Annotated in this window: 37 protein-coding genes, 4 tRNA genes and 1 pseudogene; 21 read left to right on the plus strand and 21 right to left on the minus strand. The window is 42.5% G+C overall.

Features of this window, described 5'->3' with window-relative positions; all coding sequences use genetic code 11:
* The 7 genes and pseudogenes from Q4591_RS16460 to Q4591_RS16490 all read left to right on the plus strand — a co-directional run.
* Positions 1 to 520: pseudogene (locus Q4591_RS16460) on the plus strand (hypothetical protein); the annotation flags it as partial.
* 225 nt (positions 521 to 745) lie between these two features.
* Entirely contained in the window at positions 746 to 1,087 is a 342-nt protein-coding gene (locus Q4591_RS16465; RefSeq protein WP_102475785.1) for a hypothetical protein, read from the plus strand.
* Positions 1,088 to 1,153: 66 nt separating this feature from the next.
* Positions 1,154 to 2,665 (plus strand): YdiU family protein, encoded by a 1,512-nt coding sequence (locus Q4591_RS16470; protein ID WP_102440082.1) that lies wholly within the window; start codon positions 1,154 to 1,156, stop codon positions 2,663 to 2,665.
* Between the two features lie 47 nt (positions 2,666 to 2,712).
* Positions 2,713 to 3,036 carry a DUF3630 family protein gene (locus Q4591_RS16475; RefSeq protein ID WP_102440081.1) on the plus strand — a complete coding sequence of 108 codons (324 nt, stop codon included), beginning with the start codon at positions 2,713 to 2,715 and terminating at the stop codon, positions 3,034 to 3,036.
* A complete protein-coding gene (locus Q4591_RS16480) occupies positions 3,029 to 4,141 on the plus strand; it encodes a serine/threonine protein kinase (RefSeq protein ID WP_303461952.1) in 1,113 nt (370 codons plus the stop codon). Before Q4591_RS16475 ends, Q4591_RS16480 begins: the two co-directional genes overlap by 8 nt.
* Before the next feature lie 150 nt (positions 4,142 to 4,291).
* Positions 4,292 to 4,906, plus strand: a complete 615-nt coding sequence (locus tag Q4591_RS16485; protein WP_102440079.1) for a thiol:disulfide interchange protein DsbA/DsbL — start codon at positions 4,292 to 4,294, stop codon at positions 4,904 to 4,906.
* A 342-nt stretch (positions 4,907 to 5,248) separates the two neighbouring features.
* Positions 5,249 to 5,461 carry a DUF1107 domain-containing protein gene (locus Q4591_RS16490; RefSeq protein ID WP_102530838.1) on the plus strand — a complete coding sequence of 71 codons (213 nt, stop codon included), beginning with the start codon at positions 5,249 to 5,251 and terminating at the stop codon, positions 5,459 to 5,461.
* On the opposite strand, the gene zapB is transcribed toward Q4591_RS16490, so the two are convergent.
* The gene (zapB, locus tag Q4591_RS16495; RefSeq protein WP_055026159.1) at positions 5,458 to 5,658 is read right to left on the minus strand and encodes a cell division protein ZapB; all 201 of its coding nucleotides are present in this window, start codon (positions 5,656 to 5,658) and stop codon (positions 5,458 to 5,460) included. The genes Q4591_RS16490 and zapB overlap by 4 nt on opposite strands.
* A gap of 359 nt (positions 5,659 to 6,017) precedes the next feature.
* Here zapB and Q4591_RS16500 point away from each other — a divergent pair, with 359 nt between their 5' ends.
* Positions 6,018 to 7,109 carry a branched-chain amino acid aminotransferase gene (locus tag Q4591_RS16500; RefSeq protein ID WP_102440076.1) on the plus strand — a complete coding sequence of 364 codons (1,092 nt, stop codon included), beginning with the start codon at positions 6,018 to 6,020 and terminating at the stop codon, positions 7,107 to 7,109.
* Positions 7,110 to 7,213: 104 nt separating this feature from the next.
* Here Q4591_RS16500 and Q4591_RS16505 read toward each other — a convergent pair whose 3' ends face one another.
* From Q4591_RS16505 to ilvY, 5 genes are all read right to left on the minus strand, one after another.
* Positions 7,214 to 11,668, minus strand: coding sequence for an EAL domain-containing protein (locus Q4591_RS16505; RefSeq protein WP_303461955.1), 4,455 nt, complete (start codon positions 11,666 to 11,668; stop codon positions 7,214 to 7,216).
* Positions 11,669 to 12,048: 380 nt separating this feature from the next.
* Entirely contained in the window at positions 12,049 to 12,975 is a 927-nt protein-coding gene (locus Q4591_RS16510; protein ID WP_303461957.1) for an acyltransferase, read from the minus strand.
* 15 nt (positions 12,976 to 12,990) lie between these two features.
* On the minus strand, positions 12,991 to 13,878 hold the full coding sequence (locus tag Q4591_RS16515) for an acyltransferase (protein WP_102440073.1): 888 nt from the start codon (positions 13,876 to 13,878) through the stop codon (positions 12,991 to 12,993).
* Between the two features lie 127 nt (positions 13,879 to 14,005).
* Entirely contained in the window at positions 14,006 to 15,526 is a 1,521-nt protein-coding gene (locus Q4591_RS16520; RefSeq protein ID WP_102440072.1) for a YifB family Mg chelatase-like AAA ATPase, read from the minus strand.
* 121 nt (positions 15,527 to 15,647) lie between these two features.
* Complete coding sequence (gene ilvY, locus Q4591_RS16525) at positions 15,648 to 16,520, minus strand: HTH-type transcriptional activator IlvY (RefSeq protein WP_102440071.1); 873 nt, start codon at positions 16,518 to 16,520, stop codon at positions 15,648 to 15,650.
* 213 nt (positions 16,521 to 16,733) lie between these two features.
* Between ilvY and ilvC the strand changes: the two genes are divergently transcribed.
* The 6 genes from ilvC to ilvA all read left to right on the plus strand — a co-directional run bounded on the left by ilvC (position 16,734) and on the right by ilvA (position 25,320).
* A complete protein-coding gene (ilvC, locus tag Q4591_RS16530; RefSeq protein ID WP_102475781.1) occupies positions 16,734 to 18,215 on the plus strand; it encodes a ketol-acid reductoisomerase in 1,482 nt (493 codons plus the stop codon).
* Positions 18,216 to 18,758: 543 nt separating this feature from the next.
* Positions 18,759 to 20,432: an acetolactate synthase 2 catalytic subunit gene (gene ilvG, locus Q4591_RS16535; RefSeq protein ID WP_102519703.1), complete on the plus strand. Its 1,674-nt coding sequence runs from the start codon at positions 18,759 to 18,761 to the stop codon at positions 20,430 to 20,432.
* Positions 20,429 to 20,725, plus strand: a complete 297-nt coding sequence (ilvM, locus tag Q4591_RS16540) for an acetolactate synthase 2 small subunit (protein ID WP_102475779.1) — start codon at positions 20,429 to 20,431, stop codon at positions 20,723 to 20,725. The genes ilvG and ilvM overlap by 4 nt, the downstream gene beginning before the upstream one ends.
* A gap of 33 nt (positions 20,726 to 20,758) precedes the next feature.
* The gene (locus Q4591_RS16545; protein WP_102475778.1) at positions 20,759 to 21,688 is read left to right on the plus strand and encodes a branched-chain amino acid transaminase; all 930 of its coding nucleotides are present in this window, start codon (positions 20,759 to 20,761) and stop codon (positions 21,686 to 21,688) included.
* A 191-nt stretch (positions 21,689 to 21,879) separates the two neighbouring features.
* The gene (ilvD, locus tag Q4591_RS16550; protein ID WP_102519701.1) at positions 21,880 to 23,739 is read left to right on the plus strand and encodes a dihydroxy-acid dehydratase; all 1,860 of its coding nucleotides are present in this window, start codon (positions 21,880 to 21,882) and stop codon (positions 23,737 to 23,739) included.
* A 3-nt stretch (positions 23,740 to 23,742) separates the two neighbouring features.
* Entirely contained in the window at positions 23,743 to 25,320 is a 1,578-nt protein-coding gene (gene ilvA / locus Q4591_RS16555; protein ID WP_303461961.1) for a threonine ammonia-lyase, biosynthetic, read from the plus strand.
* A gap of 78 nt (positions 25,321 to 25,398) precedes the next feature.
* On the opposite strand, the gene Q4591_RS16560 is transcribed toward ilvA, so the two are convergent.
* The 6 genes from Q4591_RS16560 to Q4591_RS16585 are packed head-to-tail and all read right to left on the minus strand — an operon-like array spanning position 25,399 to position 30,627.
* Positions 25,399 to 25,746 (minus strand): c-type cytochrome, encoded by a 348-nt coding sequence (locus tag Q4591_RS16560; protein WP_102440065.1) that lies wholly within the window; start codon positions 25,744 to 25,746, stop codon positions 25,399 to 25,401.
* Positions 25,739 to 26,311, minus strand: a complete 573-nt coding sequence (locus tag Q4591_RS16565; RefSeq protein WP_303461963.1) for an SCO family protein — start codon at positions 26,309 to 26,311, stop codon at positions 25,739 to 25,741. Before Q4591_RS16565 ends, Q4591_RS16560 begins: the two co-directional genes overlap by 8 nt.
* A 19-nt stretch (positions 26,312 to 26,330) precedes the next feature.
* Positions 26,331 to 27,431: a WD40 repeat domain-containing protein gene (locus Q4591_RS16570; protein WP_303461965.1), complete on the minus strand. Its 1,101-nt coding sequence runs from the start codon at positions 27,429 to 27,431 to the stop codon at positions 26,331 to 26,333.
* A gap of 57 nt (positions 27,432 to 27,488) precedes the next feature.
* Positions 27,489 to 29,135 carry a DUF1566 domain-containing protein gene (locus Q4591_RS16575; RefSeq protein ID WP_303461968.1) on the minus strand — a complete coding sequence of 549 codons (1,647 nt, stop codon included), beginning with the start codon at positions 29,133 to 29,135 and terminating at the stop codon, positions 27,489 to 27,491.
* 2 nt (positions 29,136 to 29,137) lie between these two features.
* The gene (locus tag Q4591_RS16580) at positions 29,138 to 29,617 is read right to left on the minus strand and encodes a copper chaperone PCu(A)C (RefSeq protein WP_102440061.1); all 480 of its coding nucleotides are present in this window, start codon (positions 29,615 to 29,617) and stop codon (positions 29,138 to 29,140) included.
* Between the two features lie 8 nt (positions 29,618 to 29,625).
* Positions 29,626 to 30,627, minus strand: a complete 1,002-nt coding sequence (locus Q4591_RS16585; RefSeq protein WP_303461970.1) for a porin — start codon at positions 30,625 to 30,627, stop codon at positions 29,626 to 29,628.
* Positions 30,628 to 30,842: 215 nt separating this feature from the next.
* Between Q4591_RS16585 and Q4591_RS16590 the strand changes: the two genes are divergently transcribed.
* Both Q4591_RS16590 and Q4591_RS16595 read left to right on the plus strand, forming a co-directional pair.
* On the plus strand, positions 30,843 to 31,736 hold the full coding sequence (locus Q4591_RS16590) for a LysR family transcriptional regulator (protein ID WP_303461972.1): 894 nt from the start codon (positions 30,843 to 30,845) through the stop codon (positions 31,734 to 31,736).
* A gap of 431 nt (positions 31,737 to 32,167) precedes the next feature.
* Positions 32,168 to 33,322, plus strand: a complete 1,155-nt coding sequence (locus Q4591_RS16595; RefSeq protein ID WP_303461974.1) for an alanine--glyoxylate aminotransferase family protein — start codon at positions 32,168 to 32,170, stop codon at positions 33,320 to 33,322.
* Between the two features lie 97 nt (positions 33,323 to 33,419).
* Here Q4591_RS16595 and Q4591_RS16600 read toward each other — a convergent pair whose 3' ends face one another.
* Positions 33,420 to 33,671, minus strand: a complete 252-nt coding sequence (locus tag Q4591_RS16600) for an accessory factor UbiK family protein (RefSeq protein ID WP_076541888.1) — start codon at positions 33,669 to 33,671, stop codon at positions 33,420 to 33,422.
* A gap of 212 nt (positions 33,672 to 33,883) precedes the next feature.
* On the opposite strand from Q4591_RS16600, the gene rep reads away from it, so the two are divergent.
* Positions 33,884 to 35,896, plus strand: a complete 2,013-nt coding sequence (rep, locus tag Q4591_RS16605) for a DNA helicase Rep (protein ID WP_102439733.1) — start codon at positions 33,884 to 33,886, stop codon at positions 35,894 to 35,896.
* Here rep and Q4591_RS16610 read toward each other — a convergent pair.
* Positions 35,886 to 38,558 carry a diguanylate cyclase gene (locus Q4591_RS16610; RefSeq protein WP_102439732.1) on the minus strand — a complete coding sequence of 891 codons (2,673 nt, stop codon included), beginning with the start codon at positions 38,556 to 38,558 and terminating at the stop codon, positions 35,886 to 35,888. The genes rep and Q4591_RS16610 overlap by 11 nt on opposite strands.
* Before the next feature lie 207 nt (positions 38,559 to 38,765).
* Here Q4591_RS16610 and Q4591_RS16615 point away from each other — a divergent pair.
* The 4 genes from Q4591_RS16615 (at position 38,766) to Q4591_RS16630 (ending at position 39,317) form a co-directional block, all read left to right on the plus strand.
* Positions 38,766 to 38,842 (plus strand) — tRNA-Arg (locus Q4591_RS16615).
* 40 nt (positions 38,843 to 38,882) lie between these two features.
* Positions 38,883 to 38,958 (plus strand) — tRNA-His (locus tag Q4591_RS16620).
* A gap of 43 nt (positions 38,959 to 39,001) precedes the next feature.
* Positions 39,002 to 39,078 (plus strand) — tRNA-Pro (locus Q4591_RS16625).
* A gap of 162 nt (positions 39,079 to 39,240) precedes the next feature.
* A tRNA-Pro gene (locus Q4591_RS16630) sits at positions 39,241 to 39,317 on the plus strand.
* A 217-nt stretch (positions 39,318 to 39,534) separates the two neighbouring features.
* On the opposite strand, the gene Q4591_RS16635 is transcribed toward Q4591_RS16630, so the two are convergent.
* The 7 genes from Q4591_RS16635 to Q4591_RS16665 all read right to left on the minus strand — a co-directional run.
* Positions 39,535 to 41,457, minus strand: coding sequence for an EAL domain-containing protein (locus tag Q4591_RS16635; protein WP_102439731.1), 1,923 nt, complete (start codon positions 41,455 to 41,457; stop codon positions 39,535 to 39,537).
* Between the two features lie 5 nt (positions 41,458 to 41,462).
* Positions 41,463 to 42,101 (minus strand): transglutaminase-like cysteine peptidase, encoded by a 639-nt coding sequence (locus Q4591_RS16640; protein ID WP_303461980.1) that lies wholly within the window; start codon positions 42,099 to 42,101, stop codon positions 41,463 to 41,465.
* A gap of 99 nt (positions 42,102 to 42,200) precedes the next feature.
* Positions 42,201 to 42,797, minus strand: coding sequence for an OmpA family protein (locus tag Q4591_RS16645; protein WP_102439735.1), 597 nt, complete (start codon positions 42,795 to 42,797; stop codon positions 42,201 to 42,203).
* The gene (locus tag Q4591_RS16650) at positions 42,797 to 44,218 is read right to left on the minus strand and encodes a TolC family outer membrane protein (RefSeq protein WP_102439729.1); all 1,422 of its coding nucleotides are present in this window, start codon (positions 44,216 to 44,218) and stop codon (positions 42,797 to 42,799) included. The genes Q4591_RS16645 and Q4591_RS16650 overlap by 1 nt, the downstream gene beginning before the upstream one ends.
* 25 nt (positions 44,219 to 44,243) lie before the next feature.
* A complete protein-coding gene (locus Q4591_RS16655; RefSeq protein ID WP_102439728.1) occupies positions 44,244 to 45,626 on the minus strand; it encodes an HlyD family type I secretion periplasmic adaptor subunit in 1,383 nt (460 codons plus the stop codon).
* Positions 45,626 to 47,800: a type I secretion system permease/ATPase gene (locus Q4591_RS16660; RefSeq protein ID WP_102519698.1), complete on the minus strand. Its 2,175-nt coding sequence runs from the start codon at positions 47,798 to 47,800 to the stop codon at positions 45,626 to 45,628. Before Q4591_RS16660 ends, Q4591_RS16655 begins: the two co-directional genes overlap by 1 nt.
* Before the next feature lie 90 nt (positions 47,801 to 47,890).
* The coding region (locus tag Q4591_RS16665; protein ID WP_303461978.1) for an Ig-like domain-containing protein at positions 47,891 to 52,734 on the minus strand (4,844 nt) is incomplete at its 5' end.

A 52,734-nucleotide genomic window follows, 5' to 3' on the forward strand; every position in this document is an offset into this window, starting at 1 on the left:
GCCAGAGCCAGAGCCAGAGCCAGAGCCAGAGCCAGAGCCAGAGCCAGAGCCAGAGCCAGAGCCAGAGCCAGGGCCAGAGCCAGAGCCAGAGCCAGAGAATAAACCTATTACAGCGGCTTTACCTGCAACAGGTGCATGGGCAAGTGATGCATTTACGGCTTTAGTTTGCCAATATGATGCAAGTGCTGAACTACAGGCCCAGCATCTGAGTTTACTCAGTATTATTAGTCACAGTTACAAGTTACGTAAACAAGCTGATTACTGCCAATACGGCGCAGGTTTGACCCAGCGTTATCAGTTAGCTTATCAACAGTATCGCCAGCAAAACGCCACTGCTGCAGATGATAAAGGCATAGGCTTTATGCAATTATCAACCATGCTCAATGATACTAAGCAATTTGATAAAGCCATTGAAGTCTGTCAGCAGGCCATTGATTATCAATTAACAGATGGAACTGTTACCGGTTTTGAAGGTCGAATTAAGCGTATCGAGAAAGCAAAATCTAAAGCGAGTAATTAAGTGAATTGAATAAGACTAGGTAATTGGCTTTAACCATGATTTAGGTTATTAGGTTTTACCATGATCTAGTACAATGGCACTATCGTATGGAAAAGCGGACTTAGGTTCGCTTTTTTATTGCCCTAAAAGTGTTGGAACTGAATGTAGCTACTGGAATCCTGTAGCTAAATATTGAGATTAAAAGTGCAACTTAGGGTGAAAATAAGCATGCTTAAAGAGGTTTAAATGATGAATCGTAAAATGCGTAATACGCTGTTTTTATTCATGGCTATCATGGGGCTAACCGGCTGTATTCGTACCCCAGAATGGACACTGTTTTATTATGCGGATGAAGCCAAAGCGCCGCAGCAACCCATCAACGCCAAATTTATAGCAGGTTATTACGATACGCTTGAACAATGCCAAGCTAAAGCCAAGGGCATGCTGAGATTAAGCGGCAAAAACAGCCATCCACTGGATGCTAACCAGCTAGAAAATGCCACCGCAATACCGGTTGCCATTGATAAAGGCTATCAATGCAAACAGTTATGCCAAGTCAATGATGACAATGTCATTATCTGTCAATAAAACCTTGCCAGTAGTGAGTTATTAGCCTTCGCCATCAGGCTATTGTAGACCCAAGGAACAGGTTAAATGCAGTTTAAACAGGATTATTTTGAACAACTGGAAGGCTTTTATTCGCAGGTCTATCCATTGCCTATCAGTCAACCCCATTGGCTGGCTTGGAGTGATGACGCCGCCAAATTAATTGGCGCGCAAAGAGGCCAACTTAACGCCCAAGGTGATGATGAATTACTGCTGCAACTGTCAGGTAATCACGCTATGCCTGGGGCAAGTTACTATGCGCAAGTTTACAGTGGCCATCAATTTGGTGGTTATAGCCCACGATTAGGGGACGGGCGCTCAATTATTCTCGGCGAAGCGCAGGCAAACCCTAATGCTACAAGTAAAACAGCTAATAACGCGTCAGCTTGGGATGTGGCCTTAAAAGGGGCTGGGCCAACACCTTATTCTCGCAGTGGTGATGGTCGGGCGGTTATGCGTTCCGCGGTAAGGGAGTTTTTAGCATCCGAGGCCTTGGCGGCATTATCGATTCCGACCACCCGAGCATTAGCGGTGATTGGCTCTGACTTACCGGTATGGCGTGAATCACAAGAAACTGCGGCGATTACAGTGCGTTTAGCCAAAAGCCATATTCGTTTTGGTCACTTTGAGTATTTTTGCCATAGCGACCAAGGTGGTAAAGATAAACTAATTCAGTTACTAAACTTCACCATTAAGCAGCATTACCCGCATTTAACTCAAGATTATCAAGGCTATAAAGCCTGGTTTACCCAAGTAGTAAAAGATACTGCTATTTTAATCGGCCACTGGCAAGCGGTAGGCTTTGCTCATGGGGTACTTAATACTGATAACATGTCGATTCTTGGTGACAGCTTTGATTTTGGCCCATTTGCCTTTTTAGATACTTTTAAAGAAGACTTTATTTGTAATCACTCCGATCCCCAGGGCCGTTATGCCTTTGGTCAGCAACCTGGCATTGGCCTGTGGAACCTGCAACGTTTAGCCCAAGCATTAACGCCCGTCATTGAGTCAGATGATTTAGTGGCTGTGCTGAATACTTATCAAGCTGAGTTAGTGCAGCAATATTTACTGCTCATGCGCGCTAAAATGGGCTTGAGTGTCAGTGAGCAAACCACGGCGCAAGCCCAAGAGCAAGATAAAACCGACTTAGATCTCATTGGCCGATTTTGCCATGTGTTACAGCATAATTTATTGGACTATACCAATACTTTCAGGGCGTTTGGTCAGTTAGACATAACCAGTGTCCACGCCAATATTAGTGATGAGATAATCGATAGACCCAAATTTGACGACTGGTATAAAAGTTATCAGCAGCGGGTTGGAAAGGTTGATGATATTGACCAATGGCAAGCACAGCGTAATAGTGTGAATCCCAAGTATATTTTACGCAACTACTTAGCCCAAGAAGCCATAGTGGCGGTGGAAGAAGGCGACAATAGTAAATTGTTAGAGCTGCATACTCTGTTAACTCAGCCCTATGCTGAGCAACCAGAATTAGACCATTATGCCAATAGACCACCCCAATGGGGACAAGGCTTAATCATGTCTTGTAGTAGCTAGTCAGTCATAGTAACAAGGTATTTAAGCAACTTATTTAAAGGAACATCATGTTATTGCGTTCGGTGCAATTAGATAAAGCCTCGCTGAGCATTTTAATTTCAGCAGAAATAGATTTTGAGCAGTTTGAAGCGTTTGCTGAGCCCTTAGCCTTGGCAATGGATTGTGATATTCGCGATCGCTTATGGGGCGCAGATAGGCACCAATGGCAGCTTAATTTTGAAGGCAGTCAGCTGTGGCTTAACTATGAGTTTTACGGCGATATTTGTTGGATATCAACGGAAGTAGAAGCCGATCTTGAAGTGCTAGAATATTTAATCACCTTGCTACAACCGCTGATCACTGCCAATGCGGTAAAGGATACACATGAATAATGACAATGCTGACAACGACTATCTAGATAATGACGAAGATATCGATAGTCAGGAAAAGTCGGGTAATGTAATAGAAGCGGAATCACATCTTAACGATATCGCGCCAAAGGCTAGTGCTGACGAGGCTTGCTTTCATTATCAAGCCTTAACGCCTGATTTAATTCTCGATGCCATTGAGAGTGTTAACATCTATCCTGAAACGGGGTTGCTGGCGTTAAATAGTTACGAAAATCGGGTGTATCAATTTCGCTGCGATCGCGGTAATCGTTATGTGGTGAAGTTTTATCGCCCCCATCGCTGGAGTGATAATCAAATTCAAGAGGAGCATGATTACGCACTCGCGTTAGCTGCTGAAGATATCCCCATTGCAGTACCTGTGATTGTTGAGGGTAAAACCCTGCATGAATTTAAAGGTTATCGTTTTACTTTATTTCCCTCTATTGGTGGCCGCGCATTTGAGGTGGATAACCTTGATCAACTTGAAGCAGTTGGTCGCTTTATTGGCCGGATACATCAATATGCTAGTAAAGAGAGCTTTCAATATCGTGAGCCCTTAAGCTGCCAAATTTTAGGGGATGATGCGCTGCAATATTTACAGCAGTCAGGGCAAGTGCCTGAGGCCATTAGTCAGCAGTTTTTCACTGTCACGCAGCAAGTGTTGGCCAAGGCCAAGTTTGTATTGGCGCAGCATCAATTTCCGACATTACGGCTTCATGGTGATTTGCATCCAGGCAATATTTTATGGACCCCAGATGGCCCAGGTTTTGTTGACTTAGATGATGCTCGCCAAGGACCTGCGGTGCAAGATATTTGGATGATGCTCACTGGTGATAGAGCCCAACGGTTATTACAGCTAGATGTATTACTTGAAGGCTATGAGGAGTTTTGTGATTTTGACCACAAGCAACTTAAGCTGATTGAGCCGCTGCGGGCATTGAGAATGATCCATTACAATGCCTGGCTAACAAAACGCTGGCAAGATCCTGCTTTTCCAAGGAACTTTCCATGGTTTGGTGATATCAAATACTGGGAACAGCAAACATTAGCGTTTAAAGAGCAACTTTCAGCGCTGGATGAAGAGCCATTAAGCTTGATGAGTTTTTAATTGAGTAATTGGCAAACCATAACGTAGATTGTTACAAATGATCCTGATAAGGTCTTGAGCATAAGAGATAATCTACATTATTATAGATTTAGATAAATTAGCGTTAACTATGCTACGGCATAATTGAGATTGCATACTAAAGGAAACAAGATGAAAAAAGCATTATTAATGGCTGCAGCGTTACTATTAGCCCCAATGGCGGCAACCGCAGCAGACTATAAAGAAGGTGTGCACTACACTGTGATTAACGAAGGCCCAGCCACATCAAAGCCTGAAATTACTGAGTTTTTCTCATTCTTTTGCGGGCATTGTTACAACTTCTCAAAAACTGTAGTACCAAAAATTGAAGCGACCCTTCCAGAAGGTGTGGCTTTTAATCAGGCACACGTTGAGTTTATTGGCGCAGATATGGGCGTAGAAATGTCACGTGCTTTCGCTATTGCTCATCAGCTCAATGTTGAAAAGAAAGTTGAACCAGCTATTTTTGCTGCAATCCATGACAAAAAGCAACGCTTCACCAACTTAAATGATATCCGTATGGTGTTTATTGCTAACGGTGTTGACGGTAAAGATTTTGATGCAGCAGCTAAGTCTTTCATGGTGAATGCGCAAATGTCTAAAATGAAGCGTGATACTCAGAATGCAAAAATTTCTGGTGTGCCTTCGTTAGTGGTTAACGGTAAATACCGTGTTGAGACAGGTGCGATTAAGTCTTACGATGAGCTATTAGACATCGCTTATTACTTAGCGACAGCTGACAAGTAACATGAGGGTTTAACCTCCCACGTGACAAAAGGAGCCAATGGCTCCTTTTTTTGTATCTTTAATTTATTAGTGGCTGAAAAAGAGCAAAAAAAAACCGCATGTTTTAAAATTTGCATTTTAAAACAGTGCGGTGTTGAGCCAATTGGCTCGTTATTTACCCTGAGTAACGAAGTCACTTTACCAAGGTGTCAAAAAAATGGCAAGCGTCATTTTACTGGCTTGTTACATTTTGTTTACATTGATTTATTTTGAAGCGGAAAAAGATCGATTTTAATGAAACTCTTTTGCGGTTTTTTTGTCCAACTTTGAGTTGTAAAATGAAATATAGCCAAAGGAGTCTCCATGAGAAGGTTTCCGGTATATGCACCTAAACTCATCGTTAAACATGCGCGAATTTTTTTTACTGGGGTGATTTGGGTAAAAGACTTAGGGTGTTTAGAGTTTAGAAAGGGGCGTTTTTTAATGCCGAAAAAAAGCCTGCCAAAAGTAAAGCAGGCTGTTTCTGAGCTTAACCAAATGCTAGTAGCTCAGCATGTTGAAACTAACACAGTTTAGCTTTCGCTATTGAGTAAGCCGACAAGGCCATTCACTTTATCGTTCCAAGAGTTTAGGTCTTGTTGCAATTGCTGATTAGTCTCAGTCAATTGAGCATTCTTTTGCTTCTCTTCTTCAAGCTCCATTTTTAGTAGCTCTGCATTTTCAAGAGTTGCCTGGATTTTGGCTTCCAGTTGGGACAGTAATTCAAGGCTCATATCGGGAGTCCTAATAGTTTCTGGATGGAATGCTGATTCTAGCAGTGACTGGGGTTTAAGGAATAGCCAAATTCGTTAAGTGGTTAAAAAAAGAACGACTTTGGCTACTATTTTGTAAGCTTTATCCATCTGTCAGTGTGAGTGGCTTGTTTTAAGCTAAAAACCGCCACATCCTGTGCTTTTTCAGTGAAATGATAAAACTTTATTTGTTGCGGTTTACCATGCTTTAACGGCTAATTTTATGGTTTTAATTATTGTGAACTTCGATTGACGCTTAATTGTGCTCCACTTTATCCATTTGCTTGACATTACATCTGATGATTCATAGTCTGCTAGCATTGTTTTTAAGGTGGTAGCAAATGGACATCAAATATAATTTAAAGGCGGCATCGTCGCGTCGTACTGAGCAGTTTAAACCAGAAGGCAATGTAGGCTTTGGTAATCTCAGAACCGATCATATGTTTTTAATGGATTATCGAGATGGCCAGTGGTGTGACCCTCGCATTGAGCCTTATGCGCCGTTTGAAATGGCCCCGGGCGCCATTGCGCTTCATTATGGTCAGTCCATCTTTGAAGGTGCTAAAGCGTTTAAGCATGACGATGGTGAAATCTACACCTTTAGACTGGATAAGAATGCCCAACGTTTAAATACCTCTGCAGATATCTTATGTATTCCTAACCTTGCTGAAGACATTCAACTGCAAGCCATTAATGCGCTTATTGATGTCGATAGGCTGTGGTTTCCAATGCAAGATGGCGCATGTTTATATATTCGGCCTTTTATTTTTGCTACCGAAGATCGTTTATCAGTGAGCCCAAGCTTGAACTTTACTTTCTGCGTGATCTTAAGCCCAAGTGGTGCTTATTACGCTGATGGGGTGAATAAAGCGATTCGATTACTGATCAGTAAAAAATTCCACCGCGCGGTATCAGGCGGCACGGGGGCATCAAAAGCGGCCGGTAATTACGCAGCATCGTTAAGAGCGGGGCAAGCCGCTGCTGAATATGGCGCTGCCCAAGTGTTATATCTTGATGCGAACAACAAGCAGATTGAGGAAGTGGGCGCAATGAACCACTTCCATATCCTCAAAGATGGCACTGTAATTATCCCGACGTTTACTGACACTATCTTAAAGTCCATTACCTCGCAATCTATGCTAGAAATTGGCCATTTATTGGGATGTGAAGTGCGCCAAGAAACCATTATGCTGGACAAATTTATCGCAGATATCGAAGCCGGTGAAATTGTTGAAGCGGGCGGATTTGGTACTGCAGCCGTGGTATCGCCAGTGGGCTCGTACATCTTTGAAGATGGCCGTATTGTTACAGTTGGTGATGGTGAAGTTGGCCCTTGCATCAAGCGTATTTATCAAATATTTACCCAACTGCAAAAAGGTGAGCTTGAAGGACCTGAAGGCTGGGTTAAGCGTGTTGAGCGTGTCGCGCCATAGCTAAACTGAATAAATTCAGACAATAAAAAAGGCTCATTTGAGCCTTTTTTATTGCTTGGAGTATAGGGTTTAGCTGTGTCGATTTTTATTGAATCGCTTTAATGCTATGCTAGTTTTTCCTGCTGGTTATCTAATCTTAGCCTTGCTAAACAGTCCTCAGCAGTCAGTGGTTTACTGAGTAAAAAGCCCTGCACTTGATCGCAGCCTTCATGCTTTAAGAAGTCAAATTGCGCCTCAGTTTCAACGCCTTCTGCCACGACATTGAGTTCAAGGCTGTGGGCCAGAGTAATAATGGCGCTGGTAATAGCGGCATCATCAGGATCATCAATAATATCGCGGACAAATTCTCTATCAACTTTCAAGGTATCGATAGGGAAGCGCTTTAAGTAACTTAAACTTGAGTAACCAGTACCAAAGTCATCAATGGCAATGGTAAGGCCTAGGGCTTTTAGCTGGGCTAATACTGTGACTGAGTCTTGCGGGTTACCCATGATCATCGACTCTGTCAGCTCTAACTCCAGAGCGCTGGCGGGTAACCCTGATACCGCAAGGGCCACTTCAATAGTGGAAATAATATCGGCTTTAAGTTGTCTTGCTGATAAGTTAACAGCCACAGAAATATGCTCAAAGCCTTGTTGATGCCATTCAGCTAATTGATTGCAGGCCTGATCAATGGCCCAATGGCCAATGCCGTTAATCATCCCGGTTTCTTCCGCTAACGGAATAAATTCCACTGGTGAGATAAATCCAAGGGTTTTACTTTCCCAGCGCAGTAGGGCTTCAACGCCAATAATCCGCTTGGTTTTAATGTCAAACTTGGGCTGATATACCAGATACATTTCATTATTTTGAATCGCCTGTTTAAGGCCTGCCTCAAGCTCTACATGACGGGTGGCATATTGGTTTAAATCTTCAGTGTAAAACTGGAAGTTATTACGCCCTAAAGATTTAGCATGGTACATGGCAGTATCTGCATATTTAATTAATGAGGTACTGTCGCTGGCATCATTAGGGTACAAACTAATGCCGATAGAAGGTGATACGGTAATATTTTTATCATCCAATAAGAACGGACTCTTAAAGGCGTTTAATACTTTTTCTGCCACAACAGCAGCAGATTTTATTTTGCTGAGCCCTTCAAGAATAATGGTAAATTCATCGCCACCGAGACGAGCAACAGTATCGCCATCGCGCACCGAGTTTTGCAATCGAATCGCCACCGCTTTTAATAATAAATCCCCCACATGATGACCCATGGAGTCATTAATGTGCTTAAAGCGGTCTAAATCCAAAAAGAATAACGCCACAATATCTTTAGAGCGATGGGCTTTGGTTATGGCCTGATTAAGCCTGTCTTGAAATAGGGTGCGGTTTGGCAAGCTGGTGAGCGGATCGAAATTGGCTAATATGCGTAAGTCTTCTTCGGCTTTTTTACGGGAGGTAATATCAGTAAATACCGCAACAAAGTGGCTCGTTTCACCTTTAGTATCGATGACCTGATTGATCTCCAGCCACGCCAAAATGCCTTTTTTATTTTTAGTGCGGATATTAATCTCACCCGCCCAATGCTTTTTCCTTAACAGCTGTAATTCAACGTTATGATAAAAGGCGCGCGACTGTTTGCCGTAAGCTAAATACAGGAAGTGTTTACCTACAATGGCTTTATGGTCAAAACCGGTAATACGACTAAACGCAGGGTTGACCGTGCGGACTCGATAATCCAGTTCGCCTACCACTACGGCCTCGTTCATACTGTGTAGTACTTGGCTTGAGAGTTTTAATTCATTTTCAGTTGCTTTTCTGACGGTGATATCTTTATGGGTACCGGCCATGCGAACCGGTTTATCTTGCTGGTCCCATTCAACGACTTTGCCGCGATCCATTAGCCATATCCATTTACCTGGCTGCTTTTCTACGCGGTACTCAGCTTCAAAAAACTCAGCTTTTCCGGCTAAATGGTCATTGAGAAGTTGGGCTACCCTCGCTTTATCTTCTGGGTGGATATTGGTGATCAATGCATGATCGTCTTCAGCGAACGGTTGAGAGGTTAAAATATTGGTACGGTAGACTTTGTTGTCGCGGATATTCCAGTCCCACATACCATCGCCTGAGGCCCATAACGCCAGTTTAAGGCGCTCTTCTGAAGCGCGGATACTGATTTCAAACTCACGTTGTTTTTCACGCTTTAATTGCTTTAAATAAATGAAAAATGTCAGCAGCAACATGAGGGCGATACCATAAATGACGTACGCGCCTTTACTTAGGTAAAATGGCGGCACCACAGTAAATTTGATACTAAAAGGCGGCTCTGTGTAGGGGTTATCAGTGAGGGTCGAGCGCACTAACAGCTCAAACTTTTTCGGCGGCAAATTGCTAAAACTGATGTCATTTGATTGATTTAACTCAACCCAATCATCATTGTGACCGACTAATTTGTAACTCAGTTGCTGTAACCCAGGGTAATTAAAATTCAGTGTACTGACAGTAAAACCAATGGTTTTATCAGAGTAGGGCATTTGTAATGCTGGTGGCTGTTGCAAATTTAATAATGGAAAATGCTGCTCACCCAAATGATAACTGGTTAGGGCTATTCTAGTGTTAGGTCTTTTAGCTGGAACCAATAGTGGATTAAATTGATTTATGCCATTAACGCCGCCAAACCACAGCTGGCCATCAGTATCGTTAAATTTAACCCCGCCGTTAAACTCCGCAGCTTGCACTCCATCAAATGGGTTGAAGAACATATACTCTAAACTAGTCGATACTCTGGCGATACCAGAATTGGTACTAAGCCACAGGTTTTGAGCATCGTCTTCTAACATGGCATAAACCGTGTGCTGCTTTAACGGTTCACTTAAGGGCTCAAATTGCAGTTGGTTATTAGTGGTTTCGATAACTTTATCGACGCCGCTATGGGTTGCCATTAATAAGTCACCAGCGGCAGTGACAATAAAATCTCGAATACGATTATCACTGAGTGTGCTAGTGTCGGCTGCTTGGCGACTTTTGAGAATGAGTTCTTGTGTGTCAGGTTTTAGTCTGACTAAGCCTGCCATTGTGCCGAGCCACAGGCTGTTGTTATGGTAAGTAAGGGACAATATTGGGCGCTTACTGGGGACAAATTCAGTCTGAAAATCAAAATTGTATTGATGAATAACCTCTTCACCTGGCAATACAAAATATAAGCCGTAGTTACTAGCAATCCAAAGTCGGCCGCTATCATCTTGAGCAAATTTACGGATCAGCAGCGAGTCTGAAGCGCTATTATCAGCTAAAGGCACAAATGACAGCTGCTGATCTGGCGTTAATTGTGCCAGCCCGTGATTAGTACCAAACCACAGATTACCGTCTTGGGTTTGGGTGATGGCATGTACAGTTAACGGGTACTCTGCTTCATGTACATTAAGGGCCTGAGCAAATAGGTCGTTGTAGTAATAAAAACTACCTTGCTGCTCATCAAATAGTTTTAAGCCTGCGCTTTCAGTGCCAATCCATAAACGCTGCTGATCATCACGAAAAATCGCCCGGATCATATTGGCCATTTTAGGCTTGCTAGGATGGAGTTCGTAAATATGGTTAAAATACACTTGATTGAGGTTAAGCTTATTAATTCCTGAGTAGCGAGTGCCTAACCATAGGTTACCGTCTTCTGCGAGCATGATGCTTTGTAGATTGTCTTCGCTAATAGATTGGCGACTATTGGGATCGTATTTATGGATGCGGCTGCGCCATGTATCACCAATTAAATCCAATTGAATTAACCCAGCGTTTGCGCCAATGGCCCATATTTGTTTATCACCATTGATGACAAAGTCTTTTATTTGATTGTATTTTTTAGTTTGGTTATTGATCCAAATTGTGGTTTGTTCGCCGCTAATCAGATCGTAGCTGATCAGTCGATTGCTAATCGCTAACCACACTGCGCTTTTATCATGACTGGTTTTTATACTATTGACCCGCAGGTTGGGTGGGATATCTAAGCGGATAATGTTGTTGCTATCAATGGCGTAAGTGCCACTGGCTTGGGTGCCAACAAAAATATATTTGTCATCGATATTGGCGATACTGGTGATATGAGGATCGATAGCATTATTTAAGCTTATTTTTGCTATTTTATTGGTATGCAGTGATAGGGTGAATAAACCTGATTGAGTCCCTATCCACAAACTATTATCAATTAACGTGAGTTTAGTTAGCTTTAAGTCTGTTAACCCTTGGGCACTCCCAAAATGAGTAAACTCACCATTACTGAGGTTTAAACGGCTGAGTCCTTGGGAAAAGGTTGCCACCCATAAGTCACTATCAGATGATTGCAATATATCGGTAATGTAATTGCCGGCAATACTGGTGGGATTATTACTGTCGTTAACAAACACATCAAATTGAATGCCGTTATAACTGTGTAAGCCATCTTGAGTGCCAACCCATAACATGCCTGAGCTATCTTTGAACAGTTTAGTGACAGAGTTTTGATTTAAGTCGTTAGAGGCTTCAAATTGTTCAAACGCTAACAGGTGATTGTCATTAAGTGGGCTAATTGCATAGACGGAAGCTGACATTGAGGTGAAGAGCACCAAAATGCATAAGCATGTTTTCAAGGCTAAGGAAAAACGTAAATTCAATCTGCACCTGTAATAATTATAATGGGTAAAGAATGATGCCAAATTGCACATTGTTAATTAATATCTAATTTATAAACATGCTTACAACAGGGCGTACCGCTAGTTTATTTGTATATGTTGCCAGCGATTTAAAGTTTTTATTGTTGAATTATAACCATATTACGCGAGTAATATAGTTTTTTTCAAATTACATTTAAGTTTGCTGATTTTATGCTTGTTGAGAAACTGTTGTTGGCTTAACTGTTTTGATGAAGCTTGTTGGTTTAAAAACAAAAAACACGCAATTAAGCGTGTTTTTAGGCTGATTTTAAACAGTACTATTTGGGCGTAGATGTGTCATTAAGGTATTTTTTATAAATACCATCTAACTGCTGATCCTTCTCGAACCAAACTTGGTTTAACCAGCGCTGAAATTCAACTCGGGTTTCAGGATTAGAGAAATAATCTTCAGCATCCACTTTAGGTACTGGCATTTGCTCAATTCTGACCACAATTTTTTTAACACGCCCAGACATGACCTCATACAAAGCGCCTTTCTCTGTGTCAGCATCAGGATAAGCTAAGGTCATGTTAAGTAACCCAGTAAATTGCTCGCCCATTGCCGAAAGGGTAAAGGCAATGCCGCCAGCCTTTGGCCTTAACAAATGTTTATAAGGCGACTGTTGGCGCTTGTGTTTATCTGCAGTAAAACGGCTGCCTTCCACATAATTAATAATTGATGTTGGGAAATGCTTAAATTTTTCACATGCCTTGCGGGTGGTTTGTAAATCTTTACCCTTAAGTTTTGGATTCTTCTTGAGCTTAGCAGGGCTAGTTCGGTTCATGAACGGCATATCTAATGCCCAGCAGCCTAAACCCAGAAAGGGCACAAAGATTAGCTCTTTTTTAAGGAAAAACTTCAACATAGGAATATGGTTACGCAAGATATAGGTTTGCGCTGCAATATCAAAGCCACTGACATGGTTACTGATCAACAAATACCAGCCGCGTTCATCCAGGCCTTCAAGCCCCTCAATATCCCACTCTATTTTAGCAATGAGAAATAAAATACCGCCATTACAGCTTGCCCATGCCCACATAAAGCGGTTCATTAAGCGAGTAAGTGCGTTTCTTGCTGCAACTACAGGAACGAACAGCTTAATGACGCCACCAATACTAATGAGACCTGCCCATAGTGTGGTATTGATGATCAATAAACTGCTACTAATAAAAAAGATGACTGGACCTGGTAAAAAACCTAGCATGTAGCTAAATACCTCTTATTTGTTTTCTTCAGCCATAATGCTGATTTTTTTATCTTTTTCTTGCCAAAGTTGATTTAACTGAGACTGAAAATCAATTTTAAACTGCCTATCATTACTATAGTCACCTTTTAAGGTCGCTGGGATATCAGAGATGTGAATATCGACATAAACCTCAGTTAACTCGCCGCAAATATACTCCCAGTAGCTTGGCACTTTATTAGGGTAGTAAATGGTGACATTAACTAACTTGTTGATGTGTTCACCCATAGCATCTAAAGCAAAGGCCATTCCACCGGCTTTGGGCTTCAGCAAGTGCTGAAAAGGCGAAGCTTGCTTTTGGTGTTTTTGCGGATGAAAACGGGTGCCTTCAACGAAATTCATCACGCTGACAGGCTTATGCTTAAATTTGTTGCACGACTTACGGGTAATCTCAATGTCTTTACCTTTAAGTTTTGGGTTCTTTTTCAATTGTGCTGTCGAATAACGACGCATAAAGGGAAAGTCTAACGCCCACCAAGCAAGCCCTAATATGGGAACAAATATGAGCTCTTGTTTTAAAAAAAACTTTAAAAATGGGATCTTACGATTAAAAACACGCTGAAGTACTAAAATATCGACCCATGACTGGTGGTTAGCTATAACCATGTACCATTCTTTTTCAGAAAACTGATCATCACCGCTTAGTTTTATGGTAACGGGATGAAAAATGGCTTCGATAACACCATTAACACTGATCCACGCACTGGCACAGTTATCTAAAATATAACTGCATATTTTACGAATAACATTAATGGGTAATAGTTTGAAAATACTAAAAATTAGAATGGGTGTAACCCAGACGATCGTATTTATGACATAGCAAATAAATGCTATAGATCCTTTAATTTTTGCTAACAGCGGCATCTAGCTCTCCTGTAAATGGAAGCTTATGTTACTCCGTGATAGCCTTCGGCTCAATCCACTGAACAATAATATCGAAACTTTTTGTGATTTTTCAGGTAATCACTCGATATTTTAATGCGTTAGCTATTTATTGTTGGCTCAAACGATTCATTAACCTGTCCATTGCCCTGTAGCCAAGTGCTTGTGCTATATGCCTTCTTTCGGTGGTTTCAGACTGTTGCAAGTCTGCAATGGTGCGTGACACCCGCTGAATTCGATGGAAACTTCTGACGGATAAGCCCAATTGTTGAATACTCTGTTCGAGAAACTCTAAATCGCTTTGGCTCATGGCTAAGTGTTGTTTCAATTGGGTTGGGCTTAACTGGCAATTAATCACGCCTGCACGGCTGAGTTGTTTTTCCCGCGCTAGCTGCACTCGCTTAGCAATGGATTGGCTACTTTCGCCTATTTCTTGGGTTTGCGTTAAGGTGCCTGCAGGCAGTTTAGGGACTTCTATCGTGAGATCGAATCTATCTAAAAATGGCCCTGATAAACGGGATAAGTAACGTTGAATTTGGTCAGGCGTTGCGCGAGAGTTTTCAACATCACCGCAAGGGCTAGGGTTCATCGCCGCGATGAGTTGAAAGCGACTAGAAAAGGTTACTTTGGCGGCAGCCCGCGAGATAACCACTTCACCAGACTCCATTGGCTCACGCAGGCAATCTAATACTTTGCGCGGGAATTCCGCAATTTCATCAAGAAATAAAATGCCTCTATGGGCTAAGGATATTTCCCCAGGTTTTGGCACGCTGCCTCCGCCCACTAAGGATATTGATGAACACGTATGATGTGGCGCTCGAAAAGGCCGCTCTAAAAAGGCTTGGGGTTTAATATTAAGTCCTGCAACCGAATGAATCGCAGCAACATCAATGGCCTCTTCATAGGTAAGCTTGGGCAGTAGCGGGATTATCCGATTGGCCAGCATACTTTTACCTGTACCGGGCGGACCAATAAATAGGGTGTTGTGACCACCTGCCGCTGCGATTTCCAGCCCTTGCTTAGCTTGGTATTGACCAATCACTTCGCTGAGGCAGAGTGCGTTTTCTGCTAAAGGTTCTTCAAACCATTCCAATTGCTGATCAACCAGTGGTAATTTTGCTTGGCCGTGCATAAAGGCTGCGAGGTTTTGCAAGTGAGCGACTAAGTGGGTTTGCGGGTAACCCACTAACTCTGCTTCATGGCGGTTATCTAAAGGGATGAATAATTCATGCTGTTGATTTTTAGCGGCAATAATAGCGGGCAGAATACCAATGCAGGGCCTTACTTGTCCTGACAAGGCTAGCTCACCAATAAACTCACATTGGGCTAACTGGGTATTAGGAATTTGCCCCGAGGCGGCCAAAATACCAATGGCGATAGGCAAATCATAACGGCCACCTTGCTTGGGTAAATCAGCTGGAGCCAAATTGACCGTTATTCGCTGCATGGGGAATTCAAAACCAGCGTTTATTAAGGCACTACGAACTCGCTCTCTGGCTTCTTTTACTGAGGTTTCAGGTAACCCCACTAAATTAAACGCAGGCAAACCATTACTAAGATGTACTTCGACAGTGACTTTAGGCGCTTCAACGCCACAACAGGCGCGGGTGTTTACACAGGCAATAGCCATTAACAAATCCTTTTGTTTTGTGTGCTGGAATTTAGTAACTATTTAGTTAGTTTTTAAGCTTTCTAAGTGTAGCAGCTAAAATCAACAGTGCGATTTTAGCTGCTGTTGATATTTGAGAGGCTTAAATAACTTCAAGAAAGGCTTTTAAAATAGGCTCTTGAGTGCGTTTTTCTTTGCAGCAACAACCTAATTGAAAGGGGGCGATATCTTGTGGTGATTCAAGCCGCTGTAAGCGTTCTCGCACTGGGCTATTTTCGACTACCACATCAGGACTAATACTGACGCCACAGCCCAAGGCCACCATCGAGGTTATTGCCTCTTGCCCCGAGACTTGCGCATAAATATTGGGCTTGAAGCCCATGGCTTTAAACCAATTATCAGCGCGGCGTCTGCCAGGCCCATGGTCGGGGACAATAAAAGGCAGCTGCGCCCAGTCTATGGGTTGTTGCTTAATCATGCTTTGGGCTTGGCATTTTATGGTGGGCGCATATAGATGCAGCGGCACTTGGCCGATTTCTTCAAAATGTAGGCTTGCAGGCAATGAGTCTGGCAAGGCGATAATGGCAACATCGGCGCGATTATGTTGGATCTCTGCTACTGCATTGGCCGCATCCCCCGTGTTCAAGGTAATTTCCACATGAGGGTGCTCACGTCTAAAGCGGTCAAGCAATGCAGGTAGGTGACTGTATGCGGCAGTGACTGAGCAATATAAGTTGATACGACCGTGAAGTAAGGGCTGCTCGGGGTCAATGCGGCTTTTCAAACTTAACCACTCAGCTAAGGTGTGTTCGGCAAATTGCTTAAATTCATTGCCCGCATGGGTAATGCTGACACTGCGATTGTCCCGCTCAAACAATTTACAACCCACTTCTTCTTCAAGGCGCTGCAATGCGCGGCTTAATGTTGACGGGCTCACATGGGTTTGCTGGGCTGTTTTGCCAAAATGCAGGCTGTCGCATAAGTGTAAATACAGTTTTAATGCACGAATATCCATGTTGTAGCCTTAATAAAATCAGTGTCTTGAAATCAATTTGTTCAGATATGCGGGATATATCAATAACGTTGCAAAAAGTGAAACGTAGTGTGCCGAATATATCATTTTGAGCAATCATGAGCTTACGCTATAGTGATCTCAATCACAACTTCTGGATAGTTTGGCTGCCAGAATGGAGTGTCTCAAATTTCTGAATTAAAGGTGGTATCTCAGATGGCTAACTATTTTAACTCTCTGAATTTACGTCAACAATTAGCTCAATTAGCACAATGCCGCTTTATGGATCGTACTGAGTTTAGCGACGGTTGTAGTTTTATTAAAGATTGGAATATCGTGATCTTAGGTTGTGGGGCACAAGGCCTAAACCAAGGTCTGAATATGCGTGACTCAGGCTTGAATATCTCTTTTGCATTACGTCCGCAAGCGATTGCTGAGAAACGTGCATCATGGAAGCAAGCAACTGATAACGGTTTTAAAGTAGGCACTTTCGAAGAGCTTGTTCCTGCTGCTGATTTAGTGCTTAACCTAACACCTGATAAACAGCATTCAAATGTTGTTAATGCAGTAATGCCATTGATGAAAGAAGGTGCCACATTATCTTACTCTCACGGTTTTAATATCGTTGAAGAAGGTATGCAGATTCGTTCTGATATCACTGTTGTTATGGTTGCGCCTAAGTGTCCAGGTACTGAAGTACGTGAAGAATACAAACGCGGTTTTGGTGTCCCAACACTGATTGCGGTTCACCCTGAAAATGACCCGAAAGGTGATGGCCTTGCCATTGCTAAAGCTTATGCAAGTGCAACTGGTGGCGACCGAGCGGGTGTTTTATTGTCATCATTCATTGCAGAAGTTAAGTCTGACTTAATGGGCGAGCAAACAATTCTTTGTGGCATGTTGCAAACTGGCGCCATTCTTGGTTATGAAAAAATGGTCGCTGACGGTGTTGAGCCAGGTTATGCAAGTAAGTTAATTCAGCAAGGATGGGAAACTGTCACTGAAGCACTTAAGCATGGCGGCATCACTAACATGATGGATCGTTTATCAAACCCTGCCAAAGTGAAGGCGTTTGAAGTTGCTGAAGAGTTGAAAGAAATTCTTCAACCATTATTTGAAAAGCACATGGATGACATTATTAGTGGTGAGTTCTCTCGCACTATGATGGCAGATTGGGCCAATGACGATGCAAACTTACTTCGTTGGAGAGCAGAAACCAACGAAACAGCATTCGAAAATTCACCAGTATCAGATGAACACATCGATGAGCAAACGTATTTTGACCAAGGTATCTTCTTAGTTGCCATGATCAAAGCCGGTGTAGAGCTAGCGTTCGATACCATGGTTGCAGCAGGTATTATTGAAGAGTCAGCTTATTACGAATCACTACATGAAACGCCATTGATTGCTAACACCATTGCACGCAAACGTTTATATGAAATGAACGTAGTTATTTCAGATACTGCTGAATACGGTTGTTACTTGTTTAACCATGCAGCAGTGCCGCTATTACGTGACTACGTAAAAGCAATGTCACCAGAGTTATTAGGTGCTGGTTTAGCTGCGGGTTCAAATAGCGTTGATAACAAGCGCTTAATTGAAGTGAATGAAGCGATTCGTCATACCGATGTTGAGTTTATCGGTGCAGAATTACGCGGTTACATGACTGATATGAAAGGTATTGTTGAAGCTAACTAATTTTTGTTGATTGTGTTGTGAAGTACCTGTTCAGCTACGTTTTCGGGCAGGCATCAAACTTTTGTAAAGTTAAAACTTTCATAAAGTAGAAACAATCAATCAAAAGCATAGGGTGGTTATCACGGATTTGTGTTGACCATCATAGCTTTAGATTTTGTTGTTGTTTGCATTGTCTCGGCAGGGAAGCTGAATTTTTTTTGACAACACAATTTTATGTTGTGTTTATAAATCGCTTTATGGTACTCCTATAAAGGATGAATTATAAACAGTCTGGCAAAGTGCGAGACCTTATAGCAACATTAACAAATATTTTTTATGACATTTTTAGGATTCAGTCATTTATGTTTAACCAAGCTGCCCAGCTCATTATTGTGATTATTACCGTCGTGATTATTAAATCACCGCGGGGGTGGAGTTTGGCAAAAAGACTGAGTTAGAAAGTCAACATTTGCAAAAACCCCCGCTCCGAAAGGAACGGGGGTTTTTTAGTTTTAGGGCTGCAAATACTGGGCACATTAACAATACAGAGCGTGAGAGATGCATATGGAATCAGGGCAAAAAATGAGAGGCGCGGACGCAGTCATTAAAGTATTGGCCGCACATGGTGCAACCACAGTATTTGGTTACCCAGGTGGCGCTATTATGCCAATTTATGATGCTCTGTATGGTAGCCCTGTTACCCACCTGCTGAGTCGCCATGAGCAAGGCGCTGCATTTGCCGCTGTGGGTTATGCTAGAGCCAGCGGTAAAACGGGAGTCTGTTTTGCCACATCAGGCCCAGGTGCGACTAATTTAATCACCTCGCTTGCTGATGCATTACTGGATTCTGTGCCTTTGGTGGCGATTACAGGCCAAGTGTCAACGGCAGTGATTGGCACTGACGCTTTTCAAGAAATTGATGTTCTTGGTATGTCATTATCGTGCACCAAACACAGCTTTATGGTGACGGATATCAATGAGCTTATCCCGACGCTTTATAAAGCCTTTGAAATTGCCGCATCTGGCAGACCCGGCCCTGTGTTAGTTGATATTCCCAAAGATATCCAAATAGCTGAGCTTGAATACAAAACTCCAATACTTAGTTTTACTGAAGAACCCGCAGCTGAGCTAAGCGCGATAGATGCTGCTAAAGCTTTAATACAACAAGCTAAAAAGCCTATTTTGTATGTTGGCGGCGGGGTAGGTATGGCGGGCGCAGTTGATCATTTACGTCAATTTATCAATGAAACGGGTATGCCTTCAGTGGCGACCTTAAAAGGTCTTGGCAGTATTGAACATGGCTGCAAAGGTTACTTAGGTATGCTCGGTATGCATGGTGGTAAAGCGGCAAACTTAGCCGTGCAAGCCTGTGATTTATTGATTGTCGTTGGCGCAAGATTTGATGATCGGGTCACCGGGCGATTAGCCACCTTTGCTCAAGATGCCAAAGTGCTGCACCTTGATATCGATATCGCAGAAATCAATAAGCTCCGCCAAGCTGATGTATCAATTTCAGCAGATTTAAGACAGGTGTTACCCGCGTTATCAATGCCGCTTTCATTAGCGCCATGGCAGCAAGAAATTGAAGATTTATATCAGCAACACCAATGGGATTATCAACATCCGGGTGAATTGATTTATGCCCCAGCAATGTTACGCCGTCTAGCAAACAAATTACCAGAAGACAGTGTTGTCAGCTGCGATGTGGGCCAACACCAAATGTGGGTGGCACAGCATATGTGGTTTCGCCGCCCTGAAGATCATTTATCCAGTGCAGGTCTTGGCACTATGGGCTTTGGTTTACCCGCGGCTATTGGCGCGCAAGTGGCGCGTCCAAATGCCACAGTGGTGACGGTATCTGGTGATGGTTCATTTATGATGAACGTTCAAGAGCTCACCACAATTAAGCGCCGCAAATTGCCGGTAAAAATATTACTGATTGATAATCAAAAATTGGGCATGGTTAAGCAGTGGCAACAACTGTTTTTTGAACAACGTTATAGCGAAACCGATTTATCAGATAACCCAGACTTTGTGTTAATGGCGTCGGCTTTTGATATTCCTGGCAGAACTATTCATCACGCCGATCAAGTCGAAGCCGCACTCGATGAAATGTTAAATACCCCAGGACCTTTCATGCTACACGTAGCCATTGATGATGCGTTTAACGTGTGGCCATTGGTTCCGCCAGGGGCATGTAATAGCGACATGATGGATCAAATGGAGAAGCAAACATGATGCATTCAGTTGAATTAACCTTACACAACCAACCGGAAGTAATGGAGCGAGTGCTGAGAGTGACTCGTCATCGGGGCTTTAGCATTATCAATATGAATATGCAGCTCAACGAGGCAGGTAGCGTCACACTGCATTTTGATGTCAAAAGTGAGCGAGTGATTGAATTGCTTACCCATCAATTAAATAAACTCATTGATGTCATCGATTGCCAAGCCGTGACTGTGCCTGCCGCTATCGATGTTAATACACCAATATTCGCAGCAGCTAGTCAAAAGACGACCGCGCAAGCATAAACAATTTCATCGATATAGATTAAGGGACAGACTATGGCAGCGACACAATCAGAACTTATATGGTTTAACGGTGAAATTATGCCTTGGCAAGATGCTAAGGTACACGTGATGACACATGCAATGCATTATGGCTCTTCAGTATTTGAAGGTATTCGCATTTATGATACTCATCTAGGCCCAGCAGGGTTTAGGCTAACCGACCACGTGCAGCGTTTATTTGATTCCGCCAAAATTTATCGAATGAATGTGCCTTTTAGCTTTGATCAAGTCATGCAAGCTTGCAGTGATTCTGTGCTAAAAAATAACTTACCCAGCGCTTATATTCGTCCATTAATATTTATGGGTGATGTAGGGATGGGGATCACCCCGCCAATTGACGCACAATGTGATATGGTCGTAGCAGCTTTTTCGTGGGGCGCCTACCTTGGCGAAGAGAGCATGGATGCCGGCGTTGATGTCGCAGTGACATCATGGCAGCGCCTAGCACCTAATACCATACCGACAGGGGCAAAGGCCGGCGGTAATTATTTATCATCACAGCTAATTTCTACAGAAGCAAAGCGTAACGGTTTTGATGAAGGTATTGCATTAGATACTAACGGTTTAGTTAGTGAAGGCGCAGGGGCCAATTTGTTTATTGTCAAAAATGGCAAAATATATACCCCGCCTGCAACCGCAGCCATCTTAAAAGGCATTACCCGTGACACGATTATGGTGTTAGCCAAAGAGCTTGGATACGAAGTGATTGAAGAAGCCATGGCGCGGGAATTTCTATATGTTGCTGATGAGATCTTCATGACCGGCACCGCCGCAGAAATAGTGCCAGTAAGAAGCGTTGACCGTATTGAGGTTGGCGCAGGCAAACGTGGCCCAGTGACACAACAAATACAACAAAGTTTCTTTGGTTTATTTAACGGAGAGACAGAAGATAAGTGGGGCTGGCTAGAGCCGCTAACTCAATAGCCTTGAGCTTAATAAGCAGCCTTGAGCTAAATCGAGAGTTATGAGCTAAATAAACAGCTTCAATCCATTTAAAATAATTATAAATTAAACGACTATTACAATTTGAATCAGTTTACTTTCAATGGTTACCGCATCATGTAAATGACTCAAATAAAATGGTTAAAGCAGTATTACAAGGAAAGGATAAGACAATGCCTAAACTACGCTCAGCAACCAGTACCGAAGGTCGTAACATGGCTGGCGCACGCGCCCTTTGGCGTGCAACAGGTGTAAAAGAAACTGACTTTGGTAAGCCAATTATTGCCATCTCGAACTCGTTTACTCAGTTCGTACCAGGCCATGTGCATTTAAAAGATATGGGCCAATTGGTTGCTGGCGCAATTGAAGAAGCAGGTGGTATTGCCAAAGAATTTAACACCATCGCCGTCGATGATGGTATCGCCATGGGTCATGGCGGCATGCTTTATAGCTTGCCATCTCGTGAGCTGATTGCTGACAGCGTTGAATACATGGTTAATGCACATTGTGCAGACGCGCTAGTGTGTATTTCTAACTGCGATAAAATTACTCCTGGCATGTTGATGGCAGCGCTAAGGCTCAATATCCCAGTGATATTTGTTTCTGGCGGGCCAATGGAAGCGGGTAAAACCAAGCTTTCAGATAAAATTATCAAACTTGATTTAGTCGATGCCATGGTTGCTGGCGCTGATACCAATGTCAGTGATGAAGACAGTAAGCAGATTGAACGTAGTGCATGCCCAACATGTGGTTCTTGTTCAGGTATGTTCACTGCCAACTCTATGAACTGTTTAACAGAAGCTTTAGGTTTATCACTACCTGGTAATGGCTCGTTATTAGCGACTCACGCTGCGCGTCGTAACTTATTTTTAGAAGCTGGCACACGCATCATGGATATCGCTACCCGTTATTATCGTGATGACGATGCCAGTGTTCTGCCGCGTAATGTTGCTTCTTTTAAAGCCTTTGAAAATGCCATGGCGCTAGATATTGCCATGGGCGGTTCATCAAATACCGTATTGCATCTTATTGCTGCAGCACAAGAAGGTGAAGTGGACTTCACTATGGCTGATATCGATAGAATGTCGCGTCTGGTGCCGCACCTTTGTAAAGTCGCGCCTTCAACGCCAAAGTACCATATGGAAGATGTTCATCGTGCTGGTGGGGTGATGGGTATTCTAGGTGAGCTAGATAGAGCAGGCTTACTGCATAGTGACGTTCCCCATGTGGCAGCGGATAATGGCGGCAATTTAAAGTCAGTATTGGCTAAATATGATATTGCCCAAACCCAAGATGCCGCTGTACGACGCTTTTATAGTGCAGGCCCAGCAGGTATTCCAACACAAACAGCCTTCAGCCAAGATTGTTATTGGGACAGTGTCGATGATGATCGTCAACAAGGCTGTATTCGTACCCGTGAAAATGCCTTTAGCCAAGAAGGCGGCTTAGCGGTACTTTCAGGCAATGTGGCTGAAAATGGCTGTATTGTAAAAACGGCCGGTGTGGATGAAGAAAACCTGACCTTTGTGGGTACAGCGCGCATTTATGAAAGCCAAGATGATGCCGTAGCAGGTATTTTAGGTGGTGAAGTGGTTGCTGGTGAAGTGGTGGTTATTCGCTACGAAGGCCCTAAAGGCGGCCCTGGTATGCAAGAAATGCTTTACCCAACCACTTACCTTAAATCTCGCGGTTTAGGTAAGGCATGTGCATTGATTACTGATGGTCGTTTCTCTGGCGGTACCTCAGGATTATCAATCGGTCATATTTCACCAGAAGCAGCTGCTGGTGGCACCATCGCACTGGTAGAAAATGGTGATACCATTGAAATCGATATTCCTTCACGTTCAATCAAATTAGCCGTTGCAGATAGTGAACTTGAGCGTCGCCGCGCAGCTATGGAAGCAAAGGGGCCACTTGCATGGAAGCCTGTATCTCGTGAGCGTTACGTATCTTTGGCACTTAAAGCTTATGCATTATTAGCCACCAGTGCCGATAAAGGTGCTGTGCGCGATCGCAGTAAATTAGAAGGTTAATCCATGCAATCCTTGGCATCAGCAACGCAACTGGAGTTAACGCCCATGCCCTTAGCTCAGCAATATTTACAGAAGATTCTATTGTCGTCTGTGTATGACGTCGCCAAAGTAACGCCGCTATCGAGCATGAAAAAGCTATCGGCACGCTTTGGCTGTGACGTGTATTTAAAACGTGAAGACATGCAGCCAGTGCATTCTTTTAAGTTGCGTGGTGCCTATAATCGTATTGCGCAGCTAACCCCTGAGCAAGCTGCAGCAGGTGTGGTATGCGCCTCTGCAGGTAATCACGCCCAAGGGGTGGCAATGTCGGCGGCAAGCGTTGGCATTAGTGCGGTGATTGTGATGCCGACGACAACCCCCGAAATTAAAATCGATGCGGTAAAGCGCTTAGGTGGCAATGTGCTGCTCCACGGTCAGGCATTTGATCAAGCCAATGATTACGCCAAAGCCTTATCTGAAACCGAAGGCCGAGTGTATATTGCCCCTTTTGATGATGAAGCGGTGATCGCAGGTCAAGGCACCATAGCTCAAGAAATGCTGCAACAGCAGCGTGATATTGATGTGGTATTTGTGCCTGTAGGCGGCGGTGGTTTAATTGCCGGTATTGCGGCTTATTATAAAGCGGTTATGCCACAGGTTAAAATTATTGGCGTAGAGCCTGAAGATGCTGCTTGTTTAAAAGCGGCATTAGCTGCGGGCGAGCCAGTAACACTAAGTCAAGTGGGTTTATTTGCTGATGGCGTCGCGGTTAAGCGTATCGGTGAAGAGCCATTTAGAGTCGCCAAAGACTATGTTGACCATGTCATTACCGTTACCTCAGACGAAATCTGCGCCGCAGTAAAAGACATTTTTGAAGACACCCGCGCCATTGCTGAACCTGCAGGGGCGTTATCAACCGCGGGGATGAAAAAGTATCTACAGCATGTGGCCAATGACGCCGATAAGCCGTTAAAAGTGGCTTCGATTTTGTCAGGTGCTAATGTCAATTTTCATAGCTTGCGTTATGTCTCTGAGCGCTGCGAGCTAGGCGAGCAAAAAGAAGCTATTTTAGCGGTTAAAGTCCCTGAGCGTCCGGGGATATTTTTACGCTTTTGTGAGCTGTTAGATAAACGCGCCATGACTGAGTTTAATTATCGTTTCTCCAGCCGTGATAAAGCGGTGGTGTTTGCAGGTATTCGCCTGTCAAATGGCCAAGCTGAGCTTGATGATATTATCGCAAATCTAGAAAGCGATGGCTTTGAAGTACAAGATTTGTCCCATGATGAAACCGCCAAGCTACATGTGCGTTATATGGTCGGCGGTCACCCGCCTGAGCCACTTGATGAACGCTTATTCAGCTTTGAGTTTCCTGAGCATCCAGGGGCGTTATTTAAGTTTTTAACTACCCTGCAAAGCCAATGGAATATCAGTCTATTCCATTATCGTAACCACGGCGCCGCTTACGGTCGTGTGTTAGCAGGTTTTGAAGTGCCCGCCAGTGACGGCGAAGCGTTTCAGCAATTTTTAACTGAGCTTGGTTTTGTTTATCAAGAAGAAACCCAAAGTCCAGCCTATCAGCTGTTTTTAGATTCTAACCGTTAATAGGATATTAAACAGGCACCTTGATGGTGCCTGTTTAACCTTAAAGGCCAGCATAGATTCTAACTATCTACTTAGCCGTTATTCACTGGCGCAGATCTTAATGTCCTGTAAATATGTTGCCATCGCCATAATTTCAGTGTCGCTATAAGTTTCCATCACATTTTGCATTGGAATATATAAACCATTAATCCGTCTTTGGTATTTATAGTCACGCAATTGTGAATCCAAATAAGCTGCAGATTGGCCGGCAACTTTTGGGATCAGTGGCATTTTCGGTATTTGTCCATTTGCGCCATGGCAATTGACGCAGCCACCGCGGCCATAATCATGAAATAATTTCTCTCCGCTGATGCTATCTGCATCAGTAGCTTGGCTCGCGAGACTCATAACGCTAAATACTACGCCAGCGAGTAAACGATTAACCATGGTTTGCCTCCACGCTCGGTAAGTATTGAATAATTTCTTCAGCCATACGACTGCCATTCATGCCATAGCCAAAAACATCAATAAGTTGTTGGTCTGGACCATATAAATAGAAATAAGAAGAGTGAAAAACTTCATAGCGCTTAGGTAATGGCTCACTGGCGGGAAGTCCATCAATCTGATAGCCGTAGCTAGCACCAATATTGCTGGCGATCGCAGCGGTTTGCTGGCTATTACCCACTAACGCTTCTATGGCGTTATCAAAAAAGCCCACATATTGATTTAGTTTTTGATGGGTGTCTCTGTTGGGGTCGATAGAGATAAAGACTGGGGTCACTTGCTTGGCGTTGTCACCGAGTTTTTGCAAGATACTCTTGAGGGTAAGTAAAGTGGTTGGACATATGTCCGGACAAGTTGTGTAACCTACAGTCAGAAGTAAATATTTATCCGGATAAGACTGTGCTGTGACAGGATCGCCATGTTTATTGAGCATATTAAACTCAAGCGTCTCTGCAGCAACAGTTGCACTGTAAAAAACAAAACTTAACAAGCAAAAAATTATACGCATATTGGCCTCTTATAATTAACTAATGGCAGATGGTGTTCGTTAGGCCCATAACAATATGATTGGGCTGGATGAGCTGTGTCTTGATGTCGGTTTTACCGCTGAGTTTACGTAAATCAACGACCTTAATGTCGCTTGAGTTGTCATGGGAGGAAAACATCGATTTACTGTCTGATACCACCACCATGTCGCGAGTGTGTCCCTCAGTAGGTAGTAGGGTAATTTTATTATCTCCTTTTAGATTAAAAATATGTAAGCCCTTACGAGATTCAACAGCAGCGACTCGCTCTAACCAGCCAGTGCGAATTTTGTTTGCTTTAGCGCCAATATTGAGCTCTTTGATAGTATTTCTTGAATAGGCATCAATGATTTTTATGTTGCCATTATTGGCGGCTAGTACGATATGTTGGCTATCAGAGGTTACATATGGCCGTGCGACTTCGGCATCAAAATCAAGCCATTTCCAATCTTTATTACTGATAAAGTCCCAAATATGGACTTTATGATCCTTAGGAATCGATACCATACCTAAGCGTGAGTCTGGGGTTAGGGTTATTTCGCTGACGGGATTACCATTACCCATGGTAATAGTTTTCAAACTATCGTGATAAACATTCCAAATATGTGTTGCGCCATTTGTTTCTTGAGTGATCATCAGCCGGTATCCATCTGACGAGAAATTAAGTGAGATTGGACTAGCAAGATTATTAATATGTTTAACCACTTTTTGAGTTAATGGTTCTACCACAGTAACTTGATCTTTACCTGCGACAGCCAACATTGCACCATTTGAGTGAAACTTTAACGACTGGGCTTGAAAGCCTAATGCCATTGACCATGTTTTATTATTGCTTAAGTCCCAAATATACAGGCTTGGGTCATTTTTAATGGCGTATACCAATAGACTTTGTACATCACTGACAACCATATCAACGGGGATCCCCGCGAGTTTCTTGTGTTCCACTAAGGTAAAATTAAAGGTATCAATGATTGCTAATTGCGCTGATTTAGCATCTGTGACAAAGGCCCAGCGGGCTCCGTCGTCGTAGGTCTGTTGGGCTTGTACCGAAGCACAAAAGAGCATAGTTAAAAGGCTTAAAGCCACTTTTAGCTGTCTGAGCATAGTCGTTATCTCTTAGGAAGAAAGCCTTCTGCGAGGATGCAGAAGGCTTGAGTACTATTACAAGTCGCGTACACAGCGGTTCCAGAACAAAGAACCTTTATCTTGGCCTTGACCATCACCAATTTGGTAACCGACACCCCATGCAAGTGTCCCATGTTGACCACGGATTTTTTGTTCTTCAGTTGTCTGCTCTAATTTTCTTGCCGTTAATGGCCTATAGAGCATCATTGGTCCACCAATGTGGGATGTACTGGACCAGAAGTAATACTTATAGGGCGTATTAGGGAAAAATTCTTCATCAATAGACGGATTAAACTTGTTGTAATTGACGATAGACACCAGCTCTTTCACCTGTGGCAAGCGCCAATCTTTTTTACCTGCTAATTCAAGGTTTTCACAATATTGGATAGAGTTTTCCCAGTCTCTACGGCTAGGTCCAACCTCTTGCTGCCACTGTAGATTAGTTAGTTTGTCAGTAACGGTTTTATCGTTATTGTCGATAAAGTCATTAGTATGGAAACCGCTATCTTGCTCTGCTCTGACACAACGAACCAATTTGGTTGAGGCGGTATGCTGACCCATGATATGTGCATCAGGGAAGCCCACATGCCAGACGTGATCCTTGTGGTCGCTAATAGGCAGTGCCCAAATACCAGAACTCATCCGAGGCATGTTTAAAAAGGCATTCATATCAATGGCTGGGCGGAATTCACCGTAGTCAGCAATGGAAACGAGCTCTTTCATAAATGGCAAGCGCCAATCGCTTTGTCCTTCGAGCTCTAATGAATCACAATAATTTACCGCTTCAGCGGCGTTCATCCATAAACGGGAAGTTTTACGTTCCCAAGTTAACTTAGTATTATTGTCTAGAGTCGTTAAGCCAGAATCACTGATGGTGTAACTTAGCGGGTTTTTAATCGTATCGTTATCTTCACCTTTAGTGTCGGTGAAGTCTTGAGCTTGGCCGCTATCAGGCAACTTGAATCCAGGGGTTGCAGGCATCCCTTTACCTGTAGGGAACTCGATTCTGTCGATGTGTTTTACAAACTCGCCACTGGTATAAGCGATCATGTCGCGCCAATCATCTTCAGTATGCAATTTCGCAATGCGCTTCATCATACCGGCTTTGCGGTTGGTACGAATGCCATCACGATAGGCTTGCATAGTTTCAAATACATAGGTCGGCATCTGGCCACGAATAGTCGGATTTGCCTTTTTAGTGCTTAGCCCTTGCTCGCCATGACACATTTTGCAGCTTTTATCGTATTTAACTTTGCCGCGTTTATAAGACTCGCTGGCTACAACTTCTGGGTTGGGATAAAAACTCATTTCTTTATTAGCATATATAATGGCGATTTCTTCCATTACATCAACTGGATACTTATACACGGTCAATTTCATTTGTGAGGCAATGCCGCCAAACCTTTCAGCATCATAGTCGATCCATTGATCCAAAAAGTATTGTGCTGGCAAGCCTTCTAATTTAGGGCTTAAGGTTTCAACAACGTTTTCGCGGGCAGGGCGATGACACCCCATGTAGCAAGTCGCGCCCATTTTTTCGGCGCGGGCTATTTGTTCTGGGGTTAAGTCGCTATAGGTGCGAGTGACTTTATAGTCCCCATGAGCCATCTCTGCAGTAACACTACCGCAAATGGACAGACTGACAGCTAAAGCTGATAACGAAATCAGATGGTTGAATTTCATAATTAATGTCCTTTATGGTGAGCAGAAGCTTGATTAATGTCAGCCACTGATTTGACTACGGCTTCGCAGCTTATCTCTGGACCGTAGGCAAAAATAAAATTCATCTGATAAGTTTCGCCTACTACTGCAGGCTGATTTAGATCCATTAGCATGATGTGTGCTGCCCCTGGTTTGAGTTGGGTAAGTGGCTTATTCAAGATGACACGAGGAATTTGAAACATGCTCATAGTGCCATTTTTCATTTTAACATCGTGTAATTCAACCTGTTTTGATAAGCCTTTAATCTCAACGCGTTGTAGCATTTCTGCACCTGGTAAGCGGTAAGTTTTAGCATCGGCATTTGTGTCATAGTTAATATCGGCATAAGCTGCAGTTGATGTGGCTCCAGGAATACTCTCCCGAATGACACAGTTTTCAATATTGACGCTAGCATGACTCATACTTGTAACAAGCAAGGATCCTAAAATCATTAGTTTTTTCATTATTTACCTCAGAAATGGAAGATGAAACCAATGTTGACGTTGTCATCATGGGCATCATTTGGATTGATATCGACAGGTTGCTCTTTGTAGAGTGCCGCTTCGGTATACAAGGTGATATTGTCACTGAAGTGATATTTAATGCTGGCAATAGTTAAGTTTTGATCCGGGTTTTGCGCTTCATCTTCCCAGCTTTTAGTTTGAAAGCTGATACCGAAATCAATGTTATTGTAGTTATATGTTAGTGCAGCTGAGTAAACGCTTTTTGCTTGACTTGGCGAGCTTTCAGTCAGTTCAGCAAGGGCGGCAAGGGTGACATTATCCCACTGGTAATCTGCAGCTATAGTCCAGCGAACACAGTTTTCATCAACACTGCCGAATACTTTTTTATCGATTTGTGCACGGTTGATGATCAGGTTGTAATTTTCACCGTGATATAAGGCGCGGAGGCCGAAAATATCGATATCAGTATCATTGTGTTGATTGGGAGTGATAACGGCGGCCTTGAACCAAAGAGTGCCAAAGTCGCCTGAGATTTTAGGTGTCGCATAGGCCAATTGATTATGACCATATTTAGCCGCTTCAAATAAATTGCCACCACTTGAGATTTCCATATTGTTACTGGCATGGATGTCCACTTTTGAATAAAGATCTTTCCAGGTTCCAGTAGTGCCTTCACCGACAAAAACACCACCATAGTTTTTATAGGCGATAAACATATTGGCATCAATCAACTCAATATCATTAAAGGTGCTGGTATCGGTAAAGTTATCTGAGTATTGCAACCGAGTGTTATAAAACACTTTCAAGCCATCATTTTTATATAAACCTTTAAGGCCAAGGTTGGCTTCGGCTATTTGCGCATTTAAGCTTTCATTGCTTTGGTATCGTACCTGAGCTTGGGTGCTACCATAAAGTGTTGGTAGCCAGTGTGCATTTTCAGCTGCGACTGTGACCTGTGGTGTAATGCTTAAGGTAGCCATACCAAGCATGATCAATCTCTTATTATTCATATTTTAAATCACTATTTTTGTTAATTATTATGCTTGAGTGATATGGTATGAATAATAAAAAGTATCCGCTTATTGTTAATTGCATTGCCGCTATGCAAATGTTGAATTAAAAATTTTGAGATATATCTCGTTTTGGTGTGTTTATGTTAACTGGGGAGTGCTTTTTATAATTTTTTAACTTTGTGAGGGTTTTTATGGATATAGAGAGTTTGAGAATGTTTAAATCAGTGACGCATTATATGAGCATTACTCAAGCAGCACTTATATTGGATATTAGTCAGCCAGCATTAAGCCGACGGATTAAGCAATTAGAAGACGAGCTTTCAGTAAAACTATTACATCGCAGTGGTGGCAAAGTTGAACTGACACCGCAAGGGGTAAGATTCTTACAATCAGCAGATTGCATTTTAGCTGAACATGATTCAGTTAGAGATGAAATATCAAGTGACATAAATGACACTAAAGGCCATATTGTATTGGGATTAGTCCATCCTATGGCGCGTTGGCTTAGTGAGAGTTTTATCGAAGATTATAGTAAGCGCCATCCAAATACCTACCTAAGTTTAGTAACAAAAAGCCCGAAGGAGATGGTGACGATGGAAGGCTGCGACTTAATGGTTTCACCTGTATTGCCTGATGATATAGCTTTAATAGCGAAAAAGGTTCACAAGTTTAAGCGTTACTTTTGTGCATCTCCTGACTACGTTCGTATTAATGGGCTACCTAAACATCCTGATGACTTAGTTAAACATCAATGTATTGTTAATTCTGCAGTAAATAAGAATGAAAAAAGTTGGCTCTGGCATTCGAAAACTGGGGATCAAGGGGGGTCTAAGATCACTCCCGCTATTTCTACCGACTCAATAGATGTTGCTGCAACGCTAGCAATTAAAGGAATGGGCGTTGCTTCTCTTCCTGGTAGCCAGCTAAATCATTATTTTAAATCTGGCTCGTTAGTCGAGCTGTTTGACTATCAATTTTATCAACATCAAGATTTATATTTAGTTTATAGAACACGAGAATTTATGCGTGCAAACCTTAAACAACTTATTTTAGAATTGCAGGAGTTTTATCGAATTCAATATAGTAATTGCACTTTATCTAATTAGTGATTTAATTATGTTGGATAGGTGGTTTATTAATTTAAAATGAAAATCATCCTCAGTTGGCTGAACTTAAGCAGATAATATATAAATGAATTAAATTAAATTAATATTAAGGCTTCACTTATAGTGATTATAGTTGAATTTTTTTAGGCATCGTTATATGTATTTTTTAAATTTATCAGTCTCTATTTCTGATTAGTTAAAGTAGTGAACGTTAATGTAAATGAATAAAAGTTATCTATGGCATCACCTTTTGCTATGTCGGTATGTTATGGTGCTTTTACTCGTGAGGCTCAATAACCGACTCAGTTCTCATCAGTGACAGCCTAAACGAGAAAATACTTGTGGGTTGTAATTAATACTTCTATGTAGGGTAATTATTTGACCAATAATATTTTAAAATAAAATAGTGAGACCTAGCCAAGGAGACTTTGATGTTATCTGTACCATCTAATGTTGTAACAAAAATTAGTGCCTTTAATCCACCTCGCCGCACCCTTATGGGGCCAGGGCCTTCAGATGTCTATCCTGAAGTGCTTGCTGCGCAAGCAAAACCCACCATTGGTCATTTAGACCCTTTATTCGTCGCCATGATGGATGAGCTAAAAGCGCTGATTCAATATGCATTTCAAACTGAAAATGAAATGACCCTAGCTGTGTCTGCGCCAGGTAGCGCTGGTATGGAAACCTGTTTTGTAAACCTGGTTGAGCCAGGTGAAAAAGTCATCGTCTGTCGTAACGGGGTGTTTGGCGAGCGTATGCGCCAGAATGTTGAGCGCGTTGGCGCGACTGCGATTGTGGTTGATAACGAATGGGGCGAACCTGTTTCAGTATCAGCGGTAGAAGCAGCGCTGCAAGCCAACCCTGATGCCAAATTCTTAGCCTTTGTCCATGCTGAAACCTCTACTGGCGCAGTATCTGATGCTAAAAGCTTATGCGCATTAGCGCAGCAACATGATTGCTTAAGCATTGTCGATGCGGTGACATCACTGGGCGGCGTTGAGTTACGAGTGGATGATTGGGGCATTGATGCCATCTATTCAGGTAGCCAAAAGTGTTTATCATGCGTGCCTGGGATTTCGCCAGTGTCTTTTTCAGCCAAAGCGGTTGAGAAATTAAAGCAACGTAAAACACCTGTTCAAAGTTGGTTCCTCGATCAAACCTTGGTAATGGGTTATTGGGGGAGTAAAGATAGTGGCGCAAAACGCAGCTATCATCATACCGCGCCTGTAAATGCCCTTTATGCACTGCATGAGTCATTACGTATTTTGGCCAATGAAGGCTTAGAAAACGCATGGCAACGTCATGCTGATATGCATCAGTTACTGCGTGCCGGCCTTGAAAAACTAGGGCTTACTTTTGTTGTTGATGAAGCGTGCCGTTTACCACAACTCAATGCGGTGTTTATCCCTGAAGGTGTTGATGACGCTGCAGTGCGTAAACAGTTGCTGGAAAACTATAATTTAGAAATCGGTGCGGGCCTTGGGGCATTAGCGGGTAAAGCATGGCGCATTGGTTTGATGGGCTACGGCGCAAGACGCGAAAATGTTGCCTTGTGTTTACGTGCTTTAGAAGAAGCGCTGAACTAAGCAGGTTGATGTAAATGTTATACAAAAATGGCATCCAATTGGATGCCATTTTTATTGCTTTTTAGCCATGGTGATGGCTGAAAATACCAGCGATTTTCTACTCAGCTGAGAACTTTTTCTCTAATTCATCCACTTGGGCTTGCAGTGCTTCAAGCTTTTCACGGGTTTTTAATAACACGTGTTGCTGAACTTCAAACTCTTCGCGAGAGACCACATCTAATTTCATTAATTGGTTTTGTAGAATTTGCTTTGAACGTTCTTCAAATTCACCGGCAAATTGCTTTACGCCACTAGGAAGATTATCACTCAGTTGCTTGGCAACTTCTTCAAGTTTTTTAGGATTAATCATTATCAATTCCATATTAAAATTAGCTGTTTGTTAGCTCGATTGTACCTGAGGCGGAGGCGTTTTCCAAAGCAATCACCATTGTTTGCTGCTTCATTTGTCACTTTTAGTATTACGATCGAAAATACCATAACGATCGATATTTTTAATTGCAGCTTGGCGGTTTCTGGTATGATCACGATCCTTTTATTTTCGTTATTGGTGATCTAGTTAGCATGAAGTTAAATCCTGGGCAAAATGATGCCGTTCACTATGTTTCTGGACCTTGCTTGGTTTTAGCGGGGGCGGGTAGTGGTAAAACTCGGGTAATTATTAACAAAATTGCATACTTAGTTGAAAAGTGTGGCTACAAGGCGCGCAATATTGCTGCCGTGACCTTTACCAATAAAGCCGCCCGTGAGATGAAAGAGCGTGTATCGCAGTCAATGGGGCGTAAAGAAGCTCGCGGTTTGTGGATTTCAACCTTCCATACCTTAGGCTTAGAAATTCTTAAACGTGAATATAAAGTGGTGGGCTTAAAAGCTGGCTTCTCACTGTTTGATGACCAAGACACCTTTGCATTATTAAAAGAGCTCACAGAAGATGAGCTTGAAGAAGATAAAGACCTCATCAAAGCGCTTGCTAGCGCCATTTCAAACTGGAAAGGTGATTTAGTCGTACCTGATCAAGCGCTCAAACGTGGCGGTGACGAACAAACTCAATTATTTGCCAAGCTTTATCAGCGCTATGCCCAGCAAATGAAAGCCTACAATGCGCTGGATTTTGACGATCTGATTTTATTGCCGACGTTATTGTTGCGTCATAATGAAGAAGTAAGAACCCGCTGGCAGACCCGTATTCAATACTTGCTGGTGGATGAGTATCAAGATACTAATACTAGCCAATATGAGCTGGTGAAGCTGTTAGTTGGCGAGCGTGCGCGATTTACCGTGGTAGGTGATGACGATCAATCGATTTATTCATGGCGTGGTGCTAAACCGCAAAATTTGGTGTTACTAGGGAAAGATTTTCCGCAACTGCGCTTGATTAAGCTAGAGCAAAATTATCGCTCTAGCCAACGTATTTTACGTGCGGCCAATATCTTAATTGCTAATAACCCCCATGTGTATGAAAAAACCTTATTCAGTGAGCTAGCCTACGGTGAGCCGCTTAGGGTGCTATTTGCTGCCAATGAAGAGCAAGAAGCAGAGCGGGTGGTAGCGGAGATTATTCGTCACAAATTCGTTGGCCGTACTCAGTTTGGTGATTATGCCATCTTGTATCGGGGTAACCATCAATCGCGGTTATTAGAACGTGCATTAATGACTAACCGCATTCCTTATAAGCTTTCAGGTGGCACTTCGTTTTTTGCACGCGCAGAAATTAAAGACATTATGGCTTACCTGCGCTTGGTGGTGAATCCAGATGATGATAATGCCTTCCTAAGGGTTGTTAACCTTCCTAAACGTGGTATTGGCCCTGCAACACTGGAGCGTTTAGGCAGTTATGCCAATGAAAAGCACATCTCGTTATTTGAAGCGATTTTTCAAGCTGAGCTAAACCATCATCTGTCGCCAGCGGCAATGGGGTCGTTATATCAGTTTGGTAAATTCATAGTCGATACCGGCGAAGTGGCTAGCCGCGGTGAACCGGTAGACGCCATTAAGCAGCTTATTCGTAAAATTAACTACGAAGATTATTTGTATGAAACCAGCACCAGCGCTAAAGCAGCTGAAATGCGGATGAAGAATATTTCAGAGCTGTATAAATGGGTGACTCAAATGCTTGAAGGTGATGATTTGGACGAACCAATGACCTTACCTGAAGTCGTTACCCGTTTGACCTTGCGTGACATGATGGAACGTAACCAAGAGGATGAAGGCGGCGATCAAGTACAGCTGATGACCCTACATGCATCGAAAGGCCTCGAATACCCTTATGTGTTTATGGTGGGCACCGAAGAGCGCATCTTGCCGCATCAGTCGAGTATTGATGAAGACAATGTCGATGAAGAGCGCCGACTCGCTTATGTGGGGATCACCCGAGCACAGAAAGAGTTATGGTTTACTATGTGTCGAGAACGGCGCCAGTTTGGTGAAACCATGCGCTGTGAGCCAAGCCGTTTTTTGATGGAACTGCCTCAAGATGACTTGATTTGGGAAAACCGTAAACCAAAGCAAACTGAGCAAGAAAGGCTGCAAACCGGTAAAAGCAATATCGCTAACTTGCGAGATATGTTTAAGAAGTAAGCTTAGCTAACTGACACTCCGCTCCTTGTTGGGTGTCAGCTATTTTCTCTAACTGCGTTTTTATACAGATGTCGTTAGCAGAGAATAAGCGCCCTTGACCTTGGTAGTACCCCAGCTGTCGTAACGCTGTGAGTTGTTCGTCAGTATTAACTCCATCAGCAAACATTTCAAACCCTAAGGTCGATGCAATGAGGCAATATGCTTTAGCCAATTGCAATTGTTTGCTATTCAGTAAATGTTGGCTTGCATCAGCATCCAGTTTAAGGGCTTTTATTGGCAAAAAGCTGAGGCTGCTTAACGAGCTATAACCTGTGCCATAACCATTAATGCCGATATTAACCTCAAGCTCAGTTAAAGTATCAAAGGCCGTGATATGGTTTTTTCGGTCTTTAACGAAGGCTTTTTCATGGAAAAACACCCATAAATGGCTTGGACTGATTTGGCTATTTTTGATGGTGTTTTTTAAGCTTCGTAAGTCGTATTTCAACTTAATATGCTTGCTTGATAGTGACATGTGAATTTGTGGCGCGTGGCCCAGGGTGTCAGTTAACGCCTTATAGCCACTATCGATATATTTAAATATATAGTCATCAAAAATGGTGATAGTTTGGGTTTTACTCGCCAATGACTGCAGTTGTTGGTGACTGATACTACCATGTGTAGCGTGTTGCCAAGAGGCTATGGGCTCATAAGCCAAAATGCTCAGACCATCAAAATCGACCACGGGGATTAAATTAACATTTATATGGTGATTTTCTAATGCCTGCTGGAAGTCCTGCTCTAATTCCACTCTTTGATTAAAGTGTTGCTCAATGTGCTGATCAAACACCACATAACAACCTTTACCTTTGGCTTTTGCCTGATACATAGCAGTGTCAGCATGACGTAAAATAGACTCGCTGTCATAGGAGGTGTTCTTTGCGCTATAAGCCACGCCAATACTAGCGCCGGAGATTACCTGTTGGCTGGTTAATGTAAACGGCTGAGCGATGGCTTTAAGTATGCGTTCACTGACATCTTCAGCATCTTGTTTACGATGAATTGAGTCTAGCAGTATCACAAATTCATCACCGCCTAAACGTGCAAGGGTATCGTTATCACGGATACACGCTTTTAATCTTTTTGAGGTTTCAATTAAAAATCGATCCCCTTCTAAATGACCTAAAGTATCGTTAATTTGTTTAAAGCCATCTAAGTCGATAAACAATAATGCACATTGTTCATTTTTATTACGCCTAAGATGTTTAATGGTTTGGGATAAGCGCTCCATAAAGAAGCTACGATTGGGTAAGCCGGTTAAATTATCATGTTTGGCATCAAAGACTAATTGGGCTTCGATCTTTTTACGCTGCATAATTTGTCGCTGCAAATTGTCATTCATTTCAGCGATAGCATGGGTGCGCTTTTGGACTTTGTCTTCTAATAATTCATGACTTCTTTTTAGCTGCTCTGCGGCTAATTTCTTTTCTATGGCATTGGCAATGTGTTGTGACACAAAGGTCAGTAACTCAAGATCTTTAACCGCAAAAGAGTCGTTATCGCTTAAGCTGTATATCGTTAACCCACCGGTGACTTCACCGTGGATAAATAATGGAATACCAATCCATTGCACCATTGCGTGAGTGTGGTTTAAGTCTGGATTATGGCCGTAGATGTCACCGGCTTTAATTAATGCTTGAATATCTTGCTGGCGCAGCAGTAGCGGCTTTTTATGCTTAAGAATATATTCTGTTAGCCCATCTTGCATTGGACGAGGCTTAGGCGGCTCTGAAGCCATCTTAGAGACATAAAAGGGGAAAGAAAGCGTATTGCTTGCTTTATTAACTAAAGAGATAAAACAATTTTCTGCAGGAATAAGTTGGCTGATGATTTTGTGGATCTGTGGATAGAATACAGATTGGCTAACATCAGAGGTCGACAGATCTGCAATTTGAAACAGTGCTGATTGCAACTTTTCAGCTTTTACGCGCTCTTGTACCTCTTGTTTTACTTTTTCGTAGGCATCACTGAGCTCTTTAGTTCGCTGCACAATGGCAATTTCGAGCTCTTCATTATGACGCAAACGTTCCATTACCCCAGAGATATGGTGGCAAATAAAGCCCATTAATTCTAATTCTAATTCACCATATATGATGTCATCACTGTAGCTTTGAACAACTAATACGCCAGTGACCTTATCATTATGCTTAATTGGTACCCCTAACCATTGCAGGCAGGCTGAACCTAAGTCATCTATTTCGCCTGCTTTTACCAGTGACTCAAAACCTTGATCATCACACAATAATGGCTCGCCAGTTCTCAGTACGTAGCCAGTAATCCCCCGTTTGAGCAGCGCTGATATTTCTTCATCGGGATAAAGCTCACTTGGATGGGGATCTTTTTCATCGGCAAAAAAAGGCAAGCTAATAATACTGCTGTCGGTATCGAGTTCAGCAATAAAGAAGTTATCAGCGTGGATAAGTTTTTGCAGGTGAGAGTGAACGCCATGATAAAAAGCATCAAGGGAGATGGCGTTAGTGGCAATGTTGGAAATTTCCAGTAATGCATTTTGGATTACTTCAGCACGTTTGTATTTGCTTAGCAAACGCCTTAGTCGTGACACTCTTCTTTTGAGGTGCTCAACATTATCTGAACTAAATATGGGGAAGGTTCCCTTTTCCATAGCACGCCCTTAATTCCTTTAAGACTTTTTACTGACGTTTCAGTATATGAAACTTAACCAATAATGTGAACCAACATGAGTTTATAATTAAAAATGCTCAAAAATATCCCAATTCAGTCAAAACATGAGCAAACAGAAAAAAAATTAAAAACAAAGGTAGACGTGAAGCTGATTTATCCCTATTATGTGCGTCGCTAACCAAGGCGAGCGCCCATAGCTCAGCTGGATAGAGCGTACCCCTCCGGAGGGTAAGGCCGAAGGTTCGAATCCTTCTGGGCGCACCATTCGGTACAGTAGCTTGTTAGCAAAATTGAAAGGTCAGTGGTGATTGTAGCTCAGTTGGTAGAGCCCCGGATTGTGATTCCGGTTGTCGTGGGTTCGAGCCCCATCAGTCACCCCATTCAATTTAACTTCTTTTAGAAGTGTCGTAATTGCAACATCTTCGGTGATTAGCGCAGCCCGGTAGCGCATCTCGTTTGGGACGAGAGGGTCAGAGGTTCGAATCCTCTATCACCGACCAAATTTTAGTATTCCAATTAGTGATTTATTTTGATCCTATCAGATTGGCCTACCGTATAAAAAGTTACATTCAGTGAATAGCGTTGTTGATAACGCGTCACTCACTCTTTTAGAGTGAAGCAAAGGGTTGACCTTATAAGACTTAGAATATCAGTAAAAATTTCGGTGATTAGCGCAGCCCGGTAGCGCATCTCGTTTGGGACGAGAGGGTCAGAGGTTCGAATCCTCTATCACCGACCACATTTAACAAAAAAGCCACTCAATGAGTGGCTTTTTTGTATTTCAAATAAACTCCTTGTGCAGCATCATCCCCTTTAGCTACTCCCTTGTTACCTCAATGGTTGGTACGTTTAGTTAGCATCGCTGGGTTTGTTATACATTAATGCAGGTTACAGATAATAAAAAACCACATTTGCATGTGGTTTTTTGGGTATGAATTACCTTATTGGCTGATAAATTAAATGTTGATGGAAACCGGCGGTGAAATAAAGCCTTGGTAAGCATCAAGTCGCATGGAGGCAAAACGTTCTAACTGTGTTTGCTGCTGTATTCCGGTGACTATGACTTGAATATCTAAGCCTTTGGCCACATTCGATAAGGCTCTACATAGCTCAATATTGTGTTGGTCATCTTCCATATAGGCAAAGGATTGATCCAGTTTGACATAACTTGGGCGCAGGCTTTGTAAATAGGCCATTGAACCAAATTGACGGCCGAAATGATCAATACCAAATGTTGCCCCGTTATCACGAATAATATGGCATAACTTTTCACAGTTTTCTAAATCACTATAAACACTGGCTTCAGGTATATCAAAACAGATCCTTTCAGGGAAATTGCAATGACGTAAAAACTGCTGCAACCAAGTGTGAAAATGAATATCACTAATACTTTGAAAGGTGAGGTTAATAGCGAGTGGCTCATAATTTCGCTCTAAAAGTCGGTTTTCTACCACAGTTTCAATTAAACATTGATCCAGCAAGGTGCCTAATGACAATAACTCAACATAAGGCATAAATTGACCTGCGTGTTGCAATTTGTCGTCGACGGTAAGTTGGCAGTAAACTTCCCGCTGGCATACCTCTTTTTTGCGATTGAGCAAAATAGGCTGCCATCTGAACTGGAATTTTTTATTTCGAATCGCATCGGTGAGATTAGTGCGCCATTGCTCACGGCTAAATAATTGTTGTTCGTCGGTTTCAAACCAATGAAACACTTTATTGTCTTTTAGTGACTGCTGCAGTGCATTGTCAGCTTGGGCTAAAATATCACTGACGGTCATTTGACCAATGCGCTCTGCAACACCAATCGCAAAGCCTTCGTTGGGCTTACAACCTGCTTTTGATATTTCCTTATTAAGGGTTCTGAGTAAGGTTTGTAAGTATTTAGTTAGCTGTTCATGTTCAACATCGGCGATCAAAAAAGCAAATTCATAGGCGGCAATACGGCCAATAACAGAAGGTGCTACCTCATCTAAATGGTGCTGCAGCTTTTGTGACAGCAATTTAATGGTTTCATCACGTACTTGATAACCATATTTACTGTGCACTGTTTCTAACCAGTCAAATTTGGCTAAGAATATTGCTCCACTGCTAGGCTCTGCTAACCAGCCATTAATTCGACTGACCATATATTGTCGATTTGGCAGCCCTGAAACCTGATCGACGAGGTTTTTCTTACGTAGGGCTGAGACTTCTTCATCCAGTGAGTTAAATACCTGTTTAAGTTGTGCCGACATGCTATTAAATGCACTTACTAACTCTTGCAGCTCTTTAGTTTTAGGCATTGGCATATCAGGTCCAAACTGCTGATTAGCCACTTTTTTTGCATGAATTGAAAGGTCGTGTAACGGTTTTAAAATAAAGCCTAAGCCAAAGCGAGCGCAGACGATAGCCAATAAAAATAGAATGGAAAAAATGATAATGGTATTAGAAATAATCCGCCACAGTTCATGGTAGCCAAACCCAGGGTGAGCGGTAATTTCTATTTTAGCTAATTGCAGCCAGCCTGAGGTTAAGACAGTCTCTTTGGTGATGCTTTTAAATAGCTCAAGGTCAATAAACCACTGCGGTACACCGTCGATTCTGATGGCGTTATTCCACACTTGTTGCTTACCATCAACCAGCCAAGTGAGTTTAATTTGCTGGTAATAACCGCCTTCAAATATCACATTGACTAGGGTTTCTGCGCCAACATCATCACCATTTTCAAGGGCAGGGACGAGCATAATACCAAGGGAATGACTGGCATTATTTAAATCTGATTCCATCTGCTTACTCAAGAAACTTTGGGTCTCAGTAAACTGCACGTAACCTAAGCTGATCACCACCAGTAAAAATAAACCAAAAAGTAACGCATAGATTTGACGAAAGAGGGTCATCTTGGTCACTGCTCCATTTTTTGTTTGGGTTGACGCAAGCGGTCGATACCCAATCTAAGTTTTAAATCATTCCATTTTTCAAGACGTGACGAGGAGCCAGCAAGCACACCTCGGCCTTTTTCTTTGTTGAGCCATAACTGTTTACCATTAAAACTATAAACAGGTATTAAATCATTTCTCATTGTCGCGGGTTTTATTATCGGGTCTAGATTGTCTAAAACCAGTGGTACCGCGCCTGGTGTTTCATAGTAAGCTAGCACCATGTGGTACTGGTTTACTGTTTTGGCTTTTACCATGGTAATTCTGAGTTTATCTTCAGGTATACCAACTTGGAGTAAGGTAAAGTATTTAGCGATAGAAAAATCTTCGCAATCACCAGCATTGACCCCAATAAACTCCATCGGAGAAGCCCAATAATTAGACTCGCCCCATAAGGCTTTATCGTCAACAAACTTAAATAAGTTAAAGAAACGGTTAACCTTTTCTAGCCTGGCAAGCTCATCAAGTTGCGGTGCTTCATTGATGATTTTGAACCAAGCTGTGGCGCGTTTTCCAGCTCTTTCACCGTAATGATCAGTTAAAGCATTAATGGTTTTTTTTGCATCAATTTGCGCTGGTGGCGCGGCAAAAAGCCCCGATACCATCAAAGCAGATGCTAGCAGTGAATAATGACAACATTGTTTTATACGTTCTAACCTCGAACGGCCATTATCAGGCAACTGTTAGCACCTCAATGACAATTTTTACTGATCAACAGTATAAATGTGCCACTTCATATCTGTTTTTGAATCATCGCCAGTCACTTCAGCAATAACCCGGCGGTTAGCCTCATTAGCCTCGGCTGAGTCAGATTCATCAATAGGTCTATCGTAGCTATAGCCAATGGCATTGAGCCTTGACGGATTAATAGCAAAAGTGTCAGCTAATATTTGGGTAACGTTTTGTGCTCTGGCTTGAGATAAGTGTAGATTATGCTCATAGCTACCGGTTTTACTGCAATGGCCTTCAATGGTGACATTGGTGCTAGGGTACAGCTTCATTAATTGCGCAATTTGTTCAATTTGCTGATAAAAGCGTGGGTTAATGTCTGCTGAGTCATTTTCAAACAGAATGTGTAACTCCTGGCGCTCATTAATTTTGCTTACGGTGGCGCAGCCATAATTGTCGATATCAGCACCAATGACCGTTTCTAAGCAGCGCTCACGGGCCATAATCACACCGTCATTATCATTATCATTAAGATCAAACTCTTGTTGCGTGGCCGTATCCATAGTGACAATGTCTCGCATCGAACAGCCAGTCGCTAAGCTTATTACAAGTAGCAAAAACAAATATTTCATCATCTTACTCCACCTTCATAATCACGTTCACCTTGCCAAATATCTGGACGTGTGACCCGCAACGAGTCAAGCAATCTACCCGTTGCATTTAGCAGCCGATATTTTGCCGCCGTTTCGTCAAACTCAGTTTGCAGGTAATCTTTACGGGCTTGAAACAGCTCATTTTCAGTATCGAGTAAATCCAGCAAGCTACGTTGGCCTAAATTAAACTGTTGAGAATAAGCTACTTGGGTATCTTTAGAGGCAATCACATGGTCGCGAATATAGCGTTTTTGCGGTGCTAGCATCTCATAAGCATTCCAAGATAAATGCACCCCTTCAATAACTTGGCGATGTGCCCGTTGACGAATTTCTTTGGCCTCATTGATTTTGTAAGCAGCTTCCTTTTCCCGTGCGAGATCTTTACCACCTGAGAAAAGGTTGTATTTAACTCGTACCATGCCGACTAAATCGTTATTATGGCCGCCGACATTAGGGTTGAGAGCACTGCCAGTGCCGTAACCATCTTCACCATCTACATCATTATTCCAATTACCATTTAATTCTAATGAGAACTTTGGATAGTAATTTGACTGCGCTGATTTTCGTTCTTTATCTGCGGCGTTAATATCGCTATTGGCAGATTTAAGGATCGGATGATTTTCTTGGGCCATCAGCACGCTTTCAGCGATATTATCAGGCATCAAATCCATATCTGGCACTGGTGCAACTAAGTTATCAGGTTCTTTTTCGACAATACGAATATACTGTGCTTTCGCATCTAATAGGTTATTTTTAGCTGCCATAACATTAGCGTTAGCACGAGCTAATCGACCTGATATTTGCGATAAATCAGCAATGGAGCCTAAGCCTGATTCGGTGCGCTGCTTAATTTGGTCGTATATTTCTTCATGACTTCGGAGGTTTTTTTCCGATAACACTAATAGCTGCTCAGCTTTAATGTAATTGGTGTAAACCTTACTTACTTCTAAAGCGATATCTTCAGCAGCGGCAAATAATGCCCACTGTTCAGCACTGGCTTCAAATGAGTAGCGATCAACTTCACTGCTGGTATAGAAGCCGTCAAATAACATCTGTTTGATGCTAAAACCTGCTTCACCACGTTCGAGCTCCATAACGCCATCATCTAAATTATCGTTACCAGGCTGGCTTTTACGTCGGGTTGAGGGGCTGTCCGTTTGCTCCCAACCATAGGCGCCGGTTAAATCAACTGTTGGCATATAACCTGCCACAGCTTGATTAACTTGCTCCTCACGGGCTTTAAAGCGATTAAAGGCAATACGCAACTCTGGATTAGTATCCAAAGTATGGGCGACAGCTTGTTCTAACGATTGCGCGTTTAGAGTAGGTACTGCAAAAAATGCAGACATTGCCAATGCCAAAATACTTAACTTACGACACTGGGTTATATTCAATTTCATGTAAAAAACCCTCCAGGTTTTTTGTTTAATTCTCTCGAAGTGCAGTTTCTTTAGCCCTTAAAATAGGGTTTAAAATATACTCAAGGATTGTTCTTTGTCCGGTTATTACGTCTACTGAGGTAAGCATTCCCGGAATAATTGGCATCTGTGTGCCATCTTTTTTTATCAAATTTGATTCTTTGGTTCGTACTCGGATGGTATAAAAGCTGTTGCCTTCTTCATCTAAACTGGTATCGGCACTAATGTGCTCTACGGTGCCTTTGAGGCCGCCGTAGCGGGTAAAGTCATAAGCGGTCACTTTGACGATTGCGGGTAATCCTGGGTGTAAAAATGCAATATCTTGTGGGGTTATCTTAGTCTCAATCAGTAGCTGATCTTCTGATGGCACAATTTCAATAATCTCTTCACCTGGTTGTACCACACCCCCTAAGGTATTCATATGTAAGGTTTTAATGGTGCCGTTAACGGGTGAGGTAATAATGGCTTTGCTGATCTTATCGAACGCGCCTATTTGCGCTTGGTTCATCCTAGATAGCTTAGTTTGCATTTCATTTAATTGGGCGCGTAAATCAGCAGCGTAAACAAATACCGCCTCACGGCGTTTAAGGATAGCTTCATCCATAGTGGCTTTTAATTTAGGCCGCAGTAGACGTAAGGTTTTAAGCTCACCTTGAATGTCATTAACAGTACGTTCAAGTTTTAATAGCTCAACTTCTGGAACGATACCTTTTTGTGCTAGGGGTTTAGTGAGTTCTAATTCCCGTGAAATCAGCTGATAGCTTTTGGTTAGGGTGATAATTTTAGAGCTTAACTCTTCAGTTTCTTGTTGGCGCTGCTGAATTTGGCGCACCAAAATTTCTAACTGATTGCTGAGATTATCTAAACGGCCGCTGTATTCAGCTTGTTGGTTTTTAACTAAGTTAGGCTCATCATTGATAATCTCATCAGGAAAAACTAATGGCTGCTTCGTGATTTTAACTTGCTCGCGCCAGTTTGAAGACATGTCAGAAATAACAATACTATCTAGCTCGGTTCGCAGGCGGATCACATTAGTTTGTAAGCTATAAACCTCTTGTTCTTGTTGAGCAAAATCTGAGCGGAAGCGAATGTCATCAATTTTGACTAATGGCTGACCTTTGGTGACTATCATGCCTTCTTGGACATAGATTTCTTGTAGTACGCCACCATCCAAACTATCAATGAGTTGCACTTGGGAAGAGGGGATAACTTTGCCCATTCCTGAAGTTACCTGATCTAATTCAGAAAAATAGGCCCAAATAAAGAAGCAGATAAACATGGCCGCAATTGACCAAATGATTAGGTGATGACCACGTGGTGACTCGGTCATCATGGCACCATAAACATCATCGACCATGTCTAAATCATGGTTAGAGAGCTTGTTAGTCATTAACTGCGCCCTCCTGCAAGTAAGCCATTATTGAGTTTTTCAAGCACGCGATCTTTGGGGCCATCGGCAACAATATGGCCCTTATCAAGTACGATAATGCGATCAACTAAACGTAATAAGTGCATCTTATGGGTGATCAGTAATAAAGTGCGGTCTTTACTGACATGCTCCATTGAGCGAATAAACTGTTTTTCAGCGCGAGCATCTAAACTGGCTGTTGGTTCATCCATTAATAAGATGGGCGGATCATTTAAGGTTGCTCTTGCTAATGCAACGGTTTGACGTTGCCCTCGGCTTAATGACAAGCCGCCTTCACCTACTTGCTGATCTAAACCTTCAGACTCAAGGTTAGTAAACATACTGACCCCAGAAAGCTGCACTGCACGAATAAGTTGATGCTCTGTCACCTGACGGGTGCCAAAAAGAATATTATCTTTAATAGAACCATGAAAAAGGGTCACATCTTGGGGCAAATAGCCGAAATTTTTACGTAAATCACTGGGGTGAATTTGACCCGCATCTAAGCCATCGTAACGCAGGCTGCCTTGAGTGGGTTTATACAAGCCAACTAACAGTTTTGCTAAGGTACTTTTGCCTGAGCCATTACGGCCGATAATAGCAATACGCTCACCGGGTTTTATGTGGACGGAAAGCGGATGTAGCACAGGTCTTTCGGCTTCAGGAAAGCTGAAAGCGATGTTGTCAGCATCAATTTTACCTTGTAAGCGCTGTTTGCTAACCAAATGGCCTTTGTTTTCAAACTCTTCTTCTTGGTTCATTACCTCGTCAAGTTGGCGTAGCGAGCTTGCTGTTTGGTTGCCTCGAGTAATTAGCCCTGCAAGTTGCGCCATCGGTGAGATCGCGCGGCTTGAAAGCATCACCGCTGCGATAATGCCGCCCATTGAGATAGCATTATCAGCCACCCGATACACCCCAAGGATCACCACGCAGACGACGGTAAGCTGCACAATAAAGTTAGCCACATTACTGACGGCATTAGTGAGTTTTTTAGATTTAAGCTGCCAGTTAGCGGTGTGGCCTATCATCTGCTGCCAACTTTTTTGTACTAGGCCTTCTGCGCCATTAGCTTTAATGGACTCTAATGCCGTTAAGCTTTCAATCAAATGGCCGTGCTTGAGGCTTGAAAAGCGGTTACTTTCTTCAATTGCGGCCTTAAGTTTTGGTTGGATGTAGAACGTAAAGCCGATAATGATAATCCCCCCAAGAACTGGGATAACCGCTAGGTCACCGGCAACAATATAAATAATGGTGACAAACAGTAGGGCGAACGGAAGGTCCACTAAGGTGGTGATGGTTGCAGAGGTTAAAATTTCTCGAATACTGTCAAATTCACTTAATTGCCTTGCCATGCCGCCCACGCTAGGGGAGCGTTTTGATAGTGGAATCCCAATTGCTTTGGCAAATAATTTTGAAGAAACAATGATATCGACTTTTTTACCTGCAACATCAATTAAGTAGCTGCGTAACTGACGTAAAATAAGATCAAATAAATAGGCAATCCCTGCGCCAATGGCGAGTACCCATAATGACTCAAAGGCTAAATTCGGTACCACTTTATCGTATACATTCATGATGAATAATGGTGATACCAATGCGAATAAGTTAACTAGCACAGATGCAATCAGGGCATCTCGATAGATGGGTGCTGAGTCTTTAATGCTTTGTAGTAACCAGTGAGTACTATTATCGTGAATGTGAACATCAAAGCTGTTATCGCCACGAAACTCTTGTTTAACTAAAAATAGATAACCCACATAAAGGGTTTCTAGTTCTTCAATGGTGAGAACTTCTTCTCCACCGGTTTCGGGTAATTGAATGGTTGCTTTGTCAGCATCGATATCAAGGCTATGTAATATGCAGGCTTTTTTATCTTTAAGCAGTAAAATACAAGGCAGTAAAATAGCTGATATTTGATTAAGATCTTTACGGGTTAATTTAGCTGACAAACCACCACGCGAGGCAGCTTGCGGTAGTAAATCTGGAGTGATGTTAGCGCCAGTTAATGGTAAGCCTGCCGCAAGTGAGTCACTTGAGCATGGCGAACCAAAATGTTCAGTCATTAAGACTAAGCAATCAAGTAATGGATCAACAGTGGTCCGTTGGGACGCTGAAATAGTCCACTGTTCTTGATTGTTTGATGCAGTTGCTGGCACCTAATGCTTATCCTTTAGAATTATTGTTATAAAAGTAACTACCTTGTTAGCGCCGTTATGATACAACGTGACGCCAACAAAGTGTTGTATTTATGGAATAATATTTTCATCACTTTGTATCTGGAATATGCCTGTAGCTTGATTACTCGCTACGGCAGCACTTTCATCTGCAGCAGAGTCAATAATTAACGCCCCATCTGCTAACAGACCACTAATAACAACACCCTCATCAGTGGTGCCATAATTGCTATTATCAGATAAATCTACCCCATCGAGTACAATGACTTGATCAACACTATTGTTGTCATCGGCATCTATGGTGATCGTGGTATTACCATCAGCAAAAGAGATGCTTAAGAAGTCTGTTAGGGTGTCAGTATCTTCCCCTTGCAATAAGTCACTCAAATCTAATTTGTCAGCGTTGATGTCAAAACCACTAATGGTGTCGGTGCCAATATCATTAGCTGACCAGGTGTAAGTATCATCACCTTCGCCGCCAATGAGTAAATCATCACCTAAACCACCGATTAACAGGTCATCGCCTTCACCGCCAATGAGCAAGTCGTTACCACTGCCACCGATTAGTACATCGTCGCCAGCGCCGCCATCTAGGCTGCTATTAGAGGCATTTGCCATGATGATATCGTTTTCATGGGTGCCTGTAAGAGTGGTTGAGTTTTGATAATCAACTGTTACTTGTGCACTGTCAGTAGCGCCATTACCCTCGAGGGTATAGTTAAAGTTATCGCCATCATTGGCAGCATTTACAGTAACGACGCCATTGGATAAGCTCGCGCCACCGTCAACGGAGGTTATAGCCGCAGAAATTGGCGTTGCGTCTCCATGGGTTAGATAGGCAGTATCAATACTGAGTGTTGAACCATCAGCCTGATTAGTAATGATATTATTTACGTTTGCATCAAGTCCGGCATAGTAATCAAGTTCAATAACCAAAGAGAGTGAATTGCTATCTCCGTCATTATCAAGGACTTCAATGTCTATGTTTTCTTGTTGATTGAGGATATTTTCATCAACATCAATGAAGTAGTTATATACGCCTGTTTCAAAATCTATGGTAAATGTGCCGCCAAAACTTGTGGTGAGTACTTGCTCAGGATTAGCAGGGTCATAATTGTAGGTGGCACCCCCTAAGGTGATGCTATCAACACGGCCGCCATCGGCGCCGATTAATACGCCAGTGGTGCTATCTCCCGTTATGATGCCTAAGTCTCCAACAATCGTACTGTTATCGAAATAGTTAAGAATGGTAGTAGTAAGGTCGTCTGCGTCGTCTACGACAATGGCATATTCTTCATTACCATTTATTTCAGGGTAAGCAATAGGCAGCAGCTCATCTAAGCTGGCATTGCCAATACCGATTCCGAAAGAAATATCATAATTATCTTGAACGTAAGTTTGCCATTCAGTTTGTTGGTCCGTATCTACTTCTCGCCCAGATGATGGTACACCGTCAGAGATAAAGTAAACAAAGTTTTGATCGGCGCCAGTGGGTAAATCTCCACTATCCATAACAGTATTAATGGCTGCTGCGTAGTTAGTACCGCCATTTGCGACTAAGCTGTTTAAGTAATTAATCGCGCCATCAATATCATCCAGTAACCAACCAGAGTTTGAGGTCCCGCTTGAATAAGTAATGATTTGTAAATTGACATTACCTGTTTGATCAACTTCTTTAATCAGTGCGGTGAGTGACTCAACTGCAGTTTCAAGATAGCTTTTACCATTGCCCGCCGGATTGCCCATACTGCCAGAAACATCGAGCACAAAGGTTAAATTGGTGGTAACAGGTGCTGAAACTGTTTGAAGGTTTTGGGTTATATCATTAGCAATAGGAATATCATCAACAATGGTTATTTCAAGATTAGCGTCACTGGTAACACCACTGCGATTCTCGATAATATAATTAAAGTTTTCGAGTAAATCAGTGCCTGTGTTGTTGGTATTATTAAGTTCATATTGATAATCACCTGCACGTATACCCACTGCATCTTCGGTATAGACAGTTAATGTGCCATTAGTGGTATTGATTGTAATGATGCCATCGGATGGGCTCTGGCCTTCAATGCTGGCAATGATAGTCGAAGCACTAACGCCAGAGTCATTGTCGAATAAATTACCCGTAGCAATATGAGAATTACTGCCTTCCTCTGTACCTTGAACCAGCCCTGCTTCTGAAACGGTTTGACTGTCAGCTGTTGCAATTGGAGTAGAGTCTTGGTTTACCGTTAATGTCGCTTCAGAAGTATCTCCGTCAATATCTTCGAGAATGTAACTGAATTCTTCGCTGATAGGCACGCCGTCACCTGCGGATGACACGGATAAATTATTTAAACCATAACGGCCATCAGCAGACGTTAAAACGATAAATTGGAATGCGGTATTACTAATGATGTTGATACTATTGTCGGTCGTACTTCCGGTGGCGACAATGGTAGTTCCATCGGCAGCATAAGCGGTCCAAGTAGCCTCGTCATTATTACCTACATTGGTTAATCCAATCGTCGCTTCAGTAAAGTTGCTGCCGCTGCCTAAATCAATAACCAAGGCCTCAGAGTTGTTAATTAAACTACCACCTACACCTATACGGCTTCCATTGTCACTAATATTCGTGCCGGGATCGCCCAAGTTGTTTAAATCTAGATTGTTAACATTATCGATGCCAGTTAGTGAAATGCCATTATTGAGGGTTAAATCACTTAAACTAAAGCTTTCAACAATTGAGTCAGTTTGGGTTGACTCATAGGTATAGCTACCGTCTTGGTTGGCAATCAAAATACCCTTGTCGGTTAAGATAGTGATATTGCCATCAGGATCAAAATTGGAGTAGGTCGTGCCTTGGAAATTGAAACTTATAATTGAGGCAGCATCAGCACCAAGTTGATCTATTCCACTGCCATCAGTACCAGCACCAGTGATGACATTGCCATAGGCTGTGCCACCAAAACCAATACTATCAACATCATCAAGTGCAATTGGCGCTGTATCAACAACATCAATATTTATCGCTGTCCAGCTTGAATTGCCTGTGCCATCAGTGACTTGATAATAGAAAGTATCGACAATAACATCGCCAGAGTTATGTACTAAGCTAGGCGCTTGGTAGCTGTAGGTGCCATCAGCATTGATGGTAATCGTTCCACCTAATGTGGTTGTGAATGAGGCGCCCGCTTCGGTAGCGTCAATCTTACTTGTATCAGATGCATCAGGCGCAAAACCACTGATGGTTAAAGTCTCATTTTCAGCATCGGTATCATTGTTCACTAAATCATTGGTTGTAAATGTGAGTAACTCACTTTCTGACGTTGAGAATGAATCGCTACCTGATACAGGGTTATTATTAATCCCCACGATATTAATGGTAACGGTTGCAGTATCTACGGCACCATATTGATCGGTAATCGTGTATGTGAAAGTATCGGTATCCAATTCTCCCGCAGTTAACGAATCAAAAGCACCGTTGACATCATAGCTGTAAGTACCATCAGCATTGATAGTGACGATAGCACCACTGGTTAACGTGATTGCTTGTCCATATGTGTAGCTCGAACCATTGACATGACTAATACTGAAGCTATGACCTTGGGCATCAGTATCATTAGCAAATAAACCTTCTGTGATATCACTAATGGTTAATATCTGATCCTCTTGAACAACATAAGCATCAACCAGTGCAGGCCCTGTGACAGTGACAGAGTCTAAGTAGTAGTCTGAGGAGTCAGTGAGATCTGGCCCTCCATTTACTTCACTAATAGTTGGTGCAGCTTCAAATACCAGCTGGTCAAATACAAGGTTGCCAGTATTAATTGTAAATGTGCCGGTTGTGCCACTAGTTGTTGAAAAGGTTTCGGTTGCGACCAATTGACCATTGTAATAAGCGTACCAAGTACCTTGCTCACCGCTATTTTCATCAGCAAACATTCTAGAAACACTAAAGGTTGCTTCATTAACTAGGCCATTGAAATCAATGACAATCGCTTCTGATGTTCCTGATGCAGAATCATACTCAATCTGACTTGTAATTTGGTCTGTGGATCTTGGAGACCCATCCACACCTAATTGATTAGTGCCATCATTATAAGTCAGTGTTCCGGTGCTGCCGTCAGCATTTCTGGCGCTAATCACAAAGTCTGCTTCGCCATCAGCATTTGTAGGACTTACCCAACCGTTGGATGAGTCAGCAGTGGTTGAAAAAGTGGTCCCTACAGCATCATCGACAGCATCGACAGTGTTTAAATCGATAGTCACAATTGCAGTATCACTTAAACTACCATCAGAGGTTTTCACTGTTAAATTAAATTGAGAAGACTGCTCAGAATTAATCTGGTTAGTGTCATTTACTGAGATTACACCAGTATTTTGATCAATGATAAATGCACTATTCTCACTGGTTAAGCTTTCTGAACCATTAGATAAAACAAAGGTATAGGTCAGTGAATCACCATCGATATCAGTGTCGTTAGATGTTGTCGCTTCATCAACATCATAAATCACAGTGCCATTTGCAACAGATTCATTGATTTGAGTTTGATAATTGTTAATCACAGGGGCATCGTTCACTTCGCCCACATTGATGGTGAGCAGGCCGATGTCGCTGAGACTGCCGTCAGAGACGGTGTATTCGACGGTATCGACGCCAGTAAAGTTCAGTGGCGGTGTATAGGTGTAACTGCCATCGGCGGCGATAACAATGGTGCCGCCCTGGGTCGTGGTAAAGGTGCCCGCGGTGACGGTCAGATCATCGCCATCGACATCTAAATCATTGGCATCTAATTCTATTGTTGAGGTGAAGGCGGTGTCTTCTGTGACGTTGATTTCATCATCGACCGCGATAGGGCCGTCATTAGCGCCCACAATAGTAATGGTCACATCATGACTTGCAGTGCCATCGGCAGAGGTCACAGTAATCGTACGAG

Source organism: Shewanella sp. 3_MG-2023, assembly GCF_030548765.1.
Lineage (GTDB): Bacteria > Pseudomonadota > Gammaproteobacteria > Enterobacterales > Shewanellaceae > Shewanella.

What these genes read in the sequence shown, in the direction of transcription:
- Q4591_RS16465 (WP_102475785.1), top strand. Translation starts at nt 746, where the DNA reads ATGATGAATCGTAAAATGCGTAATACGCTGTTTTTATTCATGGCTATC.
- Q4591_RS16470 (WP_102440082.1), top strand. Translation starts at nt 1,154, where the DNA reads ATGCAGTTTAAACAGGATTATTTTGAACAACTGGAAGGCTTTTATTCG.
- Q4591_RS16475 (WP_102440081.1), top strand. Translation starts at nt 2,713, where the DNA reads ATGTTATTGCGTTCGGTGCAATTAGATAAAGCCTCGCTGAGCATTTTA.
- Q4591_RS16480 (WP_303461952.1), top strand. Translation starts at nt 3,029, where the DNA reads ATGAATAATGACAATGCTGACAACGACTATCTAGATAATGACGAAGAT.
- Q4591_RS16485 (WP_102440079.1), top strand. Translation starts at nt 4,292, where the DNA reads ATGAAAAAAGCATTATTAATGGCTGCAGCGTTACTATTAGCCCCAATG.
- Q4591_RS16490 (WP_102530838.1), top strand. Translation starts at nt 5,249, where the DNA reads ATGAGAAGGTTTCCGGTATATGCACCTAAACTCATCGTTAAACATGCG.
- zapB (WP_055026159.1), bottom strand. Translation starts at nt 5,658, where the DNA reads ATGAGCCTTGAATTACTGTCCCAACTGGAAGCCAAAATCCAGGCAACT.
- Q4591_RS16500 (WP_102440076.1), top strand. Translation starts at nt 6,018, where the DNA reads ATGGACATCAAATATAATTTAAAGGCGGCATCGTCGCGTCGTACTGAG.
- Q4591_RS16505 (WP_303461955.1), bottom strand. Translation starts at nt 11,668, where the DNA reads ATGTCAGCTTCCGTCTATGCAATTAGCCCACTTAATGACAATCACCTG.
- Q4591_RS16510 (WP_303461957.1), bottom strand. Translation starts at nt 12,975, where the DNA reads ATGCTAGGTTTTTTACCAGGTCCAGTCATCTTTTTTATTAGTAGCAGT.
- Q4591_RS16515 (WP_102440073.1), bottom strand. Translation starts at nt 13,878, where the DNA reads ATGCCGCTGTTAGCAAAAATTAAAGGATCTATAGCATTTATTTGCTAT.
- Q4591_RS16520 (WP_102440072.1), bottom strand. Translation starts at nt 15,526, where the DNA reads ATGGCTATTGCCTGTGTAAACACCCGCGCCTGTTGTGGCGTTGAAGCG.
- ilvY (WP_102440071.1), bottom strand. Translation starts at nt 16,520, where the DNA reads ATGGATATTCGTGCATTAAAACTGTATTTACACTTATGCGACAGCCTG.
- ilvC (WP_102475781.1), top strand. Translation starts at nt 16,734, where the DNA reads ATGGCTAACTATTTTAACTCTCTGAATTTACGTCAACAATTAGCTCAA.
- ilvG (WP_102519703.1), top strand. Translation starts at nt 18,759, where the DNA reads ATGGAATCAGGGCAAAAAATGAGAGGCGCGGACGCAGTCATTAAAGTA.
- ilvM (WP_102475779.1), top strand. Translation starts at nt 20,429, where the DNA reads ATGATGCATTCAGTTGAATTAACCTTACACAACCAACCGGAAGTAATG.
- Q4591_RS16545 (WP_102475778.1), top strand. Translation starts at nt 20,759, where the DNA reads ATGGCAGCGACACAATCAGAACTTATATGGTTTAACGGTGAAATTATG.
- ilvD (WP_102519701.1), top strand. Translation starts at nt 21,880, where the DNA reads ATGCCTAAACTACGCTCAGCAACCAGTACCGAAGGTCGTAACATGGCT.
- ilvA (WP_303461961.1), top strand. Translation starts at nt 23,743, where the DNA reads ATGCAATCCTTGGCATCAGCAACGCAACTGGAGTTAACGCCCATGCCC.
- Q4591_RS16560 (WP_102440065.1), bottom strand. Translation starts at nt 25,746, where the DNA reads ATGGTTAATCGTTTACTCGCTGGCGTAGTATTTAGCGTTATGAGTCTC.
- Q4591_RS16565 (WP_303461963.1), bottom strand. Translation starts at nt 26,311, where the DNA reads ATGCGTATAATTTTTTGCTTGTTAAGTTTTGTTTTTTACAGTGCAACT.
- Q4591_RS16570 (WP_303461965.1), bottom strand. Translation starts at nt 27,431, where the DNA reads ATGCTCAGACAGCTAAAAGTGGCTTTAAGCCTTTTAACTATGCTCTTT.
- Q4591_RS16575 (WP_303461968.1), bottom strand. Translation starts at nt 29,135, where the DNA reads ATGAAATTCAACCATCTGATTTCGTTATCAGCTTTAGCTGTCAGTCTG.
- Q4591_RS16580 (WP_102440061.1), bottom strand. Translation starts at nt 29,617, where the DNA reads ATGAAAAAACTAATGATTTTAGGATCCTTGCTTGTTACAAGTATGAGT.
- Q4591_RS16585 (WP_303461970.1), bottom strand. Translation starts at nt 30,627, where the DNA reads ATGAATAATAAGAGATTGATCATGCTTGGTATGGCTACCTTAAGCATT.
- Q4591_RS16590 (WP_303461972.1), top strand. Translation starts at nt 30,843, where the DNA reads ATGTTTAAATCAGTGACGCATTATATGAGCATTACTCAAGCAGCACTT.
- Q4591_RS16595 (WP_303461974.1), top strand. Translation starts at nt 32,168, where the DNA reads ATGTTATCTGTACCATCTAATGTTGTAACAAAAATTAGTGCCTTTAAT.
- Q4591_RS16600 (WP_076541888.1), bottom strand. Translation starts at nt 33,671, where the DNA reads ATGATTAATCCTAAAAAACTTGAAGAAGTTGCCAAGCAACTGAGTGAT.
- rep (WP_102439733.1), top strand. Translation starts at nt 33,884, where the DNA reads ATGAAGTTAAATCCTGGGCAAAATGATGCCGTTCACTATGTTTCTGGA.
- Q4591_RS16610 (WP_102439732.1), bottom strand. Translation starts at nt 38,558, where the DNA reads ATGGAAAAGGGAACCTTCCCCATATTTAGTTCAGATAATGTTGAGCAC.
- Q4591_RS16635 (WP_102439731.1), bottom strand. Translation starts at nt 41,457, where the DNA reads ATGACCCTCTTTCGTCAAATCTATGCGTTACTTTTTGGTTTATTTTTA.
- Q4591_RS16640 (WP_303461980.1), bottom strand. Translation starts at nt 42,101, where the DNA reads ATGGTATCGGGGCTTTTTGCCGCGCCACCAGCGCAAATTGATGCAAAA.
- Q4591_RS16645 (WP_102439735.1), bottom strand. Translation starts at nt 42,797, where the DNA reads ATGAAATATTTGTTTTTGCTACTTGTAATAAGCTTAGCGACTGGCTGT.
- Q4591_RS16650 (WP_102439729.1), bottom strand. Translation starts at nt 44,218, where the DNA reads ATGAAATTGAATATAACCCAGTGTCGTAAGTTAAGTATTTTGGCATTG.
- Q4591_RS16655 (WP_102439728.1), bottom strand. Translation starts at nt 45,626, where the DNA reads ATGACTAACAAGCTCTCTAACCATGATTTAGACATGGTCGATGATGTT.